The 57,671-nt window shown below is 58.5% G+C and carries 42 protein-coding genes and 1 pseudogene (2 of these 43 running past the window's edge); 35 read left to right on the top strand and 8 right to left on the bottom strand.

The genetic code is table 11. The annotated features are described in order from the left end of the window. The 15 genes and pseudogenes from NQ519_RS12710 to NQ519_RS12780 all read left to right on the top strand — a co-directional run. Window positions 1-1,137: the end of a beta-glucosidase gene (locus tag NQ519_RS12710; protein ID WP_019150781.1), read on the top strand. 1,338 nt of this gene lie to the left of the window's left edge; only the last 1,137 of its 2,475 coding nucleotides appear in the window; its start codon lies beyond the left edge, outside the window; it ends in the stop codon at window positions 1,135-1,137. 148 nt (window positions 1,138-1,285) lie between these two features. Next, window positions 1,286-2,998, top strand: a complete 1,713-nt coding sequence (locus NQ519_RS12715) for a glycoside hydrolase family 16 protein (RefSeq protein ID WP_141418229.1) — start codon at window positions 1,286-1,288, stop codon at window positions 2,996-2,998. 111 nt (window positions 2,999-3,109) lie between these two features. After that, the gene (locus NQ519_RS12720; protein WP_019150780.1) at window positions 3,110-6,223 is read left to right on the top strand and encodes a glycoside hydrolase family 2 TIM barrel-domain containing protein; all 3,114 of its coding nucleotides are present in this window, start codon (window positions 3,110-3,112) and stop codon (window positions 6,221-6,223) included. A gap of 227 nt (window positions 6,224-6,450) precedes the next feature. Beyond that, entirely contained in the window at window positions 6,451-7,050 is a 600-nt protein-coding gene (locus NQ519_RS12725; protein ID WP_019150779.1) for an RteC domain-containing protein, read from the top strand. A 222-nt stretch (window positions 7,051-7,272) separates the two neighbouring features. Further along, window positions 7,273-7,455: a hypothetical protein gene (locus NQ519_RS12730; RefSeq protein ID WP_083871060.1), complete on the top strand. Its 183-nt coding sequence runs from the start codon at window positions 7,273-7,275 to the stop codon at window positions 7,453-7,455. Window positions 7,456-7,464: 9 nt separating this feature from the next. Continuing rightward, a complete protein-coding gene (locus NQ519_RS12735) occupies window positions 7,465-8,295 on the top strand; it encodes a FimB/Mfa2 family fimbrial subunit (RefSeq protein ID WP_019150778.1) in 831 nt (276 codons plus the stop codon). Window positions 8,296-8,493: 198 nt separating this feature from the next. Continuing rightward, complete coding sequence (locus tag NQ519_RS12740) at window positions 8,494-10,509, top strand: DUF4906 domain-containing protein (protein WP_019150777.1); 2,016 nt, start codon at window positions 8,494-8,496, stop codon at window positions 10,507-10,509. 13 nt (window positions 10,510-10,522) lie between these two features. Continuing rightward, window positions 10,523-11,077, top strand: coding sequence for a DUF3575 domain-containing protein (locus NQ519_RS12745; RefSeq protein WP_026076530.1), 555 nt, complete (start codon window positions 10,523-10,525; stop codon window positions 11,075-11,077). A 5-nt stretch (window positions 11,078-11,082) separates the two neighbouring features. Further along, entirely contained in the window at window positions 11,083-12,738 is a 1,656-nt protein-coding gene (locus NQ519_RS12750; RefSeq protein ID WP_044118627.1) for an OmpA family protein, read from the top strand. 2 nt (window positions 12,739-12,740) lie between these two features. Further along, window positions 12,741-13,631, top strand: coding sequence for a radical SAM family protein (locus NQ519_RS12755; RefSeq protein WP_019150774.1), 891 nt, complete (start codon window positions 12,741-12,743; stop codon window positions 13,629-13,631). 11 nt (window positions 13,632-13,642) lie between these two features. Next, on the top strand, window positions 13,643-13,840 hold the full coding sequence (locus NQ519_RS12760) for a hypothetical protein (protein WP_019150773.1): 198 nt from the start codon (window positions 13,643-13,645) through the stop codon (window positions 13,838-13,840). A gap of 6 nt (window positions 13,841-13,846) precedes the next feature. Then, window positions 13,847-15,097 carry a DUF6047 family protein gene (locus NQ519_RS12765; RefSeq protein WP_227901099.1) on the top strand — a complete coding sequence of 417 codons (1,251 nt, stop codon included), beginning with the start codon at window positions 13,847-13,849 and terminating at the stop codon, window positions 15,095-15,097. A 122-nt stretch (window positions 15,098-15,219) separates the two neighbouring features. After that, window positions 15,220-15,579 carry a hypothetical protein gene (locus NQ519_RS12770; RefSeq protein ID WP_019150771.1) on the top strand — a complete coding sequence of 120 codons (360 nt, stop codon included), beginning with the start codon at window positions 15,220-15,222 and terminating at the stop codon, window positions 15,577-15,579. 158 nt (window positions 15,580-15,737) lie between these two features. Then, window positions 15,738-15,887, top strand: a pseudogene (locus NQ519_RS12775) (helix-turn-helix domain-containing protein); the annotation flags it as partial. Window position 15,888: 1 nt separating this feature from the next. Then, window positions 15,889-16,191, top strand: coding sequence for a helix-turn-helix domain-containing protein (locus NQ519_RS12780; protein WP_019150769.1), 303 nt, complete (start codon window positions 15,889-15,891; stop codon window positions 16,189-16,191). A gap of 42 nt (window positions 16,192-16,233) precedes the next feature. Here the strand turns inward: NQ519_RS12780 and NQ519_RS12785 are convergent, their stop codons facing one another. Beyond that, window positions 16,234-17,496: a site-specific integrase gene (locus NQ519_RS12785; protein ID WP_019150768.1), complete on the bottom strand. Its 1,263-nt coding sequence runs from the start codon at window positions 17,494-17,496 to the stop codon at window positions 16,234-16,236. A 546-nt stretch (window positions 17,497-18,042) separates the two neighbouring features. Between NQ519_RS12785 and NQ519_RS12790 the strand changes: the two genes are divergently transcribed. Further along, window positions 18,043-18,306: a hypothetical protein gene (locus tag NQ519_RS12790; protein WP_019150767.1), complete on the top strand. Its 264-nt coding sequence runs from the start codon at window positions 18,043-18,045 to the stop codon at window positions 18,304-18,306. 347 nt (window positions 18,307-18,653) lie between these two features. Here NQ519_RS12790 and NQ519_RS12795 read toward each other — a convergent pair whose 3' ends face one another. Beyond that, complete coding sequence (locus tag NQ519_RS12795) at window positions 18,654-19,325, bottom strand: XRE family transcriptional regulator (RefSeq protein WP_019150766.1); 672 nt, start codon at window positions 19,323-19,325, stop codon at window positions 18,654-18,656. A gap of 141 nt (window positions 19,326-19,466) precedes the next feature. Between NQ519_RS12795 and NQ519_RS12800 the strand changes: the two genes are divergently transcribed. The 3 genes from NQ519_RS12800 to NQ519_RS12810 all read left to right on the top strand — a co-directional run bounded on the left by NQ519_RS12800 (window position 19,467) and on the right by NQ519_RS12810 (window position 22,858). Next, window positions 19,467-19,754 carry a hypothetical protein gene (locus NQ519_RS12800; protein ID WP_019150765.1) on the top strand — a complete coding sequence of 96 codons (288 nt, stop codon included), beginning with the start codon at window positions 19,467-19,469 and terminating at the stop codon, window positions 19,752-19,754. A 205-nt stretch (window positions 19,755-19,959) separates the two neighbouring features. Next, on the top strand, window positions 19,960-21,405 hold the full coding sequence (terL, locus tag NQ519_RS12805) for a phage terminase large subunit (protein ID WP_019150764.1): 1,446 nt from the start codon (window positions 19,960-19,962) through the stop codon (window positions 21,403-21,405). A 364-nt stretch (window positions 21,406-21,769) separates the two neighbouring features. Next, window positions 21,770-22,858 carry an NAD(P)H-dependent flavin oxidoreductase gene (locus NQ519_RS12810; RefSeq protein WP_026076526.1) on the top strand — a complete coding sequence of 363 codons (1,089 nt, stop codon included), beginning with the start codon at window positions 21,770-21,772 and terminating at the stop codon, window positions 22,856-22,858. 74 nt (window positions 22,859-22,932) lie between these two features. Here the strand turns inward: NQ519_RS12810 and NQ519_RS12815 are convergent, their stop codons facing one another. Together NQ519_RS12815 and tsaD are read right to left on the bottom strand one after the other, a co-directional pair. Continuing rightward, the gene (locus NQ519_RS12815) at window positions 22,933-23,211 is read right to left on the bottom strand and encodes a helix-turn-helix domain-containing protein (protein ID WP_019150762.1); all 279 of its coding nucleotides are present in this window, start codon (window positions 23,209-23,211) and stop codon (window positions 22,933-22,935) included. A 559-nt stretch (window positions 23,212-23,770) separates the two neighbouring features. Next, entirely contained in the window at window positions 23,771-24,793 is a 1,023-nt protein-coding gene (tsaD, locus tag NQ519_RS12820; RefSeq protein WP_019150761.1) for a tRNA (adenosine(37)-N6)-threonylcarbamoyltransferase complex transferase subunit TsaD, read from the bottom strand. Window positions 24,794-24,854: 61 nt separating this feature from the next. Between tsaD and NQ519_RS12825 the strand changes: the two genes are divergently transcribed. From NQ519_RS12825 to tpx, 7 genes are all read left to right on the top strand, one after another. Beyond that, window positions 24,855-29,450, top strand: a complete 4,596-nt coding sequence (locus NQ519_RS12825; RefSeq protein WP_019150760.1) for a translocation/assembly module TamB domain-containing protein — start codon at window positions 24,855-24,857, stop codon at window positions 29,448-29,450. Between the two features lie 204 nt (window positions 29,451-29,654). Beyond that, window positions 29,655-30,329, top strand: coding sequence for a MotA/TolQ/ExbB proton channel family protein (locus NQ519_RS12830; protein ID WP_010261042.1), 675 nt, complete (start codon window positions 29,655-29,657; stop codon window positions 30,327-30,329). A gap of 6 nt (window positions 30,330-30,335) precedes the next feature. Then, window positions 30,336-30,740: an ExbD/TolR family protein gene (locus tag NQ519_RS12835; RefSeq protein WP_019150759.1), complete on the top strand. Its 405-nt coding sequence runs from the start codon at window positions 30,336-30,338 to the stop codon at window positions 30,738-30,740. 115 nt (window positions 30,741-30,855) lie between these two features. Next, window positions 30,856-31,551 carry an energy transducer TonB family protein gene (locus NQ519_RS12840; protein WP_019150758.1) on the top strand — a complete coding sequence of 232 codons (696 nt, stop codon included), beginning with the start codon at window positions 30,856-30,858 and terminating at the stop codon, window positions 31,549-31,551. 10 nt (window positions 31,552-31,561) lie between these two features. Continuing rightward, window positions 31,562-32,005, top strand: a complete 444-nt coding sequence (locus tag NQ519_RS12845; protein WP_019150757.1) for a DUF1573 domain-containing protein — start codon at window positions 31,562-31,564, stop codon at window positions 32,003-32,005. Then, window positions 32,006-33,319 (top strand): amidohydrolase, encoded by a 1,314-nt coding sequence (locus NQ519_RS12850; RefSeq protein WP_026076525.1) that lies wholly within the window; start codon window positions 32,006-32,008, stop codon window positions 33,317-33,319. It abuts the gene before it with no gap. 47 nt (window positions 33,320-33,366) lie between these two features. Then, window positions 33,367-33,876, top strand: a complete 510-nt coding sequence (gene tpx, locus NQ519_RS12855) for a thiol peroxidase (protein ID WP_019150755.1) — start codon at window positions 33,367-33,369, stop codon at window positions 33,874-33,876. Window positions 33,877-33,963: 87 nt separating this feature from the next. Here tpx and NQ519_RS12860 read toward each other — a convergent pair whose 3' ends face one another. From NQ519_RS12860 to NQ519_RS12870, 3 genes are all read right to left on the bottom strand, one after another. Then, the gene (locus NQ519_RS12860) at window positions 33,964-34,947 is read right to left on the bottom strand and encodes a YncE family protein (RefSeq protein WP_026076524.1); all 984 of its coding nucleotides are present in this window, start codon (window positions 34,945-34,947) and stop codon (window positions 33,964-33,966) included. A 55-nt stretch (window positions 34,948-35,002) separates the two neighbouring features. Next, window positions 35,003-36,187 carry a porin gene (locus tag NQ519_RS12865; RefSeq protein ID WP_019150753.1) on the bottom strand — a complete coding sequence of 395 codons (1,185 nt, stop codon included), beginning with the start codon at window positions 36,185-36,187 and terminating at the stop codon, window positions 35,003-35,005. A gap of 616 nt (window positions 36,188-36,803) precedes the next feature. Further along, a complete protein-coding gene (locus tag NQ519_RS12870; RefSeq protein ID WP_019150752.1) occupies window positions 36,804-38,840 on the bottom strand; it encodes an alpha-amylase family glycosyl hydrolase in 2,037 nt (678 codons plus the stop codon). 193 nt (window positions 38,841-39,033) lie between these two features. Here NQ519_RS12870 and NQ519_RS12875 point away from each other — a divergent pair, with 193 nt between their 5' ends. The 9 genes from NQ519_RS12875 to NQ519_RS12915 all read left to right on the top strand — a co-directional run bounded on the left by NQ519_RS12875 (window position 39,034) and on the right by NQ519_RS12915 (window position 54,638). Then, a complete protein-coding gene (locus tag NQ519_RS12875) occupies window positions 39,034-40,584 on the top strand; it encodes a peptide MFS transporter (RefSeq protein WP_019150751.1) in 1,551 nt (516 codons plus the stop codon). A gap of 184 nt (window positions 40,585-40,768) precedes the next feature. Further along, window positions 40,769-41,407 (top strand): TetR/AcrR family transcriptional regulator, encoded by a 639-nt coding sequence (locus tag NQ519_RS12880; RefSeq protein ID WP_026076523.1) that lies wholly within the window; start codon window positions 40,769-40,771, stop codon window positions 41,405-41,407. A gap of 206 nt (window positions 41,408-41,613) precedes the next feature. Continuing rightward, complete coding sequence (locus NQ519_RS12885; RefSeq protein ID WP_019150749.1) at window positions 41,614-42,420, top strand: MBL fold metallo-hydrolase; 807 nt, start codon at window positions 41,614-41,616, stop codon at window positions 42,418-42,420. Further along, a complete protein-coding gene (locus NQ519_RS12890) occupies window positions 42,401-43,216 on the top strand; it encodes an SDR family oxidoreductase (RefSeq protein ID WP_019150748.1) in 816 nt (271 codons plus the stop codon). The genes NQ519_RS12885 and NQ519_RS12890 overlap by 20 nt, the downstream gene beginning before the upstream one ends. A gap of 268 nt (window positions 43,217-43,484) precedes the next feature. Next, window positions 43,485-44,681, top strand: coding sequence for a glycoside hydrolase family 88 protein (locus NQ519_RS12895; protein WP_026076522.1), 1,197 nt, complete (start codon window positions 43,485-43,487; stop codon window positions 44,679-44,681). Between the two features lie 38 nt (window positions 44,682-44,719). Beyond that, a complete protein-coding gene (hepC, locus tag NQ519_RS12900) occupies window positions 44,720-47,617 on the top strand; it encodes a heparin-sulfate lyase HepC (protein ID WP_019150746.1) in 2,898 nt (965 codons plus the stop codon). 20 nt (window positions 47,618-47,637) lie between these two features. After that, window positions 47,638-49,806 (top strand): surface glycan-binding family protein, encoded by a 2,169-nt coding sequence (locus NQ519_RS12905; protein WP_019150745.1) that lies wholly within the window; start codon window positions 47,638-47,640, stop codon window positions 49,804-49,806. Between the two features lie 20 nt (window positions 49,807-49,826). After that, window positions 49,827-52,982 (top strand): SusC/RagA family TonB-linked outer membrane protein, encoded by a 3,156-nt coding sequence (locus tag NQ519_RS12910; RefSeq protein ID WP_019150744.1) that lies wholly within the window; start codon window positions 49,827-49,829, stop codon window positions 52,980-52,982. Between the two features lie 12 nt (window positions 52,983-52,994). Continuing rightward, window positions 52,995-54,638 (top strand): RagB/SusD family nutrient uptake outer membrane protein, encoded by a 1,644-nt coding sequence (locus tag NQ519_RS12915; protein WP_019150743.1) that lies wholly within the window; start codon window positions 52,995-52,997, stop codon window positions 54,636-54,638. Window positions 54,639-54,722: 84 nt separating this feature from the next. On the opposite strand, the gene NQ519_RS12920 is transcribed toward NQ519_RS12915, so the two are convergent. Further along, on the bottom strand, window positions 54,723-57,671 hold the 3' portion of the coding sequence (locus NQ519_RS12920; protein ID WP_019150742.1) for a glycoside hydrolase family 2 TIM barrel-domain containing protein. It continues 168 nt past the right edge of the window; only the last 2,949 of its 3,117 coding nucleotides appear in the window; its start codon lies off the right edge, out of view; its stop codon occupies window positions 54,723-54,725.

The raw sequence follows: 57,671 nt of genomic DNA on the forward strand, positions 1-57,671 counted from the left end.
TTTTTCTGGCAGAATGCTCCGATGGAGGGTGTGCCTGCTACGCAGTTCTCGGCACGTTGGACGGGAACGTTCATTCCGTCGGTTACGGGGCAGGCAGTCTTTCAGATCAGCGGTGATGACGGTTACCGACTTTATATCGACGATCGGGAGATTATTGCCGATTGGTACGACCATTTTATCACAATGAAGCGCGCATCGGTGGATGTCGAGGCGGGCAAAAGCTACAAGGTGCGTTTGGAATATTACAATGCCTGGGATTCCGGGACTCTCCGGATGTGCAGCGCTTGTCATTCGCCTATTTTACCGCAGCAGGAGATCGAATCGGCTGATGCCGTCATCTATTGTGCCGGCTTCGACTCTTCGACCGAAGGCGAGAATTGCGATCGTCCGTTCTCGCTGCCGCAACAGCAGTTGAAGGAGATTGCCGAAGCGGCGATGCTCAATCCTAATCTGATTGTGGTGGTCAATGCCGGCGGCGGGGTTGATTTCACACCAATAGTCGATAAGGCGCGTGCCGTGCTTATGGCCTGGTATCCGGGACAAGAAGGCGGTCGTGCGATTGCCGAGATCCTGACCGGTCGGATCAATCCCAGCGGGCGTCTTCCGATTACGGTAGAGCGTCGGGCGGAGGATAATCCGACGTTTGACAGCTATCGTGCGAACGTTGCTCAGGTTTACAACAGCCCGCTACGAGTCAGTTATGACGAAGGCGTTTTCGTTGGATACAGAGGATACGATCGGGCGGGCACCGAACCGATGTACCCGTTCGGCTACGGACTCTCCTATACGACTTTCGATTATGCGAATCTGAAGATGGAACGACTGGATGACGGGAATGTCGTGGTATCATTCGAGGTGACGAATACTGGTCGTTTCGCTGGTTCCGAGGTGGCGCAACTTTATGTTGGTGATGAGGTGGCCAGTGTTCCTCGCCCTGAAAAAGAGTTGAAGGGATATGAAAAGGTGCGGCTCGAACCCGGTGAAACGAAAAGTGTGGAGATTCGTCTGTCACCGGACGCCTTTGCTTTTTACGATATGAACCGCCATGATTTCGTGGTCGAACCGGGTGATTTCACGATTTCGGTCGGCGCTTCATCGCGGGATATTCGATTGAGCGAAAAGATTCGGATCGACTGATTGACAGCCTTACCCTTTTCTGTATCTCCAGCAGGAATTTGTAATGTTATCATTAAATAAGTTTTACATAATCTGATTTACTGCGGGTTTGGAAGATGGTCCCGAGCAGATATTTTTTGTCGAGTACTAACCGAATGGTTGATTGATTATGAAAACACGTTTTGGTATTCCGTTTTTTTTATTGATTGCAAGTTGTAGTTCGGATCCGACTGTCATGTCTGATGACTTTGTTGCAGGTCAATGTTATGACTTGACTGGTGATCCGACAACCGTGGGAATGCATTATCTGGAGTTTGCTGATGGTGGTGCCCCTTTTACCGAGGGTTTCTATTATGGTGGAGCGGAAAAAACATATAAAGTCCATGCCAATATTCCGTGGAAAGTTTCGACTAATCGCCGGGAAGCCGTAATTACAATCGTCGATAATGAGACATTTAAAGTAAAATTGCCCAAATCAATTGCTTGTGCGCCAAGGACACTTACGGTTACACTTTCTCCTTCAACAGAGATTTCAGAGGTGAGCCCGAAAACTTTCAGCACCGTGTGGGGATCTCCCGTTTGGAGTGGGGGTGATGGTTGGAGCCTTGACAGCGAAACGGGTTCGGCAACACTCACGATAAATAATGCGGCTGGTCGTCTTTTTTCTATTGATAAATATAAATACGGTTATTTCGAATGGACATTTTCGAACGTGAATATTTCTCAAGGGGATTTGTCTATTGTCGGCGGTAAGATAAATACTAATAATGAGCCTTATCTTATGTTCTCATACGGCAACAAAAATGCATACACAGCCTATGGTATGGTCAACAACCCGACAAAAATTTATTTTGGGAATGATAACGGTTGGCTTCCGCTCTATACAGCGATCTTCCAAGCAGGGTATCCGACTATCAATAATCTTAAAAAAATCCGGTTAATGATTACGCCATACGATGGAAAGGGTGGAAACTATGCTAAAGGCATTAGACGGCGTATTTGGATCAATGATGTATTGGTAATTGATGATTGGAATGGAGGTGATATTTGGCAAGGGACTCATGATGGGTTACCATACGATTTTGGTATTGATTCCGGTACGGGCATGATAACTTGCAATACGTTTGTCGCCGATCCTAATTATTGGAATTATTCCATACCCTCGGAGACCGAAAACGAAATTATTTTCTACGATGATTTCGACCAGGCAGACGGGTTGGATTACGATAGTTGGTCACATGTTCCGTATGGTACGGCAGCCTGGCAGATTTATATGTCGGGCAGTCCGGATCAGGCTTATGTCAAGGATGGCAAGCTGATTCTTACCATCGAGAAGAAAGACGGCAAGGTCGTTTCGGGCGGTATCAAGACTCAGGGCAAGAAATGGTTCAACAACTGTCGGATCGAGGTTTGTGCTCGTTTTGTCGAAGATGCAGGCAGCATAGGTCAGGCAATCTGGCTAATGCCGGAGCCTATGTACCAGATCTACCCGGGATGGCCTCATGGCGGAGAGATCGATATTATGGAACACAGCTATCTGAACGATTACGTTCAGCAGACGCTCCATTCCCATTATATTGATATTTATCAGGAAACACCGTCCGGGAAAGCTGCTTATGCAGATTACAACAAGGGAACGTTCAATGTCTATTCGGCGGATTTGACCGATGAAGAGATCGTGTTCTACACGAATGACAAGGAGACGATGCGTTATGCGAATCAGCATTTTCCGAACGAGTCGGAGTTGATGCAGTGGCCTTTCCGAGGGCAGTATTATCTGATACTCTCGATAGGTGCGGCCGGGCGTAGTGAGGTTCAGGATGCAGATATCCCGTCGTTTATGGAGGTCGATTGGGTTCGTGTAACCAGACTCGGCAACTGATGCGGATGAAAACTCAACTGTTTCTTCGAGGATAGGTGTGTTTTTAGGGTCACCTTCTTTTAGGTAAGGTAATTTTCTGCTTTGATTGTTTTCTTATTAATTATATAAATAATGAAAAAAGCTATCTTTTTTATTCTACTTTTTGCAGCTGCCGCAAATCTTTCAGCCCAGACTTTTACGGAATGGCACGACGCCGCGGTCAACGAAATCAACCGCCTGCCGATGCGGGCTTCGTATTTCGCCTACGAATCCGCAGAAGCCGCCCGGAAGGGCGACCCGCGCGTCTCGGAACGCTTCCTCGACCTCGACGGGACGTGGAAATTCTCGTGGGTCCGCAACGCCGACCAGCGTCCCGCGGATTTCTTCCGCACGGACTACGACGACCGCTCGTGGAGCACGATGCCCGTTCCGGGACTGTGGGAACTGAACGGCTACGGCGATCCGCAATATCTCAACATCGGCTACGCATGGCGCGAACAATTCGAGAACAATCCGCCTTACGTGCCGATAAAAGAAAACCATGTCGGCTCGTACCGCCGCGAAATCGAGATCCCGGCCTCGTGGTCGGACAAGCAGGTCATCGCCCGGTTCGGGTCCGTCACCTCGAACATCTACCTGTGGGTCAACGGACGGTTCGTCGGTTACAGCGAGGATTCGAAGCTCGAATGCGAGTTCGACATCACGCGCTTCGTGAAGCCCGGCAAGAATCTCTTCGCCTTCCAGGTCTTCCGCTGGTGCGACGGCACCTATCTCGAAGATCAGGACTTCTTCCGCCTCTCGGGCATGGGCCGCGACTGCTTCCTCTATGCCCGCGACAAACGCCATATCGCCGACGTGCGGCTCGACGCGGCCCTCTCGGAGAACTACACCCGCGGCCGGCTCGCCGTGGAGCTGGCTCTCCCCGCAGCGACCCGGGGCTGCACGGCGGAGGTGACGCTCACGGACCCCGACGGCAAGGCCGTGGCCTCTGAAACGGCGAAACTCTTCGGTACGATAGCCCGTCTCGTGCTCGACGCCGGGCGGGTGCAGCCGTGGTCGGCGGAGATTCCCGCGCTCTACGGCGTCACGGTGACCCTGAAAGACCCGGCCGGAAAAACGATCGAAATCATCCCCCTGCACACGGGCTTCCGCGAGGTGAAGATCGAGGGCGGACAGCTGCTGGTGAACGGGCAGCCGGTACTGATCAAAGGTGCGAACCGCCACGAAATGGACCCCGACGGCGGGTATGTGGTCTCGGAAGAGCGGATGATCGAGGACATCCGCATCCTCAAGGAGAACAATTTCAACGCCGTGCGCACGTGCCACTACCCGGACGACGCCCGCTGGTACGCGCTCTGCGACCGCTACGGACTCTATCTGGTGGCCGAGGCCAACCTCGAATCGCACGGCATGGGCTACGACGAAAAGACGCTGGCCAAGAATCCCGCCTACGCCCAGGCGCATCTGGAACGCAACATCCGCAACGTGCGGCGCAATATCAACCACCCGTCGGTCATCGTCTGGTCGCTGGGCAACGAGGCGGGCGACGGCCCCAATTTCGACGCCTGCTACGACTGGATCAAGGCTTACGACCCCTCGCGGCCGGTCCATTACGAACGTGCGGTCTACAACAACGGCGGCCGCAACACCGACATCGTATGCCCGATGTACTGGGACTACGACCAGTGCGAAAAATACCTCCGGAACAATCCCCGGAAGCCGCTGATCCAGTGCGAATATGCGCATGCGATGGGCAATTCGCTGGGCGGATTCGGCGAATACTGGGCGTTGATCCGCCAATATCCGCACTATCAGGGCGGATTCATCTGGGACTTCGTGGACCAGTCGCTGCGCAAAACAGGAAAGAACGGCGCCATGATTTACGGCTACGGCGGCGACTGGAACCCCTACGACGCCTCGGACTGGAATTTCTGCGACAACGGCCTGATCTCTCCCGACCGCGTCCCGAATCCCCACATGCACGAGGCCCGCTACTGGCAGCAGCCCGTCTGGACGACACTCGGCGAAGACCTGCGGACGCTGACGGTTTTCAATGAGAATTTCTTCCGACCGCTCGACAACTGCTACCTGCGCTGGACGGTGCTCCGCGACGGGGACCCCGTGCGCAGCGGCATCGTCGCCAACCTGCGCGTCGCCCCACAGCAAACCGCCGCCGTCGTGCTGCCGCTCGACCCCGAAACGCTGCCCGCCGACGGAGAACTGCTGCTCAACGTGGAATACCGCCTCTGCGACGCCGAACCGCTGCTCGCACCCGATCACCGTATGGCCTACCAGCAGTTCACGCTGCGTGCGGCGGCACCCGAGCCGCTCGCTGTCGCCGAACGCATGGCCGACCGCCACAATCCGATCGGCACGCTCACGGTCCGCGACGACGACCGCAACTACCTGATCGTCGAAAGCCCCGCCGCACGCATCGACTTCCGCCGCGCCGACGGGCTCATCACCCGCTACGAAGCGGACGGCATGCGCCTGCTCGACGCAGGGGCCGTCGTGGAGCCAAACTTCTGGCGCGCGCCGACGGACAACGACTTCGGGGCGAAGCTCAACGAGAAGAACCGTGCATGGGCCGATCCGGGGCTGACGCTGGTGTCGCTCGACCACACGCTGTCGGACGGCGTGGCCGTCGTCACGGCCCGCTATGACCTCCAACGGGTGACCGGACGGTTGGAGATCGAATACCGCATCGACAACGCCGGAGAGGTGCTTATCCGCCAGACGCTGCACGCCGCCGCGGACAAGGGCGAGCCCGATCTTCTGCGCTTCGGCATGCGGATGCGCCTGCCCGCCCGGTACGACCGCATCGACTACTACGGCCGCGGGCCGTGGGAGAACTACGCCGACCGCAAGGACGGCGCCCTCGTGGGCCGTTACCGGCAGACCGTGGACGAGCAGTTCTACCCCTACATCCGTCCGCAGGAGACCGGAACCAAGAGCGACGTGCGCCGCTGGCGGCAGCACGACATCGCAGGCCGCGGCGTGGAGATCACGGCCTCGGAGCCCTTCTCGGCCTCGGCCCTGCACTATGCACAAGAGGCGCTGGACGAAGGGCTGACCAAACAGCAGGGACATTCGCAGGAGATCGAACCCGACGACGCCGTATGGCTCTGCATCGACAAGGCGCAGTACGGTCTGGGGTGCATCGACTCGTGGGGCGCCCTGCCGCTCCGCGAATACCGCCTGCCCTACGGAAATTACGAATTCGAATTCAAAATAAGACCGCTATAAAAGAAGATATTATCTGCGTTCATCGCAATAATACTCCTCCGGACTATTGTGAACAACCAGAAATGAGATAATTTTTCTGTTATTGATAGCCCGCATTTATGATGCGGGCTTTTTTGTATTGGTTGTCAAAGTAGCTTTATAGGCATGAGTCCATGTTTAATATTATTTCGATGGCATTTTCATAATTAGTGTCAACGATTATAAATCAGTCTGTAATTTTTTCAATTATGAAAACGCTTATCGATACCCGTATATATGCGTTGCTATCTCATAATGAATCGAATCTATTAGAACTAACCCAGGCTTATAAAGAATTTATCGAGATAATGACTGAAATGATCGCTAATTGCAACGACCGGGATGAAATATTAAGAATACTGCATTACGGCCGGATTGAATTTGACGTATTATCTCATCCTATGTTCAATCAGTATGCAGATAATGTTTTAAGGACAACCTTTATATATAAAGTTATGTATATTCTCGACTGCGAAATTAATATTGTCAGCAATAGTATGAAATATGCCTCAGAACATGACTATTCGCCTCCGTTATCATGCCAGGATGGTGAATTGCTATGGATTGGAACGCAGCAGGAATTGCTGGAGCTTGCTGTTGCCATTCATAAAAGCGGGGTTATCATGCTCGGTGACCGAAAGGCTCGCTTTATCGAAATTGTTCGTGCGTTGGCCAATATATTCCATATAACGATCAACGATGTTTATGTCAAGAAAACCAAAATGCTGGACCGCTGTACGGCAATAACTCCTTTTTTGGATAAATTGAAAAAAGCCTATGAACAGGTCGTTGAAAAACATCTGCGGTAGAAAGTACGGAGGGGACAAAGACGAGGAAATCGGAAAGTTTTTCTCCAGTCGCAAAATTTTAACACATTATTTTTCAACTAATTATATTTTTCCATCTTGCAAAAAACTTTTTGATTTTTCCCGAGAGGCATCCGGAAAAGTGTATTTTTCAGTGATTTTGTATTATACATTTGCAGCAGAAAGCGATGCATAGTGCATCACTGCATTCAAAATCCAAATAACATGAAAAACATCCTTTTTGCCGTTGCAGTCTTCGCTGCCACATTCGTTTCCTGCAACAAGGAGACCGAAGTCGTATCTTCACCCAGCTCTTTCACCGATGGGGCACGTATCGCACTTACTCTTACCGATAATACCGCCGATACCCGCTCCTTCTTCGATTCAACAGCCTCGGCCGAGGTATGAGAGTCTTCGTTGTCGTCACTGTCGATTTTCGTCTTCGATAATGCCGACAACTTCGTTATTCGCCGGGATTTAACATCCAGCGAGCTGGTCGCGAAATCCGCGACCTTCTCGCTGCCCAAATCCGCGGCCGGCACCGAGTGCTCGTTCTACGCCGTGGCGAACTACGACGCCTCGTCGGCCAAGACCCGGGCGGCCCTTACGGCTCTCGTGGAGAACTCCGCCGCTGCCTACAACGGAACTTTCGCCGAGGTATCCACCGCAGCCAAACGTTCTGGCGGCTTCGTGATGTCGGGCTCCGTGACCAAGACCGTCGGCGCCGAGAATACCACTACGAACATCGGCATTACGCTCAAACGCACCGTCGCCAAGGTGGCTTTACAGACGACCATCGACCCTTTTTTCTCCCAGAAATACGGCGGTTCGCTTACCGTCAATTCCGTAAAACTCTCCAAAGCCGCCTCGCAGTCGCTCGTCGTGGCCGGGACTCCGATGCCCGGAACGATGACTTTCAGCCACACGCAGACGCCCGCCGCCGCTTCGGGAAAATACAATGCGCTGTTCTATTGTTTCGAGAACGGTGCATTGACTGCCGGCAACCGCGTCCTGCTGGAAATCAATGCCACGTACGATCTGGACGGCAATGCCTCGACCACGGACGACCGCTCGGAGGTGACCTATTCGGTGGAACTGACGGGCAAAGCCGCAGGTGAGATCCTGCGCAACGGCTACTACCGTGTCTCAGCCAATATCACAGGTCTCGTGGGTCAGGATTGCGTCGTATCGGTGACCGTCGCCGACTGGGAGACGCCTGTCACGCAGAATGTCGAATTGGGGGCATAGCTCTCTTGTTTCTGGCAGCTCCCGTCCCTCGCGGGCGGGAGCTTTTTTCAATCCCTTTTTCAGATTTTTCCGACTATGAAAAAATATCTGTTGATACTCGCTGCCATCCTGTTTCTGTGGGGCTGTATCGCCGAGGACAGAACAGAATGTCCAAAACCCCGTGGAACCTTTGTCAGTCTGACGGTACGGCCCGAAAAGATGTCTTCCGTAACCCGCTCGGTGGATGAAACGACCATCCGGGACCTGAACTTCTACCTCTGCGACGACAACGGCGGGATCATCCTACACCGTTACCAGACCTCTGCGACACTGCGTTTCGAGTGCCTGCCGGGCAGCTACAGGATACGTATTGCCGCCAATATGGGACGCGACTTGGGTGAAAATCCGGCATCGGAAGATTTCACCGTGTCGCATGCCGACGAGTACGATGTATTGCCTATGGCCTATGAGGGCGATATAACGATAATTCCCTCGGCAGACGGGGCGCTGACGCTGCCTGCCGTCGAAGTCCAACGTTGCGTGGCGAAAATCTCCTATCACATTACCGTTGCTCCGGCCGTTGCCGACATCGAACTGCGTTCCGTGCAGCTTCTTTCCGTACCGCGTTCGGTATCCGTGTTCGATATGGCGGCTGCACCGTCGGATAATCCGGACGACTATACGGACTGCCCGGAAACTGAACTTTTGGGACAGCAGGCCGTAGGCGACTGTTATCTACTGCCGAACATGCAAGGTATTGTTGCCTTGATTACCGACCAGCGGCAGAAGAACCCGGAAAATGCTCCCGCGAATGCTTCGTATCTGCTGATCCGCGCTGTGCGCGGGTCGAAAGTATTGGCTTATTATATTTACCTCGGAGGAAACAACACCTCGGATTTCAATGTCCGGGCGAACGTACACTACCGGTTCAATATTTCGATCTTGGGCGACAACGAAGTCGATACCCGTATAAGCAGCTATGCCGTTAACGTGCACGATACCTACGAGGAAAATGCAATCGGCGGCTACTGTGTCTACAATCCGTCTCAGATGCTCGCCGTCGAGATCGACGGGAGTCCTGCGCCTTTGACGTTGCGGGGACATATCGATGTCATTCAGGGCGATGCCGGATCGTTCTGCCTGAACGGCTCTCCCATAGGCGATGGTTGCGAGCTTACGCTCACGGAGCAGCCCGGCCCCAATGTCTTCAGCGTGAACTACAAACCGGAGATTTATACGGCTGCGAACTCGCAGGTCGCCTGTACCGTCACGGTCGGGGACGATGCGGGATTCGCGCAGTCGTTCGACATCGGACACCGCTTCGCTAACCGCCTCGACGTGTATATTCACCCCGCGACGGCCGAAAACGGGAACGGTACGGCAGCTGTCGCCGGAGCATTGTATGACGCTGAAACTTCTTCCCTGACGCATGACCGGGTCGTCCTGTGCCATGAAAAGGGATGCACGCTGACTGCCGTCCCCGATGCCGGGTATCGTTTTGAAGGATGGTATGCCTCTTCGGATTACCGAACGCTGCTTTCGACATCGGCCTCGTATGCCTATGTTCCGACCTCGCCCGAAGCCGCGATCTTTCCGAAATTCAGAACCGATGTCCAGCCTCTCGAAGCCGAATTGACACCGCCGTCGGCTCTCGTGGTGGGAGTAAGCGCCCAATGTAACCTGACACTCTCCGGAACGGACAGTCCCGATCCCATGACGGCATTTCTTACCTGCTCCGATCCGCAGATTATGTTCACCTTTCCGAACGGAGAGCGGATAACAAGCGGATCGGCCGTATCGCTTCTTTCTGGGACGCACGGCATCTCTTTTACGCCTCGTGCTGCGGGCAGCCTGACGGTTACGCTGCGTGTAACGGACGGCTTCGGACAAAGCGTCGAGCGGTCGTTTACGCAGGAGGTGCGCTATCCGAAGTCTACGGCATTGCTGCGGACACAAGCCTCGGCATATCCATATTCGAATTCCCCGATGACGCTGACGGTCTCGTCCAAGGAGTATGAAGGAGATTATACCGTCAGTTGCACGGTTACCGGAGAGGAGTGTCAGGTGGTGTACAACGACAGCGTATTGCAGCCGGACGAATGTATCACTCTCCGGGCCGGAACGCATACATTTACCGCGACTTCCTACAGTTCCGGAAGATCGACATTTGTATTCACCGTCACCGACAGTTACGGGCAAAGTACGACGGCCCGAGGTTCGATCACATGGAAGTAAATGCTTTATCTCGATGTGCAAACCAAGAATCATTCTGTGCATGCTGCTGCTTGCGGCCTTGTGGGGTCTGCCCCGCAGGGCTGCGGCACAGATCTTCTCCGTCAGGGCCAACGCCCTTGCGGTGTGCAGTGCGACGCTGAACGTCGGGGCCGAAGCGGCCCTGACGGATAACTGGTCGCTGGAGCTGTCCGGCTACTGGAATCCGGTGAATACCGCATCCCTTTCGATGAACTTTCACGCTGTGCAGCTCGGCGGCCGCTACTGGTTTTACGAATCCTTCGTCGGGCATTTTCTCGGGCAGCACCTCACCTATGTCAGCTATGACCTCGGAAGCCGTACAAAACGCTATAAAGGTCATGCCTACGGTCTTGGTATCAGCTACGGATATGCGTGGATGCTCTCGAAACGCTGGAACGTGGCCTTAGAAGCCGGTGTCGGGCTGTACCACACCTGGGATACGCGCCGCGACCCGACCGTCTCGGACTGGGAGGATGAATACATCTACCACAACCGCCGCTGGACGCTGGCGCCATCTAAATTGGAGCTATCATTTTCCTACATTTTTTAACGATTATGAGAATACGGAAAATCCTATCAGCGGGAATTGTTTTCGGCATATTGTGGACAATGTTCGGCTGCTCGGTGGCTGGACGGCTTCAGCGGCATCGGACGACAGCCTCGCTCTCGCAGCTTACTCGCGCCGAACGGCAGCAGCGACAGCAGGACAGCCGCCCGCAAGTCGTCAGACTCCAACGCGACAGCGACACGTTCTATCTCGCGCCCGTAGATACGCTTGCCGACGGCGAGCGCGTCATGTCCGTTCAAATCGAACAGGTAACGGTCATCTCGCGCATGCGGTCGGTTCCCGAACGCAACGGGCACGTCGTACTGGATTTCATCGTGACGCTGCCCAAGCAGCTGTTAGGCCGGAGCCGCAGTGTCGTCATTACTCCCGTCCTGCACAAGCCCGACGAGTCCGTGCCGCTCGAAGACCTCGTGATCCGCGGCGGACGGTTTTCACTGCTGCAAGAACGCGACTACTGGCAATACGAAACCTATGTCGAACGGTTCCGCCCCGATACCGTGGGGCGCGAGGCGGCCTTCAACCGCTTCGTGAAGTTTCCCTATCCGGAGGACGTACGGCTCGACTCATTGGTCGAAGGACGAAGCTCCGTTACATACTATTACTCGCAGGAAGTGAAAACGGATGAGACCTCGAAAAAGATGCTGGTAACGCTTCGGGGGCAGGTCTTGGCTGTGGATGACAGCGCCTACCGTCTGCCGCCGTCCGATACGTTGAGCTATGTCGTATCCTCGATGCTCTCCTTCGTCGATACCTTGCCGCGTTACCGCATCAAGGTTATCGACAAGTTCATAACCGTCGAGGATCGCAACTACATTCAGTTCTTTGTGGGCGATACTCGCGTGGTCGATACGCTGGGCGACAACCAACGGCAGTTGGATAAAATTACCGACCTGATGCAGCAGATCGTCGAACAGCAGGAGTTTTACGTCGATACCATTACGCTGACGGCGGCATCGTCTCCGGAGGGTGATTATGCTTTCAACGACCGTCTTTCGCAGGGACGGGCGGAGGCTCTCAAACGCTACCTCGTCCGCCGATACGGCAGAAGCATCGACACGATGCTCATCGTACGGTGGGTAGCTGAAGACTGGGCGGAATTGACGAACCGCATCCGAACAGACCGGGAGGTCGTAAACCGTGACGCTGTTCTGGAGCTAATCGTCGCAGAGAAGAATCCCGACCGACGGGAACAGGCCATCCGGCAGCAGTTCCCGAAAGAGTATGCCTATATCCGCTCGGTGATCTACCCGCAGCTGCGGGCCGTGAACTTCCGCTACAACCTGCGCCGCAAAGGGATGGTCAAGGATACGATCCACACCACGGAACTGGATACGGCCTATGCCCGCGGGGTGGAGCTGTTGCAGAAACGCAAATACGCCAAAGCACTCTATATTCTGAACGATTACAACGACCGCAACACGGTCGTGGCCCATCTGTCGATGGATCACAACGAGCGGGCTTTGGAGCTGTTGGCCGCGATGCCGAAAGATGCCGTGACGGAGTACCTGCGGGCCATCGCCTGCTCGCGTCTGGGGCGCAAGGAAGAGGGCCGCTGCCATTTCCTCGAAGCATGCCGCTTGGACGGGCGTATGGAATATCGGGGCAATCTCGATCCGGAGATTGCTGAACTCTTAAAACAATAGCCATGCGGATCGGACTGGTGGATGTGGACGGGCACAACTTCCCGAACCTTGCGCTGATGAAACTTTCGGCATGGCACAAGTGCCGGGGCGATACGGTGAAGTTCGCCGATTCCGCAGCAGGTCGTTACGACAAGGTATATATGTCGAAGGTCTTTACCTTTTCTCGGGATTGTACGGATCATTACGACTGCGAGGTCGTGCGTGCCGGGACGGGTTACAGGGACTATGCGACGATTCTTCCCGAAGAGATCGAGCATATATGCCCGGATTACTCGCTTTATGGGGTCAAAGAAGCCTACGGGTTTCTGACGCGCGGATGCGTGAACCATTGCCCGTGGTGCGTCGTGCCCCATAAGGAAGGTGAAGTCCGGGCACATGCCGACATCGGGGAGTTTCTCGACGAACGCCGGAGCGCCGTGTTGCTCGACAACAATGTCTTGGCTTCGGCATGGGGACTTATGCAGATCGAGAAGATTGTCCGCATGGATATCCGGGTGGATTTCAACCAAGGACTCGATGCCCGGCGTATCGCCCGCACACCGGAGATCACCGCGCTGCTCGCACGGGTCAAATGGATACGTTTTCTGCGTATGGCCTACGACAGCCGCGTCATGCAGGATGACGTTCATAAAGCCATAGAACTCCTCTGTAAGCACGGCGTTCCGGCCCGGAAGCTCTTCTTCTATGTGCTGATAAGGGATGACACCGAAGATGCGCTTGGGCGTATCCGGGAGCTGAAAGCGTTGGGATGCCAGCCTTTCGCGCAGCCGTACCGGGATTTCGAACACGAGGGGAAACCCTCGCGGGAGCAATGGCGGCTGGCCTACTGGTGCAACCGCAAGCCGCTGTTTTACTCCGTGGATTATGAGGAATACCGAAAAAAACGAACTTAACAATCGAACTTATGAACAGACTGAAAATCAAATATGCCGTCGCGTACGGCTTTCTTGCAGCAACGGCGGTCGTGCTTATCGCATCGCTATTTGCGGGTTGCCATGTCTATGAACATGAGGAGGTGGAAATTATCCGCTGTCCGGTGATCGAAACCGATACCGTTTATATCCCGGACTGGGATAAACATAATACTGTTTTTGATTCTTAAAGAGCCATGTCACGAATTTCTGATTTTTTCAGCCGTTTGCTGGGCCGCAAGGTTCCAGCGAGTGTTTTCGTTACGATGAACCCGCAGATGCAGGCTGTGCGTATCGCCGTCCGAGAAAACGGACGTCAGTCTTTCGAAGACTACGTGCGGGAGCAGGTTGCCGCCTGCTCCCGTTCATCGGTCGTTCCCGACCACACGCTGCTGCATCTGACCTTTCCCGACAGCAAAGCGATTCCGTCGCGCCGAGGTACGACGAACGGATATTTTTACGGGAAGCTGGCTCCGGCTTTTATCCGGCAGGATATACACCCCGAACCGGCCGTTTCGCTCCGGGATGCGGCTTTCGCACTCTCGAAAGGTCTTTCGCCCCTCTCTCCGGCAGGGCGGCGGGAACAGCTGATGCGCGATCCCGAATACCGGAGATTTACGATGCATTGTGCCCGTACGACGCCCGACGATGCACCGCTCTATCGGGCTGTAACCTCTTCGCAGGGAACTTATCTCTTCAGCGATACGCCCAAGGGCCGGCGGGCCATGTACTGCTATATGCAATACATGACGGATCGCTTCTTCGGAATGCGGACTGATGCAGATACGCTGAAAATCTATGAATTGAAACATTTGCCGCCCCGAATCGCCGCGATGGCGGACAAGTGTATAGACAAATTCGTGAAAAGCGACCTGAAAAGCGAGTATCCGGGATTGGAGAAATCCCGGTACAGCTTTACCGAGGAGAAGCGGATTCCGACATCGGTACTTTCGGAAGGCGTATGTTCGGCAACATATTCCATATCGCCGTGCTACGAAGACTTCGAGAGGTTCGTTGCCGGGAACCGGACACAGATATCGTCAGGCAATCACGATCTCGCGACGCTGTTGTATATCGCGGAAAACGGGTATGCCGCATCTGTGGCCGACGACGGACTGCATCGTTTCGGACACCGGGAGTTCTTTTCCGAGGTGGCGTCGAAACTCCGGGATTGCGACCGGGCGCGTATGGGAAACCGGCAATCGACGCACGACTTCGGATACGGTGCCTTGCAGCAGCAGGCCCGTGAAATCGCAGCGGGTATTCTTCGCACGGAATACAACATTCAGAACGGGAGATTCCTGACGGAACACAAGGAGTCATCGCCGGATGTGAAACAGTATGTTTCCCTGCCCGGAACGGACATTGCAATCGAAAGGCGGGAAACGGAACGAAGGCTGCGGCATTCCTGTCCCGCCAGCGGCAAACGTGCCGCAATAAAAATGTAACGGATATGCGGGAAGACCGAATCAGAAGTATTTACCTGACGCTCGACTGAACGCTGCATGCCGTACGTTTCGCTGTCGGAACGAACGGCGAAGAGGGTTTCAGGCATCACATCTCCGAAGAGTTGAAAAAGACGACACCCGGACGGGCGCTTGAAAACCTGTTCTATCTGCAATACGATCTGCCTCCGGAAGCATCCTTCCATGCGACGACGGAAGAAACGAAGCGGCCCGATGAACTATATCTGCGGAAATTATTGCCGGAATTGACTCGTCTGAAGTTACAGCCCCGTCATGTCGTGGCGAATGACGAGGCGTATTATGCGGCGATGAAAGGCGTAATGCTCTTTACACCGGAAGCCGAAAAGCTGATGCTGACGGAGGATTACTTTTCGGCACGACGGCAAATCCGGCTGTGTGCACCGGATTTGAAACGACGAAATGAGGCAAAACGACCACCGAAGCCAGCACTCAAATTTTATTAAATACCGATTCATAAAACATTCGACTTATGGAAGTAACCATGATGGAACACGATGCCTATCTGGAACTGAGAAGGCGTCTGTGCGGCCTGTCGGTCGCCGTAACGGAATTATACCGTAAAGTAGCCCCGCCCACACGGGAGAAATGACTCAGCACGCAGGAAGTATGCGAGGCGCTGCACATTTCGCAGCGGGCTTTGCAGAATTACCGCGACCGGGGAATCATTCCGTATTCCACGATAGGTTCCAAATTCTATTACCGGGAGACCGACATCGAACGGGTCATCCGCGAAGCTCTGATCCGCAGATAGTATGTCGGACGTTATCACGAAGCGATCCGAAGAGTTCAAGGAACTGACGGATTGGATGGTGCAAACCACGCGCGAGATCGAAACGGCCATGAAACATTTGCGGCCGACGATCGGTCAGGAGCATTATCTGACCGGAGATGAGATTTGCAGACGCTTCCATGTGTGCAAACGGACGTTGCAGACCTTGCGGGATACGAAAGCGATTCCCTATACGACGCTCGGCGGGAAAATCCTCTATCCCGAATCCGGGATCTTCGAGGTGCTGAAGAAAAACTACCGCGACTTCCGGCACTGGAATAAGTAAACGAACGGCGACCAGATCAGTCTGGTCGCCGTTCGTTTAGGGTTAAGCCTCTTTGGAAAGCAGCCGGGTCGTAGGCTGTGTGAGTTCATACAGATTACCGATGCGCTGCGTAAGAAGACGTACGTCTTCCTTCATCTTGTTGGCGGTTAATTTGGCGTAGATCTGAGTCGTCGTAATCTGCTTATGTCCGAGCATTTCCGAAACGGTTTCGATAGGTACTCCTTTCTCCAATGTGACCGTCGTTCCGAACGTATGGCGTCCGATATGCGTCGATAGATTCTTGGTAATACCGCACTTTTGGGCAATGCGTTTTATTGTCGTACACATACTTTTTCGATCTTTCACGGGAAAGACCCGCGTTTCGTCGATTTTACCCGGATACCCCCTATATCGTTCGATAAGTTCCTGCGCAATGGGCAGCAACATGATGTGATAAGGCGTACCGGTCTTCTGACGGCGATTGTAGATATATTGTTCTCCCGTCGGAGTTGTTACGATATGATCGTAAGTCAGATTCTTCAGATCTATATAAGCCAGTCCGGTGAAACAACAGAAAATAAACATATCCCGCACGGCCCGCTGTCGGTGATAGCGTAACTCCACATTCATAAGCCGCTGTATTTCTTCGTCGGACAGGAACACGCGGGGCTTATAATCAGGAGCACATTTGAACGCCAGAAAGGGATGACGGTCTATCCAGCCTTGCTCAACGGATACATATAAAACACATTTCAATGTCTGGGTGCGATCGAAAGCCGTTGTCTTGCCGCAATGTCCGTCTGAGAGCATCCATGCGTAATATCTTTCGATGAACGTGACATCCAACTCCTTTAAGGTCACATCCTCCAGTTTTTTCAGAACCAGATACCGCATCAGGCAACAGCGTTCTCCCATCAGTTTATCGTAAGTACGCTGCGTTCTGTCGTGACCGATTCGTGCTTTGATGGTGTCCAAGTGGTAATCGAAAGCTGCAATAAGCGTTTTATATCGGTCGCCGAAACCGTGGTAAGCATTCTTGACCTTATTGGCCGTGACATACGCATCCCGGTCGCAGATCGACTGATAATGTTTAGTGATTTGAGCCTTGATGTTTTCAAGGGTCTGGTGAATTTCGCGCGAAAGCGTATTTCGTTGCGATTTCAAGTAATTGGTTTTCTCATCCCATAGCGCCGGGTCGATATTCAATTTGCAACTGAAACCGGCTTGCGTGCCATTGACCGTGATGCGGCCCATGACCGGAACTTTCCCGTCTTTCGAGATTTTATCCTTTTTCAGATAAAACAGAACTTTGAACGTGCTTTTCATAACTCAACAATTTTTAATGTGACAAAGGTATCGGTTGTTGAGTTCTCAAGAATTACGTATATTTGCGCAAGAAACTGTAATTCAGTCGTATATATGCTATTATAAAGTAATTCGACGGGGTTACGATTTGGTAACGCAACTCCCGTCGAATTCTGCTTTTCCAGGCTCTTCTGCCTGAAATCCGTGCAAAAGACAGATTTTATACATCTTGATTATCTGCGTTTTAACGTTTTTACCTCCCCGTTCTTAAAAAACACTCATCCGAAGTTGCGCACGATCGTTTTTTTTCATATCTTTGTTTCGTGTCCGCAATAGCGGGCCGCTTGACTACACTTGGAAATCTGGTAAATTAATCAGGGGGTCGAGCACATATTCCTGCTGTTACGGCGCGCCTGCGCCGGGACTGGCACGGGATATGATTCCTACGTCACAACGGCGCGGGCTATATGTGCTTATCCCCCTCAAGGCTTACCAGAGCCGCCAAGTTGGATAATGTAACAGTAGTTCGCGTTCGTTTTTCGGGCGCGCTGTAAAAAACGCCGTGCCATGAATTCTTTCACCCATCCCTGCCGTCCCCGCACCAATGACTTTCGCCGCGACGAAGAGCGTCTGCGCTTCGTGCTGCGCGCCTCGGGGCTTGCGGTCGGGGAGTTCGCCCGTGAAATCGGGCTTCCCGACAGCGAACTTCTCTACCGGATCAAGGCCGGCAAGGCCCCGCTCGAATCCGGGATCGCCGAACGCATCTGCCGTCGTTACCCCCAAATCGACTTCTGCTGGCTGCTGACCGGGGAGGTCCGCAAATCGCAATAGGGCGGCGGTCTTTTCCGGGCTGAATTGCCTCGCGTCGCATTCGTTTCGCGCCGCGTCGCCTTTTCCATGCGGATTGGCTGCGACTTTATTTGCCTCGCTTTGCTTCATTGCATTGCGCGCCGCGTCGGCGACTCCATCCCGGCGGCGGCAGTGAAAAATCGCGTCGAGTTGGCTCGCTCCGCTCCACATTCGTTTCGCACCGCGTCGCCTTTTCCATGCGGGCGGCGGCAAAAGAACGAACACCGCGGGCGGGACGACCGAAAAGCGGGAACATTGCCGTGCAAGCACGTATGTTCCCGCTTTTCAGCCGTGTGCCGATGGCACTTATTCGTTCTTTTGCTCGTACCTTACCTTATGGAATTCATCCTGATACTCGCCTTGACGAGCGCGATGGCGCGGATGCGCGAGATTTCCACGTCCTTGTCGGCGTGGTGCACGTTCTGACTCACGAGCTTCACGTAACCCTCGCGGTCGGATTTCTGAATGTATTTCACCGTCACGTACTCCTCGCCGTCGATGTCGATCGACAACAGGTACATGTCGCCCCAAAAGATGTCGTCGATGTCGTGCAGCTGCTTGTAGAGCACGATGTCGCCGCTCTTCAGCAGCGGGTACATCGAATCCCCGACGATGTAGATCGCCCCGTCGCATTTCGGGAGGTTGGGGATGTGGATGAAATTGACGGGTTTGGTCTGCGTCCGGTCGGAGAAGAGCGGCACCAGCCCCGCCGTGCCCTCGATCGAATAGAGCGGCACGCTCTGCAACGGCAGCGAATTGTCCGTGCGGTGCATGTAGGCCGTCAGGTCGGGTTCGGCGTTGAACATGTTGCCCTTGCCGGTTTCGAGCCAGTCGGGATTCACGTTCAATTCCTGAACCAGTATGTTGCGGTTGCGGGCCGAGAGCCCCGCCTTGCCGGTCTCGATCATCGAAAGCGCCGCTTTGCCGATGCCAAGCCGCTGTGCCAGCTGCTCTTGCGTCATGCCGAGCTGTTTGCGTATCAGTTTCACCCGTTCGTTCATGGCCGTCTTATCGGAATTTTTTATATCAAATATTTTAACTTTTCGATTGAAAATTCAAATATTGAACTTATCTTTGCGCTACAAAGTTAAACAATTTATTTCGATTTCTGCAAACATTTTCCAAAAAACTATTCATAATCAATGATCTATTCGGTATCAACGGAACTTTACCTTGAAGTGGCCGCGCGTCTGGCGGAGGCCATCGGCGGCGGAAGTTACTTTTCGGGTTCGCTCTCGTTTGCTTTCGGCGACACGGAATGCCGGCTGACGGCCTCGGTGATCGTCTACCGGCGGGTCGAGCGCCTGCCCGAAGGCGACCGGGACGTGATCGCCGACCTGGTGCCCGTGTGGTGGGAGTTCCACACCGCGGGCGACGGCGGCGAGGTCCTGAACGACTTCTCGTTCTCCGAACTGCGGGCGTGTCTCTGACGCTCCGCCCGCACCCCGGCCCCTCCCTTCCCGGCACGGCGCTGCCGCCGGGGTGCACCCTCAAAAAACCTGCCCGCCGCGGCGCCGCGCATGGGTTTTTCTTTCACGAATTATTTCACGCATGGTTAAAAAGACCGAACCGACCTCTGCGGGGCACTCCTCCGCAGAGGTTTTTATGACCTGCGGGACGGCGCCTCCAAAAGGTGTGCCGTATTCCGAAGGGCTGCCGACCGCTGCCGCGCCGCCCTCCTTCGCCGATTTCGCCCTCGGCGTCTATCCCTTTCTCGAACTGCAACCCTTCCACCGGACCTATTACCGCGTGCTGGAGGCTTTCGCCGCGGGGCGCATCCGGCGGCTGATCGTCACCATGCCGCCGCAGCACGGCAAGAGCGTCGGGGCCACGACGCTGCTCCCGGCCTACCTGCTGGGGCTGGACCCCGACCTGCGGGTCGCCGTCGCCTCCTACTCGGGGGCGCTGGCCTCGAAGTTCAACCGCCGCGTGCAGCGCATTCTCGAATCGCGGGAGTACGCCGCCTTTTTTCCCGGCACGGCCATCAAGCAGGGGGCGAAGCCCGCGGGCTACATCCGCACGGCCGACGAGGTCGAGATCATCGGCCGCCGGGGCGGACTGCTCTCCGTCGGGCGCGAAGGGTCGCTGACGGGCAACCGCGTGGACTGCTTCGTGCTGGACGACCTCTATAAGGATGCGCTCGAAGCCAATTCGCCGCTCGTCCGCGCCAACTGCTGGGAGTGGTACACCTCGGTGGTGAGGACCCGCATGCACAACGCCTCGCGCGAACTGATCGTCTTCACGCGCTGGCACGAGGAGGATTTGATCGGCACCCTCGCGGCCCGCGAGCCTGTCGAGGAGCTGCGCGAGTGGCCGCAGCTGGAGAGCCTGCCCGCCGACCGGTGGCTGCACCTCAATTTCGAGGCCCTGAAAAGCGGTCCGCCCACCGGCATCGACCCCCGGCAGCCCGGCGAAGCGTTGTGGGAGGAGCAGCACGGCGCGGCCCTGCTGGCGGCCAAACGGCGGCTGGACCCCCTGCAATTCGAGGCGATGTACCAGGGCCGCCCCTCGTCCCGCGAGGGACTTTTGTACGGGCTGAATTTCGCCGAGTACGACGATCTTCCCCGCGAGATCGTCCGCCGCGCCAACTACACCGACACGGCCGACACGGGCGACGACTACCTCTGCTCGATCTGCTACGCCGTCGATGCCGACGGGGTGATCTACGTCACCGATGCGGTCTACTCGCGCGAACCGATGGAGACGACCGAGCCGCTGGTGGGGGAGGCGTTAGTTCGCTCCGACACGCGGCAGGCGGCCGTCGAGAGCAACAACGGCGGCCGCGGATTCGCCCGGGCCGTGCAGGCGCTGGCTCCGGGCGTCCGGGTCGAGTGGTTCCACCAGAGCGCCAACAAGGAGGCCCGCATCCTCTCCAATTCGGCGACGGTCCTGCACCTCCTGCGGTGGCCCCGGGGGTGGAACCTCCGCTGGCCCGAGCTGTACGCCCATCTGACGACCTACCGGCGGAAATTCCGCGCCAACCGCTGGCACGACGCCGCCGACGTTGTGACGGGCATCATCGAGCGCGAAACCGCGGGCCGGGACCGCAAGCGGGTCCGGGGCGTGCGGTTCTGCCGGTGAGGGGCGGATGACGGGTGCCTGCCCGGACGGAGCGCGGCGGTTCTTTCCCGCCGTTTCCTCCCCGGCAGCCCCTCCCCGCTGTCCGGCGCCGCTTTCCGGGCGGTTCCTCCCCGCCGTTCCTCCCCGCCGTTCCTCCCCGCCGTTTCCTCCCCGCCGTTTCCTCCCCGCCGTTTCCTCCCCGCCGTTTCCTCCCCGCCGTTCCCTCTCCGCCGTTCCTCCCCGCCGTTCCCTTCCCGCTGTCCGGCGCCGCTTTTCGGGCGGGCAATGTGAAGCCTGCGTTAAATATGTTCCCGCGCGGAATCAAACGGCCCGATTTTCCGTACCTTCGTCGTGGTTATGTAACCGGATTTTGAAAATAAACAGCATGAAATCACTGAAAATCGGAAATTTGTGCGCCTCGATGCCCATCGTGCAGGGCGGCATGGGCGTAGGCGTGTCTCTCGCGGGCCTGGCTTCGGCCGTGGCCGATCAGGGCGGCGTCGGCATCATCTCGTCGGCCGGCCTCGGGGCGATCTATAACGACTACTCGAAAGACTACCGCGCGGCCTCGATCTGGGGGCTGAAAGAGGAGCTTCGCAAGGCCCGCGCAGCCACGCGCGGCATCATCGGCGTCAACGTCATGGTCGCCATGTCCAACTTCGCCGACATGGTGCGCACGGCCATCGCCGAGAAGGCCGACATCATCTTCTCGGGAGCCGGGCTCCCGCTCAACCTGCCGTCGTTCCTGACCGAGGGCGCGCGGACCAAGCTGGCCCCGATCGTTTCGTCGGCGCGCGCCGCGAAACTGCTGTGCCGGAAATGGTTCTCGGAGTACAGGTACGTTCCCGACGCCATCGTCGTCGAGGGTCCCAAGGCGGGCGGCCACCTGGGCTACAAGACCGAGCAGATCGCCGACGAGCACTATTCGCTGGAGACGCTCGTTCCGGAGATCGTCGCCGAGGTCCGGGCCTTCGAGCTCGAACACGACTGCCGCATTCCGGTGATCGCCGGCGGCGGCATCTACACGGGCGAGGACATCTACCGCATCATGGAGCTGGGCGCCGCGGGCGTCCAGATGGGCACGCGCTTCGTCACGACCGAGGAGTGCGACGCCGATCCGGCCTTCAAGCAGAGCTACATCGAAGCCCGCGAGGAGGACATCGAGATCATCCAGAGCCCTGTGGGCATGCCGGGGCGGGCCATCCGCAATTCGTTCCTCGACCGGGTGAAAGAGGGGCTGAAACGCCCGAAGAGCTGCCCGTTCGACTGCATCAAGACCTGCGACGTGACGCACAGCCCCTATTGCATCATGCTGGCGCTCTACAACGCCTTCCGGGGCAGGCTCCGCAACGGCTACGCCTTCTGCGGGGCGAACGCCTGGCGTGCCGAGAAGATCCAGTCGGTGCGGGAGCTGATGGCCTCGCTGCGCGCGGAATACGAAACTTTCGCCGCCGGCTTGAAAAACCGGTTCTGACCGACGCCGGTCCTATGCGAAACCCCTTCCGGACGTATGTTCGGAAGGGGTTTTCCGTGGCGGTCCGGGCGGTCCTATACCCAGCCGGAGTAGGGGGCGTAGAGGACGCCCGGGGAGTCGTCGATGCCGGTGAGCAGCCAGCCGATGCCGTATTGCGGAAAATGGGTGTGGATGCGCAGCGCCAGGTCGCGGCTGATGCCGTTGTGCCCGCGCTTGATCTGATAGAGATTTTCGCCCCGCGACAGTCCGATATGGCGGGCGAAAGCGTTGATCGTGAGTCCCGAATCGTCGATAATCTGCTGGAGGCGCTGCCAGTCTTCGAGGTTGCGTTCGCGGATGGATTCCTTTGTCATGGAGCCGAGTCGTTTTGGGGTCCCTTATCCGCGCCCGCCTGAGAGGCGGGTTTTAGGGGCGGAGGCGGGTTTCCGTGTTTCTGATCCATGTCCGCGCTCCCGGCGCACCACGCCGAAAAAACGCGGACTACTGTTGCATTATCCAACTTAGAGGTTCTGGTGGACCTTAGAGAAGACAAGCACATATAGCCCGCGCCGTTGTGACGTAGGAACATATCCCGTGCCAGTCCCGGCGCAGGCGCGCCGTAACAGCAGGATATGTGCTTGACCTCTCTAAAAATTTACCAGATTTCTAAGTTTGGTCAAGTTGGCCCGCTATTGCGGACGTAATGCAAATATAGATAAAAAAATCCGAATCCGATCGCTTCCGGACTTTTTGTGTAACGAAACGGCCTTTCTATGACTCTTCGGGACGTAAAAAACGCGGACTACTGCTACTTATCCGTCTGAAGGCTCTGGCAAGCCCTGCAAGAAATAAGCACATATAGCCCGCGCCATTGTGATATGGAGTCATGTTCCGATTCGGTTGCACCGGACTTCGTGCAACGAAACGGCCTTTCTACAACTCTTCGAGGCGCGCCACGGGCGAAACGTCGAGCGAGGCGAATTCCCCCTGCTTGTAACGGTAATAACCCGCCATAGCGATCATCGCGGCGTTGTCGGTCGTGAACTTGAATTCCGGCAGGAACGTCCGCCACCCCCGGCGGCGGCCCGTCTCGACGATGCCGTCGCGGAGCCCCGAATTGGCCGAGACGCCGCCCGCGATGGCGATGTCGCGGATGCCGGTCTCCTTCGAGGCGCGGACGAGCTTGTCGAGCAGGATTTCGACGATGGTGGATTGCAGCGACGCGCAGAGGTCCGCCTCGTGCTTCACGATGAAGTCGGGGTCGGCGGCCACGGCGTCGCGCAGCGTGTAGAGGAACGAGGTTTTCAGCCCCGAGAACGAATAGTCGTAACCCTCGACGCGGGGGCGTGCGAAACGGAACGCCTTCGGGTCGCCCTCCTTGGCCCGGCGGTCGATCACCGGACCGCCCGGATAGGGCAGCCCCATCACCTTGGCGCACTTGTCGAACGCTTCGCCCGCGGCGTCGTCGATCGTCGTGCCGATGATCTCCATCTCCAGCGGGGAGTCCACGCGCACGATCTGCGTGTGGCCGCCGCTGACCAGCAGGCACAGGAACGGGAAACCGGGGTGGGGCAGCGTGCGGTCCGGCAGGTCGATGAAGTGCGAGAGGATGTGGCCCTGGAGGTGGTTGACCTCGACCATCGGGATGTTGCGGGCGATCGAGAGGCCCTTGGTGAACGACACGCCCACGAGGAGCGAGCCGACCAGTCCGGGGCCGCGCGTGAAGGCGATGGCGTCGAGCTGCGAAGCGTCGATCCCGGCCTCCCGGAGCGCCGTGTCCACGACGGGGATGATGTTCTGCTGGTGGGCCCGTGAGGCCAGTTCGGGGATCACGCCGCCGTATTTGACGTGCACGGCCTGCGAGGCGATGACGTTCGACAGCAGCACGTTGCCGCGCAGCACCGCCGCAGAGGTGTCGTCGCACGAGGATTCGATGCCCAGAATTGTAATATCCATCGGGAATTATAATTGTTTTTTAACTATTTTCGTTAAATTTGCAGGTTATAACGAGCTCCTGATGCGCAAAGGTATAAAAATATTGGGAAAGGTGTTCTCGGCGGCGGTTTTGTTGCTGATAATTCTGCCCGTTTTCCTTTCGCTGCTGCTCGACATTCCCGCCGTGCAGAACTTCGTGGTGCACAAGGCCGCGGAGGCCGTTTCGCGCAAGCTGGAGACCACCGTGTCGATCGAACGCGTGGACATCGGCATCTTCTCGAAAATCAAGGTCAAGGGCTTCTACGTCGAGGATTACGGGCGCGATACGCTGCTCTACGTCGGGAAGCTCGACGCCTACGTCACGGGCTTCGGCCTCTTCGGCGGGGGCCTCGCGTTCAGCCGCGGGGAGATCGCCGACGCCAAGCTCTACCTGCGGCAGATGCCCGACGGGGAGATGAACATCAAGCAGATCGTCAGCCGCATATCCGATCCCGACAAACCCCGGAAGGGCAATTTCAAACTCTCGATCAGCCGGGCTTCGATCGAGAATATGGACCTCTGCCTCGAACGGATCGACAGCCTCGCGCGACACCGCGACTACGGCATCGACTTCTCGCACATGCACCTCTACGGCCTGACGGCCCGCGTGGACGACTTCACCATCGACGGGTCGGCCATCTACACCACCGTCGCGGCCCTCACGGCCCGCGAGCGCAGCGGCTTCGTGCTGGACCACCTCGCGGGGCGCTTCTACATGACGCAGGGGTGTCTGGGCTTCGAGGACGCCTCGATCGTCACCGCGCGTTCCAACGTCCGGATTCCCTACATCTCGCTGGTCGGCAACTCGTGGGCCGAATACAAGGATTTTCTCGGGCAGGTGCGCATCGACGCCGCGCTGCGCAACACGTCGGTCTCGACCGACGACATCGCGTGGTTCGCTCCCGGGCTGCGCGACTGGCATCTGGATTTCAGCGATATAGACATCGAGGTCGCGGGCGTGGTGGCGGATTTCACGGCCAAGGTCCGGAGCATGCACATCGGCGAGGGCACGACGCTCGTGGCCGACGCCGCGGTGAAGGGGCTGCCGGAGATCCGCGACACGTGGTTCGACCTCTCGGTGCCCCGCCTGCACTCCTCGGCCGAGGCGATGGACGGGCTGGCCCTCGGCATCGCCGGGCGCAAGCTCCCGGACAGGCTGGTCGGGATACTCGGCAACTCGGGGAGCATCGACCTCGATGCCCGCTTCAAGGGGAAGCTCTCGGCGTTCGACATGCAGCTGGGGGCCGCGACCGACGTGGGCGACGTGTCCTGCAACCTGCGGATGTCACCGCTGAAAAGGGGCCTGAGCAGCGTGCGGGGCGACGTCGAGACGCGCGACCTGCGGCTGGGCGACCTGCTCGACCGCCGCGATCTGCTGGGCAACGCCACGCTCACGGCCTATGTCGATGGCGTGATCGGCAGGGGCGTGGCCGACGCCAACGTCGTGGGCAACGTCACCCGGCTGGGCTTCAACGGCTATGTCTACGACTCGCTGCGGCTGGACGGCCGTCTGCGCAACCGGGAGTTCGACGGCCTGATCACGGCCCGCGACCCCAATTTGGACTTCGACTTCTTCGGACTGGTGGATTTCAACGACTCGGTGCCGCGCTACGACTTCACGATGGACCTGCGGCACGCCGATCTGGCGCGCCTGCACATCAACCGCCGCGACTCGGTGTCGCAGCTCTCGGCGCACATCGCGGCCAAGGCCGGGGGGCGTTCGCTGGACGACCTGAACGGCCGCATCCAGGTGACCGGCGCCCGCTACCGCTACAACGACAAGGAGATCGAGGCGACGAACATGACCGTCACGGGCGAGAACTCCGCGCAGAGCAAGTTCGTGGAGCTGCGCTCGGACTTCGCCGACGCCACGTTCCGCTCCAAGACCAGCTACCGCACGGTGTTCGAATACCTGCGGCGGAGCGCGTGGAAATACCTTCCGATGCTGAGCGAGGCCCCGCCCGAAACGGGGCCTTCGGAGCGCAAGGCCGCCGTGGCGAACGATTTTTCGCTGCTCTCGGTCAACATCCGCAACTTCAACCCCGTGGCCGACGCCGTGTCGGCGGGCTTGCAGGTGGCCGACGGATCGTCGCTCCAGCTGCTGTTCAATCCGGCCAGCGACCAGCTGTCGCTCAAAGCCTCGTCGGAGTACATCGAGCGCCGGCGGATGCTGGCCACGCGCCTCTCGGTCAACGCCTCGAACCGCGGCGACTCGCTGGCGGTCTACGCCTCGGCCGAGGACCTCTACGCCGGGGTGCTGCACCTGCCGCGCCTCTCGCTGACGGGCGGCGCCCGGCAGGGCCGCGTACAGCTCTCGGCGGGTTTCGACGACACGACGCGCCGGGTTTCGGGTCTCGTGGGAATCCGTACGTCGGTGGCCGACGAGCACGGCGCCAACGGGCGTGTGGTGGACCTGCGCATACTCCCGTCGCACATCACCCGCGGCAACAAGACGTGGCAGATCTATGCCCGCAAGATACTGATCGACACGGCGCGGATCGTCATCGACAGGTTTTTCGTGATGAACCGCGAACAGGAACTGCTGCTCGACGGCGTCGCCTCGCGCAGCCGCGAGGATTCGGTGACCCTCTCGCTGCGCAATTTCGACCTGTCGCCCTTCACGCAGGTCGCCGAACGCATGGGCTACGTCATCGAGGGCCGCACGAACGGTTCGGCGAAGATGAAGTCGGTGCTGCGGGGCGGCGAGATCTCGGCCGACATCCTTTTCGACAGCGTCGAGGTCAACGACATTCCCGCGCCGCCGATGCGTCTGGCGTCGCGCTGGGACTTCGCCCGCAACCGGGCGGGCGTGACGGTGGTCAACCGCGTCAAGCGCGACACGCTCGTGCGTGGCTTCTACGCCCCGGACCGGATGCGCTACTACGCCCGGCTGGATGTCGATAGCCTCGACATGGGGCTGCTCGACCCGATTCTGACGGGGGTGATCTCCTCCACCGAGGGCGTCGCCTCGGCCGAACTCGTCTTGCAGGGACAGCGCCGCGACGCCGAACTCGCCGGCGAGGTCCGTGTCTCGGGGCTGAAAACCCGGGTCGATTTCACGCAGGTCACCTACTCGATGCCCGAAGCGGTGCTGTCGGTGAAGAACAACCGCTTCAAGGCTTCGAACGTCGCGGTGTTCGACCCCCAGGGCCATCGCGGACGCTTCGACTTTGACATGAGCCTGCAACACCTGTCGAACATCTCCTACGACGTGCGGGTGGCCCCGCAGCAGATGCTGGTGCTCGACACCGGCCCCGACGACAACGACGTTTTCTACGGAAAGGTCTACGCCACGGGGTCGGCCCGCATCTCGGGCGACAAGGGGGCCGTCCGGATGGACATCACAGCCGCCACCGACGGCAATTCGTCGTTCGTGCTGCCGCTGTCGAGCAAGTCGAACATCTCGAACGCCGATTTCGTGCGCTTCGTGCAGCCCGAGAAAACCGATACGCTCGACAACGTGGCGCGCAAGAAACTCCTCTTCGAACGCAAGCACCGCCAGCGTGCGGATGCCGCCAGCCAGATGAACATCACTATGGCGCTCAACGTGCGCCCCGATGCCGAGGTCGAAATCGATGTTGAGGGCAACACGGTGAAGGGGCGCGGAGAAGGGACCCTGAACCTCGAAATCAACCCCCGGGCCAATATCTTCGAGATCTACGGCGACTACACCATCTCCGAGGGCAGTTTCATGCTCTCGCTCCAGCAGATCATCAACAAGCGTTTCACCATCGAGAGCGGTTCGTCGATCCAGTGGACCGGTTCGCCGATGAACGCCCTGCTGGACATCGACGCCGTTTACAAGCTCAAAGCCTCGTTGCAGCCTTTGTTGCAGGGCACCTCCGAGAACCTCGGCGGCGACCGTTCGGTGCCCGTGGAGTGCGTCATCCACCTCGGGGACCGGCTGTCGAACCCCTCGATCGGTTTCGACGTGCGGGTGCCCGGCTCCGATCCCGAGACCCAGACGCTGGTGGCCAACGCTCTCTCGACCCCCGAGACGGTCGATACGCAGTTCCTCTACCTGCTGCTGTTCAACAGCTTCATGTCCGAGAGTTCGTCGCAGGCCAACGCCAACATCGGCAGTTCGGTGTCGGCGGCCACGGGACTGGAGTTCGTGTCGAACATGGTGAGCAACTGGCTCTCGTCGTCGGACTACAACGTGGTGATCCGCTACCGGCCCAAGTCGGAGCTGACGAGCGACGAGGTGGATTTCGGGCTCTCGAAGAGCCTCATCAACAACCGCCTGTTCGTCGAGGTCGAGGGCAACTACCTGATCGACAACAAGCAGGCGACGGTGAACAACAACTCGATGTCCAACTTCATGGGCGAGGCTTACATCACCTACCTGATCGACCGCGCCGGAACGCTCAAACTGAAAGCCTTCACGCAGACGATCGACCGTTTCGACGAGAACCAGGGTTTGCAGGAGACCGGCATCGGCGTCTACTTCAAGGAGGATTTCAACAACCTGAGGGACCTGCGCAACCGCATTCGGGAACGCTTCACCAACAAGAAGCGCAAGGCCCGGCGCATGGCGCGGCGCACGGCCCGGGCGGCCGAAAAAGCGGCCGAAGAGGCGGAAAAAGAGCGGCAGCGGGAGCCGGCGGATACGCTATTTATAATTAAGAATGAAGAATGAAAAATTAAAAATTTGAGACTTTGCCGTTTGCATTCCGGTTGTAAATCCGGTCGCGATGCGACAAGTCCCCTCCGAGGGCGGCTTGAAAAGTCGCGTTTGGAAGGCTGGTAGCGAAGACTTGCTCCGGGAGCCGTAAATACCAAAGCGCTCGAAAGCGAGATTGAGGAATAGAATACTTGTAAACTTTAATATTTGTAAAACACTATGATGACATTTTTGCAGGCTGCCGAGGCGGTGGCCGTTAGTGAGGAGACCCGCATGGGCTTGTGGACCCTGTTTACCAAAGGCGGCTGGCTGATGTGGCCGCTGCTGGCGCTGGGCGGCGTGACGATTTTCATCTTCGTGGAGCGCTTCATGGCCATCCGCAAGGCTTCGGTGCTGGACATGAACTTTATGAACCGCATCCGCGACTACATCTCCGACGGCAAGATCTCGACGGCCGTGAACCTCTGCAAGAAGACCGACACGCCGATCGCCCGCATGATCGAAAAGGGCATCGAGCGCATCGGACGCCCCATGAGCGACGTGCAGACCGCCATCGAGAACGTCGCCAACCTCGAAGTCTCGAAGCTCGAAAACGGCCTGCCGTTCCTGGCCACGATCGCCGGCGGCGCCCCGATGATCGGTTTTCTCGGCACGGTGCTCGGCATGGTGCAGACCTTCATGGACATGTCCGCCGCGGGCGGCACGGTCGATCTGGGGCTGTTGTCGAGCGGTATGTACGTGGCGATGGTGACCACGGTGATGGGTCTGATCGTCGGCATCCCGGCCTACTTCGGCTACAACTACCTTGTGGCTCGCATCGAGAAGCTGGTGTTCCAGATGGAGGCCAACTCGATCGCATTCATGGACATTCTGAATCAACCCGTTCAAAAATAACGCATTATGGCAATCAAACATGGATCGAAAGTCGATAAATCGTTCTCGGCCTCGTCGATGACCGACCTGATGTTCCTGCTGCTGCTGTTCCTGCTGATCGCCACGACGCTGATCAATCCCAACGCCCTGAAACTGATGCTTCCGAAGAGCTCGAACCAGTTGAAGGACAAGGCGATGACCACGGTTTCGATCCAGCAGAGCGGCGCGTCGTACAACTACTACGTCGAGTTGCAGAAGGTGCAGGGCATCGAGGGCGTGGAGCGGGCGTTGAAGGCGCGCCTCGACGGCCAGAAGGACGCCACGGTGTCGCTCCACTGCGACAAGACGGTGGCCGTCGATGAGGTGGTCAAGGTCATGAACATCGCCAAGGACAACAATTACAAACTTATTTTGGCGACATCGCCGAAATAAGTTCGATTAAAAATGAAAAATTGAGAATTGAAAGAGAGATATTGTGGATGTATGGCCGGATTTGCCGTACGGACAATTTTTAGTTTTTCATTCTTAATTTTTAATTGGGAAGCCAATGTATTATTACGATCCCGATAATAAGAATCCTCGCCGATGGGCGGCGGTCGCGGCGGCGGTCTACTGCGTGCTGCTGGCCGGTTCGTTCGCGCTGGTGTCGTTCGACGTTTCGCAGGCGGTGGAGAAGCCCGGCGACACGATCCTCGTCGATTTCACCGAGCCGCCCGTTCCCGAGCCGCCGAAGCCGCCCGTGAAGATCGCCACCGAGCCGCGCGTGCACGACGTTGCGGCTCCCGTGGAGCAGACGGCGCAGGTCGCCGGCAAGGACGAGGTGACCCAGACCCCCAACCCCAAGGCACTCTTCAAGATGAACAAGGGCGGGGCCGACGAACCCGACAATGCGGGCAATCCCCGCGCTCCGCAGGGCGAGGACAAGGCCAGCGGCACCGGGCCGGGGCTCAATCCCGACGGGCTGGACCAGCTGGACCAGGGCTTGAAAGGACGCGGACTGGTGGGCAATTTGCCACGGCCGAATCAACCTGAAAATAAAAGTGGTGTGGTACTTATTCGTGTGACAGTAGATGCTTCGGGGCGGGTTACCAGTGCTGCTTATGAGCCGAAAGGATCTACAACATCTGATGTCGAGCTGGTGAACGAAGCTCGAAAGGCTGCACTTAGAACGCGGTTTAGTGAGAGCCGTGCTGTGATTGAAGGTGGCACGATAACCTATATTTTTCGACTTAAAGCGGAATAGAATTTGAACAATGAAAATACTACTGCTGACAATCCTCGCCTGCCTGCTTTTCGGGGCGGCGTATGCCGAAAGACCTGCTAAGGGAGCGCACCTGAAGATGGACGACCCGACCCACGATTTCGGCGACGTGCCGCGCAAGGGCGGCGATCTGGTGCACGAATTCAAATTCGTCAACGACGGCACGGCGCCGCTGGTCATCGTGCGCGTCATCACCTCGTGTTCGTGCCTCAGCGCCTCGTTCTCGAAGCGCCCCGTGGCGCCCGCCGACTCGGGGGTGATCCGCATCGTGTACGAACCCCACAAGAGCGAGCCGGGAGCCTTCAACAAGGTGATCCAGGTCTACTCCAACTCGGTGGACGGCCGCGACGTGATCACCGTGCAGGGCAACTCCATCGACAAGCCCGAGCGCGGGAAAGTGAAAATTAAGAGTGAAAAATTAAAAATTAAGAATTAGATGCCGATACTCTTTTCAAACGCGACGGTGCTGCCGATGACGGCCTCCGGCGGCGAACCCCGGACCTTTACGGGCTGGGTGGGCACCGACGGCGACCGCATCGCGCTGGCGACGGCTTCGGAGGCGGATGCTGCGGCGTTCCGCGCGGCGCATCCCGGACTCCGGGAGATCGACTGCCGGGGCAAACTCGTGATGCCGGGGTTGGTGAACACCCATTGCCACGCGGCCATGACCCTCCAGCGCAGCTATGCCGACGACATCTCGCTGATGGCGTGGCTCCACGACTATATCTGGCCTTTCGAGGCGCACCAAACCCCTGACGACGTGAAGCTGGGCATGACGCTCGGCATCGTCGAGATGCTGTTGGGCGGCGTGACATCGTTCGTTGATATGTACTATTTCGAGGATCGTTGCGTGGAGGTGGCTGAACGGCTGGGCATCCGGGCCCTGCTGGGCTGCAACTACTTCGATACGAATGCCGATGAGGTGCTGCCCCGGGTCGGGGAGGCCGTGCGGCTGGCCGCCGCCGGTTCCGGCCGGGTGCGGATCGCCGTGGCGCCCCATTCGCCCTACACCGTGTCGCCCGAAAACCTCCTGCGCGGCAAGGAGCTGGCCGACCGGTACGGCCTGCACCTGATGACCCACATTTCGGAGACGCAGGACGAGGTGCGCATCGTGCGCGAGAAATACGGATGCACTTCCGTCGAACACCTCGACGCGCTGGGGCTGTTGGGTCCGAAGACGATCGGCGCCCATTGCATCCACGTGACCGACAGCGACATCGGGACCCTCGCCGCGCGGGGCGTCACCGTGTCGCACAACCCGCAGAGCAACATGAAGATTTCGAGCGGCGTGGCTCCCGTCGAGCGGCTGCGGGCCGCCGGGGCGCTGGTGACGGTCGGCACCGACGGAACCTGCTCGAACAACGACCTCGACATGTTCGAGGAGCTGCGCACGGCGGCTTTCCTGCAAAAATCCGCGACGGGCGACCCCGTGGCGCTCCCGGCCTACGAGGCCCTGCGGCTGGCGACGGCCAACGGCGCCCGGGCGATGGGGTATGCCGACGGCGAGCTGGGCGTGATCCGCACGGGCGCGCTGGCCGACGTGATCGTCGTGGATATGCAGAAACCCCATTTGCAGCCCGTTCACGATGTCGTGTCGAATGTGGTCTACTGCGGCAAGGCGTCGGATGTCGAGACGGTCGTGGTCGGCGGACGTATCGTCGTCGAAAACCGCCGCATCGGGGGCATCGACCTGCCGGAGCTTTACCGCGGGGTGGCCGAGGCCGTCGCGCGGATCAAGGCGGCCGAATAGCCGGGCGGCATCGGAATTGTAGAATTCATTCAAAAAACAGACGAATTATGGATCACAAAGTAACTTTCGGCGGCAAGCCCGTGACGCTTGTCGGCAATCGCTGCAAGGCGGGCGAAAAAGCCCCCTCATTTACGGTCATCGACGCTGCGCTGCAACCCGTCCCGTCGGAGGATTTTCGCGGCAAGGTTCGCATTTTCAGCGTTTTCCCGTCGGTGGACACTCCGGTCTGCTCGTTGCAGAACATCCGGTTCAACCGCGAGGCTTCGAAGCTGAGCGACGACGTGGTCGTCCTGGCGTTGTCGGTGGACCTTCCCTTCGCGCAGAAGCGTTTCTGCGCCGCCGAGGGGATCGACCACGTGCACGTCTTCTCGGATTACAAGGAGTTGGATTTCGGCATGAAATACGGCTTCGTGATCGACGAATTGCGCCTGCTGGCCCGCGGCGTGGTGGTCGTGGACCGGGACGACGTGGTGCGTTACGTGGAGTACGTGCCCGAGATCACCCACGAACCCGACTACGACAAGGCGCTGGCCTTCGTGCGCGACCTGGCGAAATAAGAACGGTGCCGGAAACGAAAAGAGGCTGTCTGCGATTTGTCAGACAGCCTTTTTTTCGGGGGGGGGATATGTTCCAATTCCCGGGTGTTATTTCACCTTTTCGTAAATGTATACCTCGTGAATCTCCTTGGTGTAGCCCTCTTCCGAGAACGGACCCTGCGACATGCCGAGGATGATTTGCGTGCCGCGGTTGTTCAATACGAGCAGTTCGTCGGTTACGGGGTCTACGCAGAGACCTTCGATCTCTCCGGCACGGCGGAAATCCGACATCTCGCGGAACAGTTCGAGACGCCCGGCCTTGGCTCCGGCGGCGATCATCCCGGTACGTTTGACGGGGTTGCCTTTTTTGTCTAATTTTACGCTGAACGGCGTGTCCCGGACGACTTCGGTACCCTCTTTCAGTCCCGTATAGGGGACTTCGGAGATGTCGGCGACATAGATATTGTCGGGAATCTGATAGGTCGATTCCCCGTCGTCGGCAGCGAAGAGCATCTTGCCGTCGGCGATGAAAATGCCCTGGCACCAGTACGGCATCGGACGGCATTGCATTTTGGTGTAGTACTTGCCCGTTTCGAGGCTGTAACAGTATACGTAGCGGCTGTCCACCCAGTCGGACATCCAGATCATGTTCTTCTCGCGGTCCACGGCCAGGCCGGATACCTCTACCTGCCCCGATTCGGCGCACCAGGGGATATCCTCGATCCATTCGAGCGTCTCGGCGTCGTATACCGAGATGGCGATGTTGTAGCCCCGGCCGTATTCGAACTTCTCGTTGCCCGTGTAAATCTTGCCGTTCCACACGTCGATATCTCCGAAATGGTTGGCCAGCTCCGGATTCGGGAACAGGGGAGTTTCGGGCGTCTGAACGTGTTTCTTCACGAGGTTCCAGTTCTTGTCGAACTTGTAAAGACCTCTTGTGTCGGAAACGTAATAATAGTTTTCGTCTGCGGCGATTCCCTGGCGTCCGGGAACTTCGACGATTTTCTTCAGGCGATATTCCGTGCCGAGATGCTGTGCGCTTACCGTCGAGAAAGCGGCGATCGCTGCCAATGCAAAGAGTAATTTTTTCATGATTGCAGATTTTTAAGGTTGGTTCTTTTTTGTGTGAACGGTTGTTTCCGATAGTTTAGAATTTGAACATGGCCATGATCTGGAGCTGCTCGGAGGAGTCGTATCCCAGGGCCTTCTTTGCGTCGTCGCCGTACATGAAATGTCCGTAGTTGACCTGGAATTTCATGTTTTTGAACACCGAATAAGTGCAGCCGATCAGTATCCGGTTGTAGTTATTCGCCGTTCCCGTATTCACGCAATCCTCGTACATATCCCAGCGGACGATCGGGAGGAACTTACCCAAATGCCAGCCTGCCAGTACATACGCACCGTTCTCCTTGACGATGTCCGCTTTGTTCACCCGGCTCTTCATGTGTCCGTATTCGGCGCGGAGGTTCAAACCGCGGGGATTGTCGTACCAGGCGCCGACCACGTAGCGATTCATCGGATTGTAATCGCCGCTGCCGACTCCTGTGCCGCCTTCCAGCTGCTTGGACGTATACTCGCCCCAGTTGAATGTTCCTTTGATGTTGAAGTGTTTGGCCGGCCGGACCGTCAAGCTGACATAGATGTCTTTCGACTTGTTGCTGTCGTCCTTGCAGGGAATGGAGCCGTTGGTGACGGCCACGTCGTAGTGCAGATAGCTGAATCCTTTTCCCGAGTCGAAGACATCTCCCATGAACATGATGCCCAGATCCCGTCCGTAGTCTACCAGATTGTATTCGTAGGGATTGCGGCAGGCCATGCGGTAAACGATATTCGAGAAGTCCACCGTCTCCAGCGTCGCGGGCGAGATGTCGTAATTCTCATATCCCAGCGGCGTGTAGAACTGACCGAAGCGGACTTTGAACTCGGGCCTGATTTTCCAGGTCGCAAAGGCGTCCATTACCTGTATGTTCTTCTGACCGTTTCCGTTCGTCGAGCCGGAGATTCCGTTGAAAGCCTCGATCTGCAACCGGAAATCGACCTTTTCGGAGACCTTGCCGTCGAGAAGCAGCCGGAGACGTTTTGCCTGAAACGACGAACTCGAACTTTTGTCGTTCGACGTGTAGTTCCATCCCGTCTGCAAATATCCGGATACCTTCGGCAGGTTGGCCAGGATTTTCTCCCAGGTCGTCTGGGGTTGTACGGCGGCGGGGGCTTCCGCAGTGACCGTTCCGGATTCCGGGGCGGATCGTTCTTCCGGATTCGCCGACACGAAGGCAGGTGCCAGCATGGCACAGCTCAGGAAAAGAGCAATGAGTTTCGTTGTTTTTTTCATAACGCGACGTTTAAGTTGGTTAGTAATAAAAAGGTTGGATGGAAAATAGGTTCATCGGTTTCTGCGCCGCCCGTTTCGAACCCGAAACAGCCGTCTGCCGGAATTTCCGACATGGAACTTAGGATCGTGGCCGATATTCGGGTAACGGAATTCGGTCCGTATCGGGGGTGCCGATCGGACGTGACATGCAGTTGTTTGACAACGGGGATATCCGGTAGTGGATAGGGCGTATGCGGATACGCTGAGGCGACGAATGCCTTTAGCGGTTATTCGTGCCGGATACAGGCCGGAAAATCTGATTTTCCGGCAGGGGGGGGGAAATTCGACCGGAGCCGCCGGTTACAGCGGATACATTCGGCACTTCACTGCGGCGGGCGTAAAAAGCGTCCGCTGTTTTGGAAGTTCCCGATGTTGCGGGGTGCCGGAATGTTCTTCGTTCGTCCACGGATTGTTTCGGATATTTTGTTTCAGAAACGAAAGTAATAACTATTTTTTTAATTTCAAAATGAAATCATTGGAAAAATTTGAAAATAGTTACGGCCGAGTGCCAGGGACAGCACAAAGTGCTGTCCCTGGCACTCGGGGGATTTTCAGTTCCGAAATAAGATTCGTGCGGCTACCTTTTGCGCAGGAACACCGTCGCCGTGCGCGAAGTGTTGTAGATGCGGATGCGGGGGCGCTCCTGCCCGTCGTCGCCCTTTGCGGGGAACGAAAAGTGCTCGGCATCCATCGACTGCCGCTCCTGGCCGCCGAAGCGCCGCTCGTCGGTCGAGAGCACCGGGACGTACTTGCCCGGCCCCTGCACCGGCAGTTCGTAGTCGGGGATCGAAGCCGTGGGGTGCCAGTTGAAGACGAACAGCAGCCGGCCGTGCGAGAAGACCATCGTTTTGTTGCGCTCGTCCATCAGCAGGTTCCACGCATAGCCCTCTTCGAGCACCTTGTATTTCTTCACCAGCCGGATCATCGCCCGGTCGAAATCACCCAGCCACGCATAGCGCAGGAATCCGTTCCGCGCCAGCGACCACTGCCGCCGGGCGTGGGCGTAGCTCCACCCGTTGCCCTCGCGCGGGAAGTCGATCCACTCGGGATGCCCGAATTCGTTGCCCATGAAGTTGAGGTAGGCTTGTCCGCCCGTGGAGATGGTCATCAGGCGGATCATCTTGTGCAGGGCCATGCCGCGGTCGATGACGATGTTCTCCGACGCGCGGTCCATGTGGAAATACATCTCCTTGTCCATCAGCCGGAACGCCAGCGTCTTGTCGCCCACCAGCGCCTGGTCGTGCGACTCGGCGTAAGCCACGGTTTTCACTTCGGGCAGGCGGTCGGTCATCACGGACCACATCTCCCAGATGTTCCACTCCTCGTCGGGAACCTCTTTCAGCTGTTTGATCCAGAAGTCGGGAATCGCCATCCCCAGGCGGTAGTCGAAGCCGACGCCGCCGTCGGCGATCGGGATGCACATCCCCGGCATGCCGCTCACGTCCTCGGCGATGGTCACGGCCGAGGGCCGGAAGTCGTGCGCGAGGCGGTTGGCGAGGGTGAGGTAGAGGAGAGCCTCCTCGTTGACGCCCGGGTCGAAGAAGCGGTCGCGCGAGTCGAATGCGACGTAGCCGTGGTGGTGGTAGATCATCGAGGTCACGCCGTCGAAGCGGAAGCCGTCGAAATGGAACTCGTCGAGCCAGTATTTGACGTTCGACAGCAGGAAATGGCGCACCTCGTCCTTGCCGTAGTCGAAGAGTTTCGAATCCCAGTAGGGCTGGTAGCCCGCCTCGCCCGCCGGCGAATAGAGATGGTCCGTGCCGTCGAGTTCGTTGATCCCCTCGTTGAGGTTCTTCACGTAGTGGGCGTGCACGAGGTCCATGATGACCGCGAGCCCCAGCTCGTGAGCCCGGCGGATCAGCTCTTTCAGCTCCTCGGGCGTACCGCAGCGCGATGTCGGGGCGAAGAAGCTCGACACGTGGTAGCCGAACGAACCGTAGTAGGGGTGTTCGGCCACGGCCATCAGCTGCACGGCGTTGTAGCCGTCCTTCTTGATGATCGGGAGTATCTTTTCGGTGAATTCGCGGTAGGTGCCCACGCCCTCGCGCTCCTGGGCCATGCCCACGTGGGCTTCGTAGATCAGCAGGCTGCCGATCTTCGAGGCGTCGAAGGCGTCGCCCCGCCAGTCGAACGGCTCCGAGGGCGCCCAGAACTGCGCGGTGTAGTTCTTCGTCGCCTCGTCCTGTACGACGCGCATGGCATAGGCCGGAATGCGGTCCAGCCAGCCGTTGTCGCCGTGGACGTGGAGTTTGTAGAGCGAGCCGTGCACCAGCCGGTCGCGGTACATCGCCGTGGGGAAAAAGGCGCTCCACACCCCCGCCGCGTCGCGGTGCATGCGGATCTCGGTGCGCTGCCAGTTGTTGAAGTCGCCGAAGACGTAGACATCGTGCGCTCCCGGCAGCCACTCGCGGAACCACCATCCGTCGAGTTCCTCGTCGCGCTGCCAGCCGAAATAGCGGTAGCCGTTGGCGTAGTCCACGATCGACCCCGAAGCGCTCTCGATCCGCGCCATCTGCCGCTCGTACTGTGCGTAGCGGCGGTTCATATGTTCTTCGACGGGCTGCAACCATGCGTCGCGCTCTACGACGGGCAGTCTTCGGGGCGTTTTTTCCATAGGAGATGCTGGATTTCTATAAAGTATGACAAAAACCGGACGGATTCGAAGCCGGACCGCCTGCGGTTCGGCAAGACTTTCCGACTGATAAAAGTGCCGTTACGACACCAAATATACGAAAAAATTTCTATCTTTGTCTCCGAACGAAAACGAATCCCTATTACTAACATTTACTAACATCCAAAAAAAATTTATGAAAGGACAACCCAAAGGATTGATCGCGGCGGCCCTCGCCAACATGGGCGAACGCTTCGGTTTCTATATCATGATGGCTATCCTTACCCTGTTCATCTCGGCCAAGTTCGGTCTGGACGAGGCCACCGCAGGGTATATCTATTCGGGCTTCTACGCTTCGATCTACCTGCTGGCGCTGGTCGGCGGCATCATTGCCGACAAGACCAAGAACTACAAGGCGACGATCATGTGGGGCCTGATCGTGATGAGCATCGGCTATCTGCTCATCGCCATCCCGACGCCGACGCCCGTGCCGAGTCTGTGGCTCTACCTGACGCTGACCTGCCTGGGACTGCTGGTGATCGCCTTCGGCAACGGTTTGTTCAAGGGCAACTTGCAGGCGCTGGTGGGCCAGATGTACGATAACAGCGAATTCAGCACCAAACGCGAATCGGGCTTCCAGATCTTCTACATGTTCATCAATATCGGCGGTTTCTTCGCTCCTTTCGTCGCCATCGGCGTGCGCAACTGGTGGCTGAAGGTCAACAATTTCGACTACAACGCCAAACTCCCGGCTCTGTGCCACGAATACCTTGCCAAAGGCGAGGAGATGGTCGGCGAGGGCCTCGCCAATCTCAATTCCTACGCTTCGGCGGCGCACCTCGACGGAACGCCCGTGAGCGACCTCGGGGCCTTCTGCAACACCTATCTCGATGTCTTCAACCGCGGTTTCCACTATGCGTTCATCGCGGCGATCGTGATGATGCTCATCTCGCTGGCGATCTACATGGCCAACCGCAAGCGGTTCCCCGATCCTTCGAAAAAGGCCGCTGCCGCCGGCGTCAAGGCTTCGGCCGAGGAGATCAAGATGTCCGCCCAGGAGATCCGCCAGCGCATCTACGCTCTGTTCGCCGTCTTCGGCGTGGTGATCTTCTTCTGGGTGTCGTTCCACCAGAACGGCTATTCGCTGACCTATTTCGCCCGCGACTACGTGAATCTCGACGTTATCAACATCGACCTGGGATTCACGACCATCAAGGGCGCGGAGATCTTCCAGAGCGTCAATCCTTTCTTCGTCGTCTTCCTCACGCCGATCATCATGTGGTTCTTCGGCTGGCTGCGCAAGCGCGACATCGAGGTCTCGACCCCGATGAAGATCGCCATCGGCATGGGCATCGCCGCCCTGGCCTACGTCTTCCTGATGCTCTTCTCGCTGGCCCTGCCGACGAAGGCCGAACTGGCCGGCATGCGCGCCGACGAGGTGCAGTCGCTGCTGGTCACCCCGTGGGTGATGGTGGGCCTCTACTTCATCCTCACCGTCGCCGAGCTGTTCATCTCGCCGCTGGGTCTGGCGTTCGTGTCGAAGGTGGCGCCTCCCCACATGCAGGGCCTGATGCAGGGCTTCTGGCTGGCCGCCACGGCCGTGGGCAACGCCCTGCTGTTCGTCGGCGGATGGCTCTACCTCCATATGCCGATGTGGGCTACGTGGGCCGTGTTCGTCGCCGCCTGCGGCTTGTCGATGCTCGTCATGCTCTCGATGGTCCGCTGGCTCGAACGGGTCACCAAATAATCCGCGCGATTTTTCGCCCGGCCGCCGCAGATTTCCTGCGGCGGCTTTTTTGTCGCCCACGGCGGAGTAGTCCCCGACGGCTTCTTCCTGGTCGGATTCGTTGAAAAACCGCCGAAAACGGAAAACTTTTTTGTTTCATGAGTTTCCCTGTCTATATTTGTACCGTATCAATTCGGATCGGATCATGGACCAGAAGGAACGAATCATCGAACAGGCGATGCAGATGTTCGTCGCCCAGGGCATCAGGTCGGTGCGCATGGACGACATCGCGCAGCAGCTGGGTGTCTCGAAACGAGCGCTTTACGAGCTGTTCGGCGACAAGGAGGGGTTGCTCTACCTCGCTATGGAACGTTTTTTCGAGTGCAAGCGCATCGAGCGGGCCGCAGCCTGCGCCGGGGCCCGCAACGTGCTCGAAGCGATGTTCATGGTGCTGGGGTGCGTGGCCGACGAGTCGGAGACGATACAGCGGCTGCTGGGCAACCTGCGCAAGTTCTATCCGGCCGTTCACGCCAGGCTGATGCGCGAAGGGACTGCCCAGAGCCGTCTCGATTTGCTGCGGATGCTCGAAACGGGCATTGCCGACGGGCTTTTCACCGGGAGTTTCAACCTCGATCTGGCCATTGCGGTGCTTTATTACACGGCTTCGGCCATCACCAAGCGCAAGGACATCCCGCTGCCCGAGGGGATGACCGAGCGCGAGGCTTTCGTGCAGATCATCAGCAACTTTTTCCGCGGCATCTCCACAGCCAAGGGGCTGGAGCTCATCGACGACTACCTGAAACGCTATGAACCGGCCAAGACCGGAAACAAATCGGAATTATGAATATTCCGATGAAAAGGCTGATTCTGACCCTGCCGCCGCCGCTGGCGTCCGGGCATCGGGCAGGTGCACATTGAGGCGGAAAAAATGCAAGCGAGCTTGCTTTTTTCTCTCGGCTTATTCGCACTTTGGCTGTGCCGAAGATACTCTCGCTCGGCAAAATGCAAGTAAACTTGCTTTTGCTCTCGCTTATTCGTATCTTTGTAACCATGAAACTCACCTTTCTGGGAACCGGAACCTCGCAGGGCGTACCTGTCATCGGCTGCCGCTGCAAGGTCTGCACCTCGGCGGACCGGCGCGACAAACGCCTGCGCACGGCGGCTATGGTCGAGACGCACGGCGTGCGGCTGGTGATCGACGCCGGACCCGATTTCCGCTACCAGATGCTCCGCACGGGCGTGCGCCATATCGACGCCATCCTGCTGACCCACGAACACAAGGACCACATCGGCGGGCTGGACGACGTGCGGGCTTTCAATTTCGTCGATTATCCGCCGACCATCCACAAGGTCCACATCTACGCTGCGCCGCAGACGCTGGCGTGCGTGCGCAAGGATTTCGACTATGCCTTCGCGCAGGACAAATACCGCGGCGTCCCGGAGATCGAGTTGCACGAGGTGGACGTGGCGCACCCCTTTGCGGTCGGGGGCGTGGAGATCATCCCGGTTTCGGGACGCCACTCCGAACGCTTCCGGGTCACGGGCTACCGCATCGGGCCGCTGGCCTATCTCACGGATTTCAAGACCATCGAGGATGCCGAGGTCGAAAAGCTCCGCGGGGCGGAGGTGCTGGTGGTCAATGCGCTGCGCTTCGCCGTGCATCCGTCGCATTTCAACCTGGAAGAGGCGCTGGCGCTGATCCGCCGCGTCGGGCCGCGCGAGGCTTATATTACGCACATGTCCCACGAGATCGGGTTGCATGCCGCGACGGAGACGATGCTTCCCGAAGGGGTGCATCTGGCTTACGACACATTGGAAATCGAAATAAACGAACAGTATGAAAACACTCAGGGATAAGGTCATCGTCATCACGGGGGCTTCGTCGGGCATCGGCGAGGCGATGGCGAAGGAGTATGCCGCGCAGGGCGCGAAGGTGGTGCTCGGGGCGCGCAGCGTCCAGAAATTGCAGCTTCTGGCGGGCGACATCCGCTCGACGGGCGGCCGGGCGGCTTACTGCGGCGTGGACGTGACGAAGCCTGCCGAATGCAAGGAGCTGATCGACACCGCCGTCCGTGAGTTCGGGGGCATCGACGTGCTGATCTGCAACGCGGGGATCTCGATGCGCGCGATCTTCGACGACGTGGAGCTCGACGTGCTGCACAAGCTGATGGATGTCAATTTCTGGGGTGCGGTCTATTGCTGCAAATACGCATTGCCCTACTTGCAGGCGTCGAAAGGCTCGGTTGTCGGCATTTCGTCCGTCGCCGGGTTGCACGGGCTGCCCGGCCGCACGGGTTATTCGGCTTCGAAATACGCCATGACGGGCTTCCTCGAAACGCTGCGCATCGAAAATCTCAAAAAGGGGTTGCATGTGATGATCGCCTGCCCGGGATTCACGGCCTCGAACGTCCGTTTCTCGGCCCTGACGGCCGACGGGTCGCAGCAGGGCGAAACTCCGCGCGACGAGGCGAAGATGATGACCGCTGAGCAGGTCGCCCGCATCGTGGCGAAGGGCATCCTCCGGCGCAAACGCCTCTGCCTGATGGAGATCGAGGGGCGCGCGACGCATTTCGTGAAGAAATTCGCCCCGGCGTTTCTCGACCGGATGTTCTATCTGGTGATGTCCCGGGAGCCCGATTCTCCGCTGAAATAACCTGCGGCGATATGTCGTACGGGAGTTCTGCGAGCGGAACTCCCGTTTTTCGTGCCCTTTGCGGCCCGGGCGCGGCGTCTGTTCCGACCTCGCCGGAGGGCTTTCCGGGGCCGTTTTTGGACAAATTCCGCATCCGATTGCACAAATTCAAAGTTTATTTGAGCGGTTTCTAAAATCAATTCTTCAATTCTCAGGGTGCTTGCGGGGGCTTATCGGTAATTTTGCTTACCGAAACATGTAAAACCTGAACAAAAAACCTGAACCGCTCATGAGAAGAAATTTTCTCCCCATTGTGGGTCTCCTCTCTCTGTTCGTGCTGGGTGCGTGCTCTGCGGAGCGAGATCCGAAGATCGCATCCCTGAAACACGCCCTCGAAGTCGCCGACAGCCAGCTGCTGGACGCTGCCGCCGAACTCGACACGACGAATTGCTTTCCCCGTTCGCTGATGCCCAAATTCCGGGCCGTAGATGCCAAGGACTGGACAAGCGGATTCTTCCCCGGATCGCTCTGGCAGTGCTACCGCTTCACGGGCGACGAGAAACTCCTCGCCGAAGCCCGGAAATACACCGACCGGCTGGAGGGCATACAATATTATAAAGGGACGCACGACCTGGGCTTCATGGTCTTTTGCAGCTTCGGCCAGCAGATGCAGACGCTGCATGACCGGCATTCGGAAGAGGTGATCGTCGAGGCCGCCAAGAGCCTCGTTTCGCGCTGCGATCCCCGCATCGGGCTGATCCGTTCGTGGGATTTCGGCGAGTGGAACTACCCGGTCATCATCGACAACATGATGAACCTCGAAATGCTCTTCTGGGCTTCGAAGCACACGGGCGATCCCGTCTACCGCGACGTGGCGGTCCGCCATGCCGACATCACGATGCAGAACCATTTCCGCGACGACGCCAGCTCGTTCCATGTCGTGAGCTACAACGACGACGGCACGGTCGAGAGCCGGGGGACGTTCCAGGGCTACTCCGACTCCTCGGCGTGGGCCCGCGGACAGGCGTGGGGCCTCTACGGCTACACGATGTGCTACCGCGAGACGGGCGACGCGAAATACCTGAAACATGCCGAGCGGATCGCCGGCTTCATCATGCACCATCCGAACACCCCCGCCGACCGGATTCCCTATTGGGACTACGACGCCCCGAACATTCCCGACGCTCCGCGCGACGCTTCGGCCGCCGCGGTGATCTCGTCGGCTCTGTTCGAGCTTTCGACGATGGTTCCCGAGGCCGAGGGCCGGAAGTACTTCGACTATGCCGAAACGTTGCTGATGAACCTTTCGTCGGACGCTTATCTGGCCGGGAAGGGCACCAACGGCGGCTTCATCCTGATGCACAGCGTCGGCCACCTGCCTGCCGACAGCGAGATCGACACTCCGCTCAACTATGCGGATTACTACTACCTCGAAGCCATCGGGCGTTACCTGTCGCTGCGGGGCCTCGACCCGCGGCGGATCTGACGCCGGTTCTGAAAAAACCTAAAATCACCTAATAACCTATGAAACGCATTTTTACTGAAATTTCGGCGTTCGGATTCATCGTGGCAGTCCTGTTCTCGGCGGGCTGTCTGTCGGATGATCTGGGACGATCGGACAACGGCAGCGGAACGGGTTCCACGGAGCCGACGATTCCCGACAACAGCGTGATCGAAGCGGGCGTGTTCAGCGCTCTGAACCTCGATTATCCCGGTCTTGCCGCCGTGAAGGCTTACTACGAGTCCGACCAGTACTACCTGGCGGCGCAGGCTTTGCTGGAATACTACCGTGGCCGGACCGACGTGGTCAACGGCAACGTCAACCTGATCGCACCCTCGATCTCCGCCGAGGAACAGGTGTGGGCCGATCAGGCGCTCCTCGCCAACGAGTATCGTTTTTACGTTGAGGGTTACATGGACGGCGACGTGCCTTATTCCTACCTGAAATCCCGGGCCGTTGACTGGACCGTTTGCCCGACGGGCGATCTGGAACAGCGCTACCGCGTACACCGCCATCAGTGGATGGTCCCGCAGGGAAAGGCTTACCGCACGTCGCTCGACGAAACCTATGCCTCCGAATGGGTGACGGTCTACGAGGACTGGTTGGGGAAATATCCCCGTCCGACGGGCGACGTGGACTACGACGCCGATCCCGCCTCGCAGCCCGAGGAGTCGCGCGAGGCGTTGTATGCCTGGCGTCCGGCCGATGTGGCCTGCCGTGTCGAGGCCCAGTGCGATCTGCTCTATTATTTCATGCAATCGACCTCTTTCACGCCGCAGCTGCTTTCGAAGTTCCTGACGAATCTCGCCGAGCAGGCCGAGCATGTCAGGACGCACTATTCGGAGGATGTCGATACGAAGGCTGCGGAGGCGCACGCCGTGTTCCGCGCCGGTACGATTTTCCCCGAGATGAAGCGGGCCGAAGAGTGGGTCGAGAGCGGCTCGGGGTCGATGAACGAAGGCATCGACGCCAGCGTGTTCGAGGTGCTGAATCTCGATTACAGCGGTCTGACGAAGGTGAAGCGCGCTTACGACATCGGCGACTACTACATGGCGCTGGAGGAACTGATGAACTACTACCGTTCGCGTACGCACGGGCTGAATCCCAATGTCGATCTTTCGAGCGTGACGCCCACGGCCAACGAGCAGCGCTGGGCCGATTACGCGCTCCGCGAGAACGACTACCGTTTCTATGTCAACAACTACTTCGATCCCAATGCCGGTGAGTCCAACGTGCCTTATTCCTACCTGAATTCCGAGGGCACGGGCATCGACTGGACGATCTGGCCCACGAGGGAGCAGGAGCAGCGTTATCAGCTCCACCGCCATCAATGGATGGTTCCGCAGGCCAAGACCTACTACGCCTCGGCGGATGAGAAATACGCGCTGAACTGGATCGAGGTCTACGGCGACTGGCTGAAACAGAATCCCAAGCCCGAGCAGGGGACCGACGTGACCAATCACGCTTCGTGGCGTCCGCTCGATGTGGCTGCCCGCCTGATCGACCAGTGCGCCCTGCTGGAGTACTACCAGCAGTCGCCCTCCGTTACGGTCGAGTGGCTGGCCGAGGTGCTGACCCATCTCGACGAGCACGCCAACCACATCATGAACAACTATTCGACGACCTCCAACCATCTGATCACCCAGGCTCAGGCCGTGACATTCGCCGGCATGCTGTTCCCCGAGCTGAAGAACGCTTCGGCCTGGAAGCAGAGCGGTACGAGCGTGCTGAGCCGTGAGGTGACGGCGCAGTATTTCCCCGACGGCTGGCTGATGGACGGCGACCTGCACTACCACATCTCGGGCATCGAGGATTTCCGGGTTTCGCTGGAGGTGGCGCAGCGCAACGGCGAGGAGAGCCGCTTCCCGGAGAATTACGTCGAGTCGATGCGCAAGATGACCGACGTGGTGATGAACATGATCTATCCCGACTATACGGTGCCCAACATGGCCGACACGCGCCGTGCCACGTGGACTGCCAGTGTACTTCGACGCAATCTCACCAACTACTATAACCTCTTCCCCGACAATCAGCAGATGCTGTGGATGGCGACGGGCGGCGCCGAGGGCACGATGCCCGAAACCAAGGTCAAGACCTTCCCCGACGGCGGTTATTACGTGATGCGCTCGGGCTGGACGACCTCCGATATGATGATGGTGCTGCAAAACACCCCCGACGGTCCCTCCGAGCAATGGCACCGCCAGTACGACAACAACACGTTCGAACTGTGGGTCAAGGGGCGCAATTTCTTCCCCGACTCGGGCTGCTTCTCCTACGGAGGCACCTCCTCGTCGAATGCCGACCGGCGCAAGTACGCCGCTTCGACGGCCCACAACACCGTCACGCTCGGCGACGCGAACGTTTCGAGCGACGGCAAGCTGCTCAAAGAGTTCTCCAGGTCGGGTTCGGGCCATTGGTACGAGGCGCTGGTGCTGGAGAATCCCTCCTACGAGGGTTTGACCCACCGCCGTACGATTTTCATGGTCGATGACAAGTTCTATGTGATCCTCGACGAGGCTTACGGCACGGCTGCGGGCACCGTCAACCTGAACTTCAACATCACCGAGGGGGACGACTCGCAGGTGGTGTACGACCCGGAGGAGGGCGGTTTCCACACGGCGTTCTCCGACGGCAACAACCTGCTGGTGCGCACCCGGGGAAGCAAGACGGGGGCATTCGTCAAGAAAACGGGCTTCGTCTCCTACAACATCAACCAGACCGCGGAGCGCAAGGCTTACCAGCTGAACCTCGAAAAGACGGCCGACGAACCCGTCGTGCGTTACGCTACGGTGCTGCTGCCCACGTCCGACGCTTCGGCCGAGACGGTCGTCATCACGCTGGGCGACTGGTCGGAGAACGGCGGCTCGGTCCGCGTGCAGGTCGGGGGCGTTTCCTATCCTGCGTTGTCCTATACTCTGTAACCTTAAAACCGCAATAACCTATGAAATCCCTGTTTCGAAACGTATGTTTCGCAGCGCTGACCGTCCTTTGCGCGGTTGCGCTCGCGGCCTGCGAGGACGATGATACCAAGAGCGGCGATTTGCAGCTCTTCTACCCGACGGTCGTGGACATCGGTCCTTCGATGAACTTCGTGTCGGGCACCCCGACCTACTACGGCCCCGCGCCGTCCGACTTTTCGATCGCGGGCGTCACGCTCGACGACGAATCCGTCGTCACCGAGTGTTTCTCGATCGGTGCCGATACCGGTATGGTCAGCATCTCGAATACGGACGACCTCGACCCCGGCACCTACAAACTGACCATTGCGTGCCGTGCCGGCGGCGGTCTCTACCGTTTCAAGGATATTTTCGTGGTGCGGATGGTTCCCGCCACGCCCGAGGCGATCGAGGTGAGCGAGCCGACGCTCGTGATTCCCTACGCCGAACTGGAGACCTCCGAGGCTTCGGTCACGGTGACGCCGGTGGGCGAGTCGGTGTCGATTCTCGGTTATGCGCTGGTGCAGGCGGAGGGCGAGGAGTATTTCGCCATTTCGAGCGGAGGCGTCGTGACGCTCAACGCGAACTTCTCGGGCGAGATCATGCCGGGCGATTACCCCTTGCCGATCCGCATCACCACCTATGCCGGAGCTACGGTTTACGAAAATCTGCTGACGGCGCGGATCACCAGCGAGCCGCTGGAAATCCGTTATCCTTCGGCTTCGGGGCGCATGGAGTACAATATGGCTTTCCAGGGCCCGACGCCGACGCTGAAAGGTTCGCCCGACGAGGTCGTGTGGGCCATCAAACAGGTGACCCCGGCCGAAGGCTTCGAGACGACCGACAAGATCCGGATCGACCCCGCGACGGGAGTCATTTCGGTCGATGCCGGCAACGAACTGCCCCTCGGCGCTTCCTATACGCTCGATCTGACGGTGACGAACAGTTTCGGTTCGACCGATTTCGAAGGCGCCTATACGCTGACCGTGATCGAATACATCGCCCCGATCGAGCCCGAAACCTTCTCCTACGCTCCCGTCGAAGTGGTCGAAGGTACGAATTTCACGGCTCCGAAAGCCGACGGTTTTGTCGGCGACGAGGTGAGCTTCTCGCTGGGCGACGTGCCCGCGGCGCTGGCCGGCCAGCTTACGGTCGATGAAGCGACGGGCGAGGTCTCCTCGCTGCGCGGAATTACGGCCGATCCGGGTGTTTACCAGATTCCCGTCCGGGCTTCGAACATGAAGAGCGAAACGCCTGTCGAGGTGATGCTCGCACTGACCGTGACCGAGAACCCGAACATGTTTACGACGTTCAGCTACGGCAATAACCTCGGTCTGGACTGGACGACCAACGCCGATCAGCACGTCTTCGACATGGTGGGTGCTTCGAATAACAGTACGAATACGGATGTGACGATTCCTGTGGCACACGAGGATTTCGAAGGCCGCGAAGTCTCCTTTAGGCTGAACTATATTCACAACAATGCGTTCCGGACGGCAGCATCTGCATCCTATGTCGAAGAGGACGGTACGCTGCACCTGCGTTTCCGTAACGACCGTGTCGGCCAGATCGGTGTTATCAGGGTCGATGCTACGATCGGTACGGGCGAAACGGCCATTACCCGTTCGACCTATGTCTTTGTGAAAATTCAGTCGGATATCGACAAAGTCGTGGTTTACAATCCGATGGTTTTCCGGGTCAACCCGCGTACGGGCGGCTATTCGGAGGCTCCGACGATCAATGCCGACAAGTCGAATTTCATGATCTCGCTGAAACGCAATGTCTTCTATTACAACCTTAACGGGCCGGCATCGCATATTAGCAACAGTACGGCGCTGTCGGGGTCTTCTCCTACGAATTGCTTTATCTATCGCATGTGGGGCACCTATTTCGGCAGCACAGTCAATGCCGGTTCCCGCGAACCGATGTCCTACTACTCGACGACGAGCGCCGATGTTGCTCCCAATCTGACGGCGAAACTCGGATATATCGACTGCGGCACCGATTTCAGGATGTACATTCCGGCCAACAAGTGGATGCTCGACGGCGCTTACGCCAACGGCGTGCTGCTCTTCCAGGCTCCCTACACGACGACCGGAACCTTCTCGGAACTCGATGCGTCGGGAACCAATACCTTTATCTACATGGCCGTCTGGTTCGACGAGAATTTTTAACCTAACTGAACATGAAACCTATGAAATACATGATAAACCGGGCTTTCGGGCTGAGAGGGGCGCTGACCCTTCTCGCCCTGATGCTGGCCTTCGCAGCGTCGGCCCAGAACAAGATAACGGGTAAGGTCGTCGATGAGAACGATCAGCCGGCTATCGGTGCCAACGTCGTGGTCAAGGGTACGACGCAGGGTGTCTCTACCGACCTGAAGGGTGCGTTCACGATTCCGGTCAAGAAAGGCGACGTGCTGGTTTTCTCTTACCTGGGCTATAAATCCCAGGAGGTGACGATCGCCGCCCAGACCCGGCTGGAGATCAAACTCGTTCCCGAAGCGAACGTCATGGACGAGGTGGTGGTCGTGGGTTACGGCGCCGTGAGGCGCGGCGACCTGACGGGTTCGGTCGCTTCGGTGTCCTCGAAGGATGTCGAAGGCTACAAGACCGGTTCGGTGATGGAGGCTCTCGGAGGGCAGATCGCCGGCGTGCAGATCACCGCCACGGACGGCACTCCGGGCGCCGGTTTCGACATCAAGGTGCGCGGTATCGGTTCGGTCAACGGCGACACTTCGCCGCTCTACATCGTCGATGGTTTCCAGGTGGACAATATCGACTACCTCTCCAACTCGGACATCGAGTCGATCGAGGTGCTCAAGGACGCCTCCTCGTCGGCTATCTACGGTTCGCGCGCCGCCAACGGCGTGGTGATGGTGACGACCAAATCCGGTAAGGTGGGGCGTCCCGTGGTGACCTACAACGGTTCGGTCAGCTACCGCCAGATCTCCAAGACCCTCGATCTGCTCTCGCCCTACGAGTTCGTGAAGCTGCAAACCGAGGCGTGGCCCGACAAGTTCGGCACGACCTATTACAGGGCCGGCAGCGACGACGACGGCATTCCCTACCGCTACCAGTCGATCGAGGATTATCGGAACGTGAAGGGGGTGGACTGGCAGAACGAAACGTTCCGTCCCACCTGGTCGCAGGACCACAACGTTTCGATCTCGGGCGGCAACGACAAGACCAAGTACGCTTTCTCGTTCGCCGACTTCCTCGAAAACGGTATCTTCAAGAACAGCGCCTTCAACAAGGTCACGGCCAAGATGCGCGTGAGCCATAAGATCTCGAAAGCCGTGTCGGTAGAGGCCACGGTCAACTATGCCAACACCGACAAGCGCGGTGTGGGCACCTCGGGCGACAACGGCCGTTTCAACATGCTGGCGCAGATTCTGCGCGCGCGTCCCACGGCGGGCCTCAGAATGACCGACGAGGAGCTGCTGGCGTCGTCGATCGACCCGCTGGAGCTCGAATCCTCGGAGTCGTTGTCGCAGGTGAACCCCATCAAGCAGGCCGAGTCGGTGATCAACACCACGAAGACCGAGATGTGGTCGGGCAACCTGGCGCTGAATATCGATTTCGGCAAGGGATGGACTTTCCGCACCGCCGGAACTTACAACACCTCCAATGCGCGCAACTACGTCTTCTACCAGGACGGATCGAAGGAGGCTTACCGCAACGGCCAGACGCCCTACGGTTCGACCCGCATGACGCGCAACGTTCGCTGGACGAATTTCAACTACCTGACTTATAAGTATAAGCGCAATAAGGGCCATGCGTTCGATGTCATGCTCGGACAGGAGACCTCGTTCCAGGGAACGGAATACCTGCTGGCCGGGGCTACGGATTTCCCGTTCGACAACCTGGCCAACAACAACCTCGGGCTGGGGGCTACGCCGACCACGGCGAATTCGAACCGCTCGGACAAGATGCTCGTTTCGTTCTTCGCCCGCGGAAACTACAATTACCGCGACCGCTATCTCTTCACGGCGACGGTCCGTGCCGATGGTTCGACGGTGTTCAGCAAGAATCACAAGTGGGGTTATTTCCCGTCGTTCTCGGCGGCATGGCGTATCTCGGAGGAGAATTTCATGAAGAAACAGGATGTCGTTTCCAACCTGAAGCTGCGCGCCGGCTGGGGTGTCGTGGGCAACGACCGCATCACCAACTACCTTTCGCTGGAACTCTATTCGCAGGGCAAGTACGGCTACGGCAACAATGTTATCACGGTGCTGTCGCCCAAGCAGTTGCAGAACGAGGACATCAAGTGGGAGGCTTCGCAGAGCACCAATGTCGGCATCGACCTGGGCCTGTTCCGCAACCGCCTGAACATCACGGCGGATTTCTTCCTCAAGGACACGAAGGACCTGCTGATGGCCGCCAACCGAGCCTATGTCTCGGGTTTCGCCTCGCAATGGCAGAACGTGGGCAAGATCCGCAACAAGGGTATCGAGATTGCGATCAATTCGACGAACATCGCTTCGAAGAGCGGTTTCCGCTGGACGACCGATTTCAACATCTCGTTCATCCGCAACGAACTGCGCGCGCTGGCCGGCGGAGCGAAGGAGATGCAGACCTCGGCGAGCTGGAACAGCGACTACACGGGTTACGACTACACGGCCCGCGTCGGGCAGTCGCTGGGTCTGATCTACGGTTATGTTTTCGACGGCGTGTACCAGACTTCGGATTTCAATGTCAACGCCGCAACGGGCGAGTATGTGCTCAAAGAGGGTGTCACCGACATATCGGATCATGCCGGCGTGCCCGTGGAGCCGGGTATGGTCAAGTATAAGGATACCGACGGCGACGGGGTCATCACCACGGCCGACCGTACGGTGATCGGCAACGGTACGCCCAAGTGGTACGGCGGTATCACCAACACCTTTTCGTTCAAGGGCGTGGACCTGAGCTTCATGTTCCAGTTCAACTACGGCAACGACGTTTACAACGCCACCCGCATCTACGCTTCGCAGACGCAGGACCAGCGTGCCAACCTGATGGCCGAGGTGGCCGACCGCTGGACGGTGACCAACGCCTCGAACAAGGTTCCGGCCTGGGACGGATATATCAAGAACGAGATCTATTCGCGCTTCATCGAGGACGGTTCGTTCCTGCGGTTGAAGAACCTGACCGTGGGCTACACCTTCCCGCAGCGATGGACGCGCAAGTTCTATGTTTCGAAGCTGCGCCTCTATTTCACGGCTCAGAACCTCTTCGTGGTGACGGGTTATAAGGGCTACGACCCCGAGGTGAACATGCGTGCGTCGAATCCCATGACCCCTTCGCTCGACTGGGGCGCCTATCCGAAGAGCAAAGTCTATACGTTCGGTATCGATCTGACCTTCTAATACGATAAAACCATGAAAAAGATATTTTTATACTGCCTGCCGTTCTGCCTGCTGTTCGCCTCGTGCTCCGACCTGCTCGACGAGGAATCCTACTCGGAGACCGGCAAGGGCAACTACCTGAACAACGCCAAAGAGGCGGAAACGGTTCTTCAGGGCGTTTACAAGAATCTGGCGAACGAGTACACCTATTCGTACCACCTGTCGCTGCTGTTCACGATCTCGACCGACATCGCCCAGTGCGAGGGGAGTTCGACGACTTCGTTCCGCGAGATTCCGACCAACTCCCACAATGCCTCGACGTCGCAGATCTCCCGCACGTGGCAGCAGCTCTATTCGGCGATTTACGATGCCAACGACTTCATCGAGACCGTTTCGGACCGCATGGACGGCTGGGGCTCTTCGGACCGCGAACTGGCCGCCATTTATCTGGGCGAGGCCCGGGCGCTGCGTGCGCTGTTCTATTTCGAACTGGTGCGCTGGTACGGCAATGTCGTGCTGATGACTTCGACGGCCGATTCGCGCAAGAAGGACGAAGATTACGAGCAGTCCGCCGCGGAGGATGTCTACGCCTATATCGAAGAGGACCTGAAATACGCCGCCGAGGTGCTTCCCTGGGCCGTTGACGACACCAAGCGCACGAGCAACGCCTATCGTTTCTCGAAGGGCGCCGCGCTGGGTCTGCTGGCCAAGGTTTACTGCACGTGGGCCGGTTATCCCGTGCGGGACGAGTCGAAGTGGGCCGAGGCCGAGAAGGTCGCCCGCCGTGTCGTGGAGTCGGGCAAGCACCGCCTGATCTCCGACTACGAAACCGTCTGGAAGAACACCTGCAACGGTATCTGGGATGCGGGCGAAAGCCTGATCGAAGTGTCGTTCTACTCGCCGACGGGTCTCGACAGCGACAACACGGCCGGACGTATCGGCAAATGGAACGGCGTATCGGCCACCACGATCGACGGCGAGCGCGGACGCAATGCCGCCAACTGGAAGGTCGTCTATACGTTCACCCGTGACTGGGAGGCGCAGAACGATCCCCGCATGAAACTTTCCATCGCCGATTACAAGTACGATCATACGCTGGGCAGCGGCCCGATCACCTATTTCTCGACCATTTCGAGCGCGAATCCCTCCGAGGACCAGAAGAACCGGCAGCGCCAGCTCTTCACGCCGGGCAAGTGGGACACCGAGAAATATGTCGAGACATCGAACTACATCGTCAACAACGACAAATCGAACGTCAACTGGTATATCCTGCGCTATTCCGACGTGCTGCTGCTCTTCGCCGAGGCGCTCAACGAGTCGGGCGGTTCGATCGTCGATGCCGTCGATGCCGTGAACGCCGTGCGCCGCCGCGGTTTCGGCGACACGAAGCACGATCTTTCCTACGGTCTTTCGCGTGAGGACCTTCGCGAAGCGATCCGCAAGGAGCGCGCCTATGAACTCTGTTTCGAAGGCCACCGCAAGCAGGATCTGATCCGCTGGGGCATCTATTACGACCGTGTCATGGAAACCGCTCAGGAGTTGGTGAACTGGTATTCCAATGCCAACTATGCGGTTGCCAGATACATTATCAAGGGCCGTCACGAGCTGCTGCCCATTCCGCAGCGCGACCTTGACATGATGCCCAAGTGCAAGCAGAATTCCGGTTGGGGACAGTGACCGGACGACGTTGAAAACGACGGGAGTTACGTACTGAAAACGTAACTCCCGTCGTTTTGTCGGGCCCTGAGGTCCGGCGTTTTTTTATCGTCCTCCCGTCACGGGACGCAGCACGAAGTTGAACACGTAGTCCTGATACGGCAGGCGGTATTGCGGCAGCGGCAGGCGTCCCCAGCTGTTCACGCACCCCAGTCCGGACTGGACGCTTTCGATGTTGACGTGCGTGCGTCCGTCTGAAACGAGGTCGTCGGGGTGGCGGACATATTCGGACGATCCGTTGTCGAGCTGGGGTATGGAGTAGGGGATGGCCGACGCCGAGAAATGACGGTCGGAGCAGATCTCGATTCCGAGCCCCGTGGGGTCGGTCAGCCGCCACCAGCGCAGTCCTCCGCGCGTTCCCGACTCCTGGGGACTGGCGTATTTCATATGGAACTGGTCGGCGACGCGTTGCGTGTAACGCCCCACGAAAGCGGCGCCGGCGCGGTCGGCGTAGTTTTCCATCGGCCCCCGGCCGTAGTACTCCACGGCGTCGAACATCCCCGGGGTCTCGAAAGCCATGCCGAAACGCATCAGTTCGGCCACGTCCTTGCGTGCCGGGTCGGCTGTCATCGCCTCGCTGACGCGGACCGAACCGTCGGCGAAGATCGTGTAGGTGAGGCGGAGCCGTGCGCCCACGGCGGGAATCGTGTAGTCGGCGACGGCTTCGGCTTCGCTGTCTCCGGCCGTGAGGGCGAAACCGACGAGCTGCGGTTCGGCCGTCGCCCACATCCGGCTGTCGGGATATTTTCCCGTTTGGCGCACGCCGAGGTCGTTGTCCGTGGCCGCACGGTAGAAATTGGGCCGCAGGAGCCCTGCCAGCAACTCGTCGTTGCGCAGGCGGTAGGAGCGGATGAAACCGCTCGCCGGATCGAATCCGACCGAGAATCCATCGCCCGAGACGCTTTTGCCCTCCACGCGGAGCGCTCCGGCCGGAGCCTCGGCCGCGAAGCGGGCCGCCGGGTCGTCGCCGCGCAGTACGAGCTGGTCGGCGGCGACCTCGTGGAGCGCGTCGAGCAGTCCCAGCCGCTCGCGCAACTGGTAACGCACCGTGAGCAGCAATTCGCCGCCGAGGTCCCGGAGCTGTTCGGGCTTGTAGCCCAGCGTCACGGCGGCGGTGGCCTGCGGGGTCACGTCGAGATGCTCGACCGCGCCGCTCAGCACGGGCTGCCCGTCCGCGGTGATCTCCCAGAGGAGCCGGTAGGGCGAGAGGTCCGTGAAGAAGTTTTCGTTGTAGACGTTCACGACGCCCTTTTCCAAATCGAGGGCCGAGGTGTGGATCGGCCGGTGCTGGTGCTTCACCTCGTAGGCGTGGGGATGCCACGTGCGGTCGGCGGCCAGCACGCCGTTGCAGCAGAAGGTGCTGTCCGAAGCGTCCGCGGCGTTGTAGTCGCCGCCGTAGCGATAGATCAGCTTCCCTTCGGGACTGCGCCAGGCGAGGGCCTGATCGGCGAAGTCCCAGATGAATCCGCCCTGATATTTCGGTTCGCGGCGGATCATCTCCCAGTACTCCTCGAACCCGCCCAGCGAGTTGCCCATAGCGTGGGCGTATTCGCATTGGATAAGCGGTTTCTCGGGATCGGCGGCGAGGTATTTCCCGCATTGCTCGTAGCTCCAGTACATCGGGCAGACGATGTCGGTGTTGTAGTCCCCGTGGTAGGACGCTTGTTCGTACTGCACGGGCCGCGACGGGTCGAAGGCTTTGATCCAGTCGTAGCAGCGTTCGAAATTGGGGCCGTTTCCGGCTTCGTTGCCCGTGCTCCAGACGATGATCGAGGGGTGGTTGTAGTCGCGCAGCACCATGCGGCGGTTGCGGTCGAGGTGCGCGGCGGCGAAGGCGGGATCGCCTGCGAGGTTCTTCGATTTGTCGCGGTAGTGCCAGCCGTGCGACTCGACGTTGGCTTCGTCCACGACGTAGAGCCCGTATTCGTCGCATAGGTCGTACCACAGCGGTACGTCGGGATAGTGGCACGTGCGCACGGCGTTCATGTTCAGCCGCTTCATCTCGCGGATGTCGCGCACCATCTCTTCGCGCGTAACGCAGTAGCCCGTGTTGGGCTCCATCTCGTGCCGGTTGACCCCCTTGATGAGAATCGGCTTGCCGTTGACCAGCAGCTGCCCGCCGCGGATCTCGACCTTGCGGAATCCCACGCGGAACGCCGCGGCTTCGGTCACACTGCCGTCGGCGGCGAGGGCTTCGGCCGTGAGCGTGTAGAGGTTCGGGGCCTCGGCGCTCCATTGTTTCGGGGCCGCGACCTCGAAGGTCGTCGAGACGCTGTTGCGGCGGGGGCGGAGCGTGCGGGTGTCGAGCGTGCGGCCCTCGTCGTCGCGGAGCGTCAGCCGGACGCTGCCGACACCCGGCGTCGCGGTCACCTCGGCGCGCAGCGTGCCGTCGCGGTAGTCGTTCACCAGATCGGGCGTCAGCCGCACGTCGGCCAGACGCCGCCGGTCGCGGGCGTAGAGGTAGCAGTCGCGGCCGATGCCCGAAAGGCGCCAGAAATCCTGGTCTTCGAGATACGAACCGTCGCACCAGCGGTTGACGCGCAGCACGATCAGGTTGTCGCGCCCGGGCGTGATATGGCGGGTGATGTCGAATTCGGCTTCGAGCTTGCTGTCCTCGCTGTAACCCGCCTCGCGGCCGTTGACCCAGAGCGTCACGTTCGAGATCGCCGAGCCGATGTGGATGAACACGTCGCGGCTCTGCCAGTCGGCGGGAATCCGGACGCTGCGGCGGTAGAGCCCCGTATAGTTCTGTTCATGGGGAACCAGCGGAGGCTTCACCTCGAAGAATTTGTGCCACGGGTAGGGCTTGTTCGTGTAGACCGGATCGCCGCAGCCGTTCAGCTCCCAGATTCCCGGCACGGGCATCACGCCCCACGACGAGTCGTCGTAGCCGGGGCGGAAGAATCCCTCGGGCTCCGCACCCGGACGCTCCGCGCGCAGGAAGGCCCATTCGCCGTTGAGCGTCCGGTAGAAGGGCGAAAGGGTGTGGTCGTT

Origin of the sequence: Alistipes senegalensis JC50 (assembly GCF_025145645.1) — a bacterium.
Classification (GTDB): Bacteria; Bacteroidota; Bacteroidia; order Bacteroidales; family Rikenellaceae; genus Alistipes; species Alistipes senegalensis.

Bases quoted from the DNA above. Each gene is read 5' to 3' on its own strand.
- NQ519_RS12715 (WP_141418229.1), top strand. From the start codon at position 1,286: ATGAAAACACGTTTTGGTATTCCGTTTTTTTTATTGATTGCAAGTTGT.
- NQ519_RS12720 (WP_019150780.1), top strand. From the start codon at position 3,110: ATGAAAAAAGCTATCTTTTTTATTCTACTTTTTGCAGCTGCCGCAAAT.
- NQ519_RS12725 (WP_019150779.1), top strand. From the start codon at position 6,451: ATGAAAACGCTTATCGATACCCGTATATATGCGTTGCTATCTCATAAT.
- NQ519_RS12730 (WP_083871060.1), top strand. From the start codon at position 7,273: ATGAAAAACATCCTTTTTGCCGTTGCAGTCTTCGCTGCCACATTCGTT.
- NQ519_RS12740 (WP_019150777.1), top strand. From the start codon at position 8,494: ATGTCTTCCGTAACCCGCTCGGTGGATGAAACGACCATCCGGGACCTG.
- NQ519_RS12745 (WP_026076530.1), top strand. From the start codon at position 10,523: ATGTGCAAACCAAGAATCATTCTGTGCATGCTGCTGCTTGCGGCCTTG.
- NQ519_RS12750 (WP_044118627.1), top strand. From the start codon at position 11,083: ATGAGAATACGGAAAATCCTATCAGCGGGAATTGTTTTCGGCATATTG.
- NQ519_RS12755 (WP_019150774.1), top strand. From the start codon at position 12,741: ATGCGGATCGGACTGGTGGATGTGGACGGGCACAACTTCCCGAACCTT.
- NQ519_RS12760 (WP_019150773.1), top strand. From the start codon at position 13,643: ATGAACAGACTGAAAATCAAATATGCCGTCGCGTACGGCTTTCTTGCA.
- NQ519_RS12765 (WP_227901099.1), top strand. From the start codon at position 13,847: ATGTCACGAATTTCTGATTTTTTCAGCCGTTTGCTGGGCCGCAAGGTT.
- NQ519_RS12780 (WP_019150769.1), top strand. From the start codon at position 15,889: ATGTCGGACGTTATCACGAAGCGATCCGAAGAGTTCAAGGAACTGACG.
- NQ519_RS12785 (WP_019150768.1), bottom strand. From the start codon at position 17,496: ATGAAAAGCACGTTCAAAGTTCTGTTTTATCTGAAAAAGGATAAAATC.
- NQ519_RS12790 (WP_019150767.1), top strand. From the start codon at position 18,043: ATGAATTCTTTCACCCATCCCTGCCGTCCCCGCACCAATGACTTTCGC.
- NQ519_RS12795 (WP_019150766.1), bottom strand. From the start codon at position 19,325: ATGAACGAACGGGTGAAACTGATACGCAAACAGCTCGGCATGACGCAA.
- NQ519_RS12800 (WP_019150765.1), top strand. From the start codon at position 19,467: ATGATCTATTCGGTATCAACGGAACTTTACCTTGAAGTGGCCGCGCGT.
- NQ519_RS12810 (WP_026076526.1), top strand. From the start codon at position 21,770: ATGAAATCACTGAAAATCGGAAATTTGTGCGCCTCGATGCCCATCGTG.
- NQ519_RS12815 (WP_019150762.1), bottom strand. From the start codon at position 23,211: ATGACAAAGGAATCCATCCGCGAACGCAACCTCGAAGACTGGCAGCGC.
- tsaD (WP_019150761.1), bottom strand. From the start codon at position 24,793: ATGGATATTACAATTCTGGGCATCGAATCCTCGTGCGACGACACCTCT.
- NQ519_RS12825 (WP_019150760.1), top strand. From the start codon at position 24,855: ATGCGCAAAGGTATAAAAATATTGGGAAAGGTGTTCTCGGCGGCGGTT.
- NQ519_RS12830 (WP_010261042.1), top strand. From the start codon at position 29,655: ATGATGACATTTTTGCAGGCTGCCGAGGCGGTGGCCGTTAGTGAGGAG.
- NQ519_RS12835 (WP_019150759.1), top strand. From the start codon at position 30,336: ATGGCAATCAAACATGGATCGAAAGTCGATAAATCGTTCTCGGCCTCG.
- NQ519_RS12840 (WP_019150758.1), top strand. From the start codon at position 30,856: ATGTATTATTACGATCCCGATAATAAGAATCCTCGCCGATGGGCGGCG.
- NQ519_RS12845 (WP_019150757.1), top strand. From the start codon at position 31,562: ATGAAAATACTACTGCTGACAATCCTCGCCTGCCTGCTTTTCGGGGCG.
- NQ519_RS12850 (WP_026076525.1), top strand. From the start codon at position 32,006: ATGCCGATACTCTTTTCAAACGCGACGGTGCTGCCGATGACGGCCTCC.
- tpx (WP_019150755.1), top strand. From the start codon at position 33,367: ATGGATCACAAAGTAACTTTCGGCGGCAAGCCCGTGACGCTTGTCGGC.
- NQ519_RS12860 (WP_026076524.1), bottom strand. From the start codon at position 34,947: ATGAAAAAATTACTCTTTGCATTGGCAGCGATCGCCGCTTTCTCGACG.
- NQ519_RS12865 (WP_019150753.1), bottom strand. From the start codon at position 36,187: ATGAAAAAAACAACGAAACTCATTGCTCTTTTCCTGAGCTGTGCCATG.
- NQ519_RS12870 (WP_019150752.1), bottom strand. From the start codon at position 38,840: ATGGAAAAAACGCCCCGAAGACTGCCCGTCGTAGAGCGCGACGCATGG.
- NQ519_RS12875 (WP_019150751.1), top strand. From the start codon at position 39,034: ATGAAAGGACAACCCAAAGGATTGATCGCGGCGGCCCTCGCCAACATG.
- NQ519_RS12880 (WP_026076523.1), top strand. From the start codon at position 40,769: ATGGACCAGAAGGAACGAATCATCGAACAGGCGATGCAGATGTTCGTC.
- NQ519_RS12885 (WP_019150749.1), top strand. From the start codon at position 41,614: ATGAAACTCACCTTTCTGGGAACCGGAACCTCGCAGGGCGTACCTGTC.
- NQ519_RS12890 (WP_019150748.1), top strand. From the start codon at position 42,401: ATGAAAACACTCAGGGATAAGGTCATCGTCATCACGGGGGCTTCGTCG.
- NQ519_RS12895 (WP_026076522.1), top strand. From the start codon at position 43,485: ATGAGAAGAAATTTTCTCCCCATTGTGGGTCTCCTCTCTCTGTTCGTG.
- hepC (WP_019150746.1), top strand. From the start codon at position 44,720: ATGAAACGCATTTTTACTGAAATTTCGGCGTTCGGATTCATCGTGGCA.
- NQ519_RS12905 (WP_019150745.1), top strand. From the start codon at position 47,638: ATGAAATCCCTGTTTCGAAACGTATGTTTCGCAGCGCTGACCGTCCTT.
- NQ519_RS12910 (WP_019150744.1), top strand. From the start codon at position 49,827: ATGAAATACATGATAAACCGGGCTTTCGGGCTGAGAGGGGCGCTGACC.
- NQ519_RS12915 (WP_019150743.1), top strand. From the start codon at position 52,995: ATGAAAAAGATATTTTTATACTGCCTGCCGTTCTGCCTGCTGTTCGCC.